Source organism: Paenibacillus plantiphilus, from assembly GCF_927798095.1.
In the GTDB taxonomy this organism is placed as follows: domain Bacteria; phylum Bacillota; class Bacilli; order Paenibacillales; family Paenibacillaceae; genus Paenibacillus_Z; species Paenibacillus_Z plantiphilus.
Map to the genome: position 1 here is coordinate 1 of NZ_CAKMMF010000005.1, position 57,671 is coordinate 57,671.

The window sequence follows — 57,671 nt, forward strand, 5'->3', positions numbered from 1 at the left end:
CCCAACCCATCCACCCTTTGGGGTGCTACCTTGCTTCACTTGGCCTTTTGTTGGCGTTTGGTTTGGCTTGATCCAGCCACTGTTGGATGACTTGCCCGAACTCAAACCATACTGTTTCGCCAACCCCGTCCTCTACGGGCTTCTTGCTCCACAAGCCCTCCCCAACGTAGTCAATGGAGATCGTTGCACATGGGCGCTGCCATATCTTCCGATGCATTCCCGCCGCGCTGCTCCGAACCCCTACCTTTTTGCATCGGAACCCTTGGAACATAGGGGTTCGTGGGGGAGTAAGAAGCTGGAGTGATTGGATTTCTTACAGTGAGAATCCGGTGGCTGTCGGCGAGGAGTAAGAGCCAAGAGGCCGCGTCGGACGCGGATTTGAGGGCTGTGACAGGTTGGGAGCAACTGACCTGTTGCGGCCCTCTTTGGGCTTTTCTGTCAACAGCTTGCAAACAAGAACTTACTGAAAACAATTGCAGGAACCCCGGAGCCAGCCACAGTTAGGCAGTCGGGTCAAGGGGTTGTTGAATGCTTGTCGTTTTCGCTTGTGGCCATTCACAAACAGGCGCGGCACAGCTTTTCGTGCAGAGCAAGTGGACGATCACCTTTGGGAGCAAACCTTCCCAGCTTTCCAAGCCAACGGGAATACATTTCCGTTTTTCGAAAGGCTATTCCCCGTCGTCGTCCTCCAGCGGTCGATATTCTCCGGTTGCTTTGCTATGTCGAATTATAGAGAGTGGTCATTAAACTAAAGAGCAGAGCTTAGACGTTTATGAACAAATGAGGTTTTATAGTATTATATGTAATTATGAGTTGTGAAATAAATGGATTATTTGAAAATGGGGGATTCAAAATATGACACGTAAAATTCAACTAATGGAAACCTACGTAAATATCGACTTTGGAAACTCACCCTTATTAAAATTTCATAAAGAGTTGCAAATTCCATACTCTTCAATCAAGGGAATAACAACAGGTAGACCGATACCAAATGCTTTTAAACTATTTGGTCTTTTATTAGGAGGAATGAGAAATGGGTTATTTAGATCAAATGGTGGTTATCAACTGCACATTTTTGAAAATGAGATTGAAACTCTTCATTTAGATTTGAATAGCTTTAAAGTTGGTAAGTTCAAAATATCAAAGTTGATCATTGGTGTTGAAAATCCTGAAGAAATAAGTAAAAATATTTCCGAAAGAGTGAACTGATAATTTGTTGATGAACTGTTCTTTGAACTAACGTCGAACGATAGTTGAATGGGGTGATTGAGAGCCATCATCTACTTGATGGCTCTCTCCATTAACATACCGGCTCTAATTTATTAACATCTTGGCTCTCATTCATTAACTCAGTGGCTCTATTACTCCGAAATATTCACAAACTGAATTGCCGACGGCAAACAACCATTCAGCAATTTGCAAACAGCCCCCATCCGTCGAGCTAATTGGAGTTACAAATTTAGAGCGTAATCATTTACAACAACTATTGGAGGACCTAACATCCAATTCAATGATTTACAAAGAGTTTATTAAGGGGCAGCAGGTGTATCTACTTAATTCATTACTAAAAAGTTATTTACTCGAAGAAAAGCGAATACCAGGAGGTGAGTACAATAGATTACTTCAACGTAATCGAACATTTAAGCTCTTCGACAAAGAAATACCGGAGGAACAAGCATTCAACTTTGGTCTAAAAACCATTATCAATAAGAATGAAATTATGTCATTTAACATGTCTATCGATCTACTAGAGAACATTGAAGGATCGGAAGATCATATGGAAGTCATTAATAAACTATATCCGGGTAACTATTTGCTACCCCTCTACAAATCATTAATTCATATACGTAGAGATAGAACGGGTTTTTCTATATACAACGAAATAAATACGGAGTTTGTTCATGCTTCGAATTTCGTTAACTATGATGAGCTGAAAGTAATGTTAAATGTATGGAAATCACTGTTGTATATGGTTATTGGGAAATATGATGATGTCATACACGATATCGACTATATTAACTCTTACTCTAACGAGCATCAAAGTCTACTATCTATGTTAAAGGGCGCAGCGCTAAGCAAGAAAGCAACAGAGGAGTACGCTTCACAACGTTATACTCGCCATGATGACTTTCGATATGAAGCAAATGAGCTTTTTTTGAGTAGCATTTCGGACTTTATGTCTAGGCCGTATTTCTTCTTTGTAAAGAGAAATATACTAAGTTGCTATCACTCGAATTCAAGGCATTTGAAGAATCAAAACCCAGAGTATAAGGATTTCTCTTTTGTCACAGACTTTAACCTAATAAGAACTCTCTATTTCTAGCCCGCCGGTACGCCATTATAATTCGAAAGCTGGAGCGATTGGATTAGCTATGAGGGAAATCCGATTGCAACGGGTGAAGAGTAAGAATTACGAGACCGCGTCGGACACGGTTTTGGGGGCTGTGACAGGTGGTGAGCATGTGACCTGTTGCAGCCTCTTCTGTGCCTTCTTGCAAGCAGTTGCAGCACTTGCTCCTTCTGGAAAGAGCCGATCATGTCCTCTTTGACCTGTTGCAGCTTGATATGGGACGAGAGATCGGTTTGCTGGTAGCCTTCGGTTTCCTTTGCTCGAGGAAGACGTTGAAGTAATAATCGAACGGATGATGCAAGGTGACCAGAGCGGAAGTCAGCCGTTCACGAGTTGCTGTGGATTGTATCATATGAAATCGCTCCTCTCTTTCTTTTATAGGCAACTTTTTATTTTGACGACCCGTCTAATTATTGAAAAGAAACGGAATGGAGACTAGATACGAAATGATAGTAAGGACTAGAGTGTTCCTTGGTGTGCTTGCTGCTCTACTACTCCTGATAATGGCGGTTGCATGCCAGAAGGGTGATCAGGTTCGCAAAGGAGAGCAGCATTTAAACGTGGTATCGTCTCCGCAACACCCGACGACGAATGATACAAACGAAAGTGGTGTCTCGTCGGAAATTAAGATCATCAAACCGGTGGTCATTGCGGAAGGAACCACGGAACTGAACGGGGACGGGACGAAGGAAACGATTCTCGTATGGCTGATGAAAGGAAAGGAAGTCACCGATCCTAATCCGGGACCGTTTCAAGGGACGTTTCTACAGGGACAATTCGAGGTGGTAGCTACTGCAGCGGATGGCAAAGAACTGGCTAGATTTGGATTGAACGATGCCTTCGACGGTGGGGAATTGAGTTTTCGCAAAGACAAACCTTTTATGCTTCTGTTCGACGATTATAATGGTGATGGATTTCCGGATTTTACAATCGGACAGTGGGGGGGCAGTAATGGGAATATCTACTCAATGATGACAATCGACCCGAATGGTTTTCGCATTTTGGAAAAGAACATCTATTCTTCTGATCATCGGGCATCCATCCGGTATCGAAAAGTTGGAGACCATGCGTTTGTCAACCAGTATTATGATCAAGAAAAGGGAAGTCTGGATGTCATTTATCGTTGGAAGGACGGAACCTTTAGCCTGGATGCTCCCGTCAGAGCGAAGGAAGTCCATCCGGCTGGCATGGAGGAAGGGGAAGTTGCGGAAAAGACAGTTAGGCTACGGCCGAACTCCTCGCCACAGTGACGCTGTCGTTCGGCCCTGATTAATCAAGCTCAGATTAAAATGGGACTGTCAACATAATATCGACCTATTCCTAGATCCTCTGGGAATAGGTTGGACAACCGTTATTTCGTACAGCAAATAGGCGGCAACCCGATTATCCTCGAAAAAGCTGCGCTGCATCAGAAATTTTTCCACCCGAATACAGGCCTCAAAATCTTGTGAAGCCAATAAGCGATTATCGTCCCTGAGGCCCATGAACCGGGATTCTGCAAGTACTGCGTGTATTGATCGTTGATGATATAAGTCCGAGTGGAAGTAGGGCTCTTCAGACCGAGCTTATCCCACTCGGCAGGATCATTCGAACCTCCGAGCCTTATAAGCATATTCGCCGACTCACTATTAATTTTAGCCGGAATTTGCTCGTATGCTTGGATGATTTGTGCATGAAATTCGTCGATCGGATTGCGGCTGGTAAGGCTTGTCAAGTGGATGCCTTCGCGAATGTAAGACACGTATGCCAGATGGTCAGCCCAGAACTTGTCGATATAATAAAGCCGTACCCGCTGCTCCGAAGGACTCATTGGCGTCACGCCTTTCAAAATTCCGAGTCTCTCCTCGTATAGAATTCGCCTCTGATCCTCCACCATATCCGAATAACAGTTCAGTTCCTGGCGGATATGGAAGTTTTGGCCCATAATAATGCGCTGAATATGCGTGATTTTGCTGCGGAGCACCGACTCTTCGAGCGCCTCATCCTGCCTGAGATCGCGAATCGCTTTATCGATGCCGAACCGAAGGAGCAACTCGTCATCCAAGCTTACGAAAAATACGGAAGCGCCCGGGTCCCCTTGGCGGCCAGAACGCCCGCGCAGTTGATCGTCGATCCGCACGCTTTGGTGCATATGCGTACCAATCACGTACAAGCCGCCCAGCTTGGCGACAACTTCTGCCTGCGCGGGGTTGCCGCCGCCGAGCCGAATGTCGACGCCGCGTCCCGCCATATTGGTAGACACCGTCACGGCGCCGATTTCTCCCGCTTTGGCGATGATCTCGGCTTCTTTTGCGTCGTTTTTCGCATTCAGAACATGGCAAGGTACGTCGGCAGCCGCTAGCGCCTCCGTCAGCATGTCAGACTCCTCGACGCTTGACGTACCAATGAGAATTGGACGTCCCGTCACATGGACGGACGAGATTTCTTGTACAAGCGCCTTAAGTTTGGCTTCTTTATGGGTATAAATCCGGTTCGGATAGTCGATCCGTATGTTTGGCCGGTTCGGTGGAATTTGCACGACCTGCAGCTCATAAATATCTTCGAATTCTATTGCGGAAACGTGCGCAGTAGCCGTCATTCCGCAAATCCCCGGATACAGGCTAATGAAGTGTTGAAGGGTGATCGTCCCGAGAATTGTTCCACCGGCTTTCGACTGCAGCCCTTCTTTGGCGGCAAGCGCGGCTTGCAGCCCGTCCGGCAAATGCCTGTTCTCCGCCACGCGGCCGGTATATTCTTCGATTAGCTCAATTTTACCGTCCCGGACGATGTAATCGACGTCTTTTTTCAATAACGATTCCACATGCAGCGCGCAATTCAATGACGTTAACAAATGACTGTTCTGGCTATCGTACAAATTGCCGCATCCCAGCAGCGACTCCGCTTTCGCAGAGCCTGCTTCATTCAAGTAAACGTTCCGCTGGAATCCGTCAAAGTCGTAATGCTCTACTTGCTGGAGCTGCCGAGCCACTTCTGCGAAACGAATACCGTCGCTGCTGGAAGAGCCCGACTCGCCAGTAATGACTAGCGGCACCCGAGCTTCGTCGAGAAGCAGTGAATCCGCTTCGTCGACGATTACGTAGTGGAAAGGACGATGTACGGTATCGGCTTCGTTTAGTGCGATCGTGTCGCGCAAGTAATCGAATCCCGCCTCTTTGGCCGTAACATAGGTTATATTCGCGGCGTACGCTTCCCGTTTCTTGGGCAAGCTCATGCCCGCTTGAACCGCGTTTACCGTTAACCCGAGGAAGCGATAGATCGGGCCCATCCACTCCGCATCCCGATTTGCCAAATAATCGTTAAAAGTCAGCACATGAACGCCTTCGCCGGTCAGCGCATTTAGATAAGCAGGCATAACAGCAGAGAGCGTTTTTCCTTCGCCGGTATGCTGCTCGATCAACAATCTCTCGTGCAGGGCGATGGCAGCCATGATCTGGACATCGTAGGGCTGTAATCCGAGCTTTCGCTTCGCTGCCTCACAGACTAACGCATAAGCATCGACAAGCAGCTCGTCCAAAGGTGTACCCGATTGTGCTTCTTTTTGCAGCCGGAGGGATTCCGCTTGAAGCTGCCCATCGTCCCATGCTTCCAAATTCCGTTTCCTGATAAGCTCCGCTTTGTCCTGATAGCCTTTCAGCCTATGCTGGGTATCGCGGTCTTTGAATTTTTGCATCAACTTGACGGCTATATTCATAGGAATTTGATCTCTCCTCTTTGTAATTTTTTTCTACTCATCCTTTAACCGCCGTTGATACAAACCAACAGCTACAATCGTTAATACAACCGTCCATGCCAAAATAACGAGGAGGGGTTTTAATAAATCTCCCGTTGTATAGCCTATATGGCGTATATTTAGCAAATGCACAAGCTGACTGCTTGGCATGTAATCCAGCACTTTGAAGATCGGATAATCTTTCACTAGTAATGCTCCCCCTGGTGCCCCAGTGAATACGATTGCCACAGGCATTATAGATAATGACGCTTCGAGCAGCGTCTTGGAGAATAAACCACATATCGTGCCGGCTGCTATGTATAGAATAATCGAAAGAAACATTACTGCTACAAACGCCCATATATTAGCTAGCTCATAACCAAATAGATAGGTAGAAATAGCCAGAACCGTAGCAGACATGACAAAGACTAAAGCACTTTTACCGATTAAAACATCCATGGTCGTGGCCGGAGTCATCATTAATGATCGTAAAGTGTTGCGCTCCTTTTCCTCCGCAATCAGGCATGCTTGTGCTAAACACGTTAGTGTCACAAACGAACCGTTTAGAACTAAACCGAAAGCTCCAGGCAAAGACGCGCCCGCACTTCGGAAAAGAACTGCTAAAATAATTGGGAAAATTAAAATAATGGAAATTCCATAATTGCGTGAAAACTCTTTGTAATCCTTCACAAATATCGCTTGAGCACGTTTCATTGAGATACTCATAGCAACTCACTTCCTGTCATTTTAATAAAGATATCACCCAGACTAGGCTCTTTCGTTGCTAATCGGTCAATTAACCTCATCTCCGCCGGTTGGTTAAATACACTTGCTTGTCCGCTTGTCGGATGTAATTGCCAAACCTCAACACCACTTCCTTAGAGTTAATGGCTTAACTATATAGAAATTGCATGCTTCCAGTCATGAAAACCCGCCGAAATGTAGCTTTTATCGCCTGAATGGTACCATTAATGCCTAATCGGTTCGATATTACCCCGACAATCAAAGGTTAAGAAGCGCTTTTAGTTCATGCAATTTTGAACGAGATAACGGGACCACGGCATCTTTACCCGTATTTAATCGCAAGCTGTAGCTATTCTTCGTCCATGTAATAATCTCTCTTACTTTTTGCAGATTAACGAGGTAGGATCGATGGCACCTGAAAAATCCGAAATTCAGCAATCTTTGCTCAAGCTCGGTTAGCGTCAAAGCACAGTCATAATTTTCGCCATCCACATGAACAAGAATCGAACCATCTACACTTTCTATAAAATCGATTTCAGGAGGATTAAATAAAATCACTTTGTCATTTCTTTTCGTATAAATCTTCTGCAAGGTGATATTGGCCCGATCCTGTTCCTGCACCTCCTGCTTATCCTCTTCGGAGTCCCGAATATCCAATTGAAGAAATCCGGACTCGTTCAATCGATAAATGGCATCACAGGAAATAAGGGCATCCTCTAAATTCGAAGTTAAAATTAAAATCTGCTTTTCTTTCGAAAGGTCATCTAAAATCCGTTTTAAATGACGACGATCTTGTTCTTCCAAGTAAAAATAGGGTTCCTCCAGGACAAGTGCAGGCTGATGCGCAAAAAAGACACGCAGCAAGGTCACATACATCCTTCTCGATGAGCTTAAATCCTTGATTTGGACCTTCCGTTCTTCTTTTAAAGCAAAATAATCCATTAACAAATCGGCACGCTCATTCCGCTCTGTTACTTTGATTAGAAAAGTGATTAGTTCTTCCACCGTTAAACGCATATACTCGTTTTGCCCGGCGCGAAATATGTAATATTGGGAACGATCCGGCAATTGATTCAATAAAAGCTGCTTTCGCTTCAAGTCCGTTATAATGCCAATCGATTGGTTACCTGTCATATTTAATTCGATCTTCGGTAGAAATAATTCCCCATCATCATACACCGGTTGAAATTGCATGCCGTCCTCCTGGTCATTGCCGCTATAGGATATATGAAACAATTATAAGGTTATGAACCTTTTTTGTCAGTTTCTATTGAAATAGATAACGGCATGTCTGAGTGATGTCCTGAAGCATACAGAATAGCACGAAGGGGATTACTGAACCCGCACGTGATTAATACTGCTTAATCTAGTATTCTTGTAGTACAGCTATATTCTGCAATTACAGTCAGAAAGGAGCTTTGTCCGTGTTCGGTCCAATGATCCTCACTTTAGTTATACTAGCAATTGCGTCTGTCCTGTTCATCTCAGGGAAGGTGCGTTCCGATTTGGTTGCTATCGGAGCGCTAATTCTATTAATGTTGTTTAACATTCTCACGCCGGCCGAGGCGTTGTCCGGCTTTGCTAATTCAGTCGTCATTATGATGATCGGGTTATTCATTGTAGGCGGGGGTATTTTTCAAACCGGGTTAGCGAAGATGGTCAGTAGAAAGCTGCTGAAGTTAGCCGGGACCAACGAGACTCGGATGCTCATTATCATTATGGTCGTCACTGCTGGCATTGGAGCGTTCGTGAGCAATACGGGAACGATCGCCGTAATGATGCCGATTGTCGTGAGCTTGGCGATGAGCGCGAAAACGAATCCAGGCCGCCTTCTAATGCCGCTTGCTTTTGCAAGCAGTATGGGGGGAATGCTCACTTTAATCGGAACCCCGCCCAATATGGTCATTCAGGAGGTGCTGTCGGCAGGCGGGTTTAATGAAATATCCTTTTTTACGTACACGCCGATTGGTCTTGTATGTGTTGTAGTCGGGATTGTCTCGATGTTATTCCTCCGCAGGTTTCTGCCGCAGAATGAAAAAGATGAAGGCGGCCGGCGCACCGGGCGTTCGCTTAAGGATTTGGCAAAGAAGTATCAGCTCATGCAGAATCTATATCGCGTACAAGTGAGCGCCCACTCTTCAATTCGTTCTAAATCGCTGCAAGAGCTCGATATTTCTGCCCGGTATGCGTTAAACGTGATTGAGATTCGACGGAAAATATCGGCTAAGAACCAGTTTTTTAAAACCATCAATCAAGAGGTCGCCGGATCGAATACGATCATTCAAGAAGAGGATATTATGTACGTTTACGGTACGTTCGAGCGTGTACAGGAGTTCGCACAGGATTTCGACTTGACGATGCTGGATCATCAAATTGCAGAAAACAAACGAATGTCGGGTACGGAACAATACGCGACGGAAGAAATGGGAATTGCCGAAGTGATGCTCACGCCTACGTCTCGCCTTATTAACAGACTGGTCAAGGATTCCGGCTTCCGTGAGAAGTATCGCTTGAACATACTCGGGATTCAACGGCAGGATCAATATATTCTCCATCATTTGAAGGAAGAGAAGATGCGCTTCGGCGATGCATTGCTCGTGCAGGGGACATGGAGGGATATCGCTCATCTGGCGAACGAATCGGATGTCGTCGTAGTCGGCCAACCGATCGAGGAATCTCGTAAAGTGACAATGGACAATAAAGCGCCAATCGCCGTAGGCATCATGCTCCTTATGGTTGTGCTGTTGGTTTCGGACGTTATACCCGCAGTGGCGTCGGTTATGATCGCAGCTGTACTGATGATTGTGTTCGGTTGTGTGAGAAACATGGAGGATGGGTACAAAACGATCAATTGGGAGAGCGTCGTGCTGATCGGCGGTATGATCCCGATGTCGATAGCGATCGAAAAGACGGGTGCTGCGGCGCTGCTGTCCGAGGGGATGGTCAAGGTGTTAGGCGGCTATGGTCCCATGGTCTTGCTTGCAGGCGTGTACTTTACGACTTCGCTGCTTACTTTGTTTATTAGCAATACGGCGTGTGCTGTCTTGTTCGCTCCTATAGCCCTTTCGGCAGCGCTCCAGCTTGACGCCAATCCCTATCCGTTCCTATTCGCGGTATCGATCGGAGCGAGCATGTGCTTCGCCTCGCCCTTCTCCACGCCGCCCAATGCGCTTGTCATGTCGGCTGGACGATATCGTTTTTCTCATTATCTCAAGGTTGGACTGCCGCTTCAGCTCATTATGGGCATCGTGATGGTGGCTGTGCTTCCGTTGTTTTTCCCGTTGTGACAGGTATAAGCTAAAAGGAGGACATACGAACATGAGCCGAGCCCATGTGGAGATGAATATTGTCGAGGAGCTGCGCCCCGAGCTTACAGGCTATTGTTATCGGATGATGGGCTCCATATTCGAGGCGGAGGATGCGGTGCAGGATGCCATGATTCGCGTCTGGCAAAGCTGGGATCAGATTCGGGAGGACGCTTCGCGCAAAGCCTGGATCTATCGGATCACCACCAATGTTTGCCTGGATCGTCTAAGGAGCGCGAAGCGCCGGGCGCTTCCCATGGATCTCTCAGAGCCTGCCGCTCTGATAGCTGAGCCCAGGGACAATCTGCCCAGAGCCTCCTGGATATGGCCGGCTCCGGATTCTGTCAGCAATCCGGTTGATATTGTGGTGAATAAGGAAACCATTCGATTATCGTTTATTGCTATTCTGCAAAAGCTGCCGCCCCGTCAACGCGCCGTACTGATCCTGCAGGATGTATTCCGTTGGCCGGCGAGTCAGACGGCGGATGCAATGGAGATGACCGTGGCAGCCGTCAATAGCGCTTTGCAACGCGCGCGTGCGACGTTAGCGAACGCGAATCTCCGGTCTGATGCTCTGCAAGAGCTGGACGACGAAGCGGATCAAGAGCTTCTAGTCCGTTACGTCGAAGCTTTCGAACAGTACGACATTGATGCGCTATTGGCGCTGTTCCACGAGGGCAGCAGCATATCGATGCCGCCATTCGTCATGTGGGTCAGCGGCAGACCGAATCTGTCGACGTTCTATCAGCTTACGCGCGACCATTGCTCGGGCTCCCGCATGCTGCCGATCAAGGCGAACGGCAATTGTCCCGCTTATGCGCAGTATGTGCCGACTGGAAGCGGCGGGACATTAGTCCCGTGGGCGATTCATATTCTGGAGATGAAGGACGGCAAGATCGCACATCTCCACCATTTTATCGGCTCCGAGCTATTCGAGCGGTTTGGGCTGCCTCCTTGTTTGGACGCAGCAACAAATTTTGCAGCGCACCGATGAATTCTTTATGGCTGGTTCGTCTATATCTATGAAAGTGACGATAGATGATCATTCAAACCCAAGGAGGAACAATCGATGACTGTAAAACTTACCCCGTACATTACTTTGGAGGGAAACACCAAGGAAGCCATTCGGTTCTATGAACAGGCAATCGGAGCGGAGGTACTCTCCATCATGACCTACGGAGATATGCCGGACATGCCGGATACGTTCACCGAGAATCTTAAGGATCTTGTGGCACATGCCAAGCTGCGAGTAGGCGAATCCGAGCTCATGTTCTCAGATTCTCCCGGCGGTTCAGCGATTGCAGCAGGCAAAAGGGTCACGATCTGCATCACTGCGAACGATGTGGAGCATTCAAGACGAATCTTTGAAGCACTGCGGCAAGGCGGGCAAGTCAATATACCCTTTAGCGAAGAATCGTTCAGCCCTGGCTTCGGCGATGTAACGGATAAATTCGGCGTGACCTTTCAAATTTATACGGAAATCCAAAGCTAGATTTCAGGAATGTGGCCCGTAAAAAAGACACCTCGGTCGAGGAGGGGCTGTTCCAAAAGAGTAAGACCAAGTGAGCGTATCTCATAAAGCATGCAAAGGAACCTTCAAAACCACTATAAAAGTGGAGCTGGAGGTTCCTTTTTAATGGAATCGGGCTAAAGTCAGTCTAGCCCGTGACGGCGTGCGCCCCGCATTAAAAATTAATCTTCAATAATAAAATGCGGGTCAAAGCTTTATTTCACATCCGTCTTTTATACACCCTCATTGCAAAATAATACGCTACGAGCATAATCCCGACACACCACGCAAGAGCGACCCATATATCATTGCCTACCGGTTGATCTGACAGCAGCGCACGGATGGCTTCCACGATCGCGGTCACCGGCTGGTTCTCGGCAAAGGCGCGAACGGCTGCTGGCATCGACTCGGTTGGCACAAACGCCGAGCTGATAAACGGCAGGAAGATAATCGGGTAGGAAAAGGCGCTTGCGCCGTCCACTGATTTGGCGGACAGTCCGGCAATCGCCGCGACCCAAGTTAATGCCAGTGTAAACAGCATGAGTATGCCGACTACTGCAAGCCATGGCAGTATCCCCGCCGACGAACGAAAGCCCATAACGAGCGCTACAACAATGATGACGACAACCGATATGGCGTTGGATACCAGCGAGGTCAGCACATGCCCCCACAGTAAGGTCGAACGCGAAATCGGCATGGAGTGAAACCGCTCGAATATGCCCCGCTGCACATCGGTAAACAGGCGGAAGGCCGTGTAGGATACCCCGCTAGCAATGGCAATAAGGAGTATGCCAGGCAATAGGTAGTTCACATAGTTATCCGTTCCAGCTTGAATGGCGCCGCCGAACACATAGACGAACAGCAGCATCATCGCGATCGGCATGATGGTGACTGAGATGATGGTGTCCAAACTGCGGGTAATATGGCGCATGGAACGCCCAAGCATAACGCCCAGATCGCTAAAATAATGTTTCTTTGACGCCTCCATTTACATGGCCTCCTTCTTGCCGACGATTGCGAGGAATATCTCCTCTAACGACGGCTGTTTCTCAACATACTCCACCTTCGCTTGCGGGAACAGCTTTTTCAGCTCCGAGAGCGTGCCGCTCGCGATAATCCTGCCCTCGTGCAAAATGGCTATTCGGTCGGCAAGCTGCTCAGCTTCCTCCAAATACTGCGTGGTGAGAAATATCGTCGTGCCTCCAGCGGCAAGCTCCTTGACGATCTTCCAAACCTCGATGCGCGACTCGGGGTCAAGCCCGGTAGTCGGCTCGTCGAGGAATATGATCTGCGGATTTCCCACAAGACTCAAGGCGATATCGAGCCTGCGGCGCATACCGCCCGAATAAGTAGACGCCCTGCGGTCGGCTGCGTCTGTCAGGCCGAAGCGTTTAAGCAAATCTTCCGCAACCTGACGCGGATTGTTGAGGTATCGCAGCCTGGCAATCATAATAAGATTTTCTCGTCCGGTCAAAATTTCATCCACGGCGGCAAATTGTCCAGTCAGACTGATCGCCTGCCGCACATTGTCAGGTTTGGACGCAACATCGAAGCCGTTTACGGTGGCGGTTCCGCTGTCTTGTTTGAGCAGCGTGGTGAGGATTCGGACAACCGTTGTTTTGCCCGCCCCGTTGGAGCCGAGCAGAGCGAAAATACTGCCCTTTTCCACCTCGAAATCTACGCCCTTCAGGACTTGATGCTGCTTGTAGGATTTTTGCAGGCCAATGACTTGAATGGAATGATTCTGCATAACGTTCCCCCCCTTATCGAACCGTAACCTTGGACAAATCGGCCTCCATGCCTTTAAGGGCGGCATAGGTCAGCTTATCCATCATCGCGCCGTCAAAGCAGATGGTTTTGATAGCACGGTAATATTTTTTAGACCACGAAGACGTCGGAAAAGACACGTTCTTGAGTGTCGCGCCCTTGAACGAAACTTCGTTCAGTGCCGCCTTGTCAAACTTGACGCCGATAAAGGTTTGCCCGTCAAAACACAGACCTGTCAGATCGGAGGATTTGAACTCCACGCCATCAAAGATACAGTTTTCAAAGATTGTTTTTCTGAGATCGATCATAGTCAGGTTGACGTCGGTTAGTTTAGCATCTATGAATTTTGCTCCGATCAGCCCCGACTTGCTGTAGTTGGTGCGCACGAGGATTGATTTATTAAAGCTCGCATTCGAAAGATCAAGGGAAGATAGGCTGCAATCGGTCAGGTTGGCACCATCAAAATTGGCATCACGCATGTCGCTGCTTGCAAACGAGCTGCCGGTCAAGTCTGCCCCCGAAAAGTCGGAACCGTGCAACGCGCTGCCTTTAAATTGTCCTTTATGGGCCGTAACGCCTGCAAAGTCGCTCTTAGCCAGGTTGCTCGCGCTAAAGTTCGTCACCACCTGCCGCTCCAGCGAGCGGGAGAGGTTAGCCACCTCCATTACCGTTTGCTCAATGTCGCCGATGCTGTCAATGGTCATCTCAAAAGCTGTTTCATCGTCCTTGCCTTCAGCTTTAAGCTCACGGTACCGCTCCTGCAAATCGGAGAGCAGGTCAGTCTTTAATTCCGTGGCGCTCTTTACCCCTTCGTATGGTGCGAAAACGCCATTCAAATAGCTGTTCAATTTCTCACTCATAACATCGAACCTCCCTATAATAAATTTTCGAGGACGCGTTTCGCATACCCCCAATTGCTTTTGTTGCGGATGTAAGTCGCCTTGCCCTTCTCGGTAATCCGGAAATATTTGCGCCGTCCACCCTGAGACTCATCGCCCCAATACCACTCGATATCACCATCCACCTCAAGCCGCCGGACGCTGGAGTACATCGTGGCCTCCTTTAATTCATACTCGCCGCCCGAGCGCTCGGCAATCAGCTTGACAATCTCATACCCATAGCGGTCAGCTTCGGATAAGAGCCGTAAAATCATCGTATCGGTGTGTCCGCGCAGCAGGTCGGATGTAATTTTGTTCTCGCTCATGTAATCACCTCCGTATTTGCATAATACGATATAGTACTATGACAGTCAAGGTAATATTTTAGTTATAAGTAAGAGTAAGGCCTGGGGAACGGGCAGGAAAGTTTAATCTGCCTACCGAAATTAAATATACAATTTATATAGTAGGGGGTTTCATTGAATTGGATTATCGGTTAAGACTTGACGGTGCTCTAGACGAACTCTATGAGCCTCTATGGCAGCTTTCGATCCGGCTGTTCGATGAAGAAAAAGCACTGCTGAGAAGCATAAAAGTACGGCGGCTTCATTTGATACGGCATGGCGGGGCGTCCTTTATCAATTCTCACCATACATTCAGCCGCTTGCAGCATACACTAGGTGTATTTGCACTAGCGGCGCATTTTGAGCCGCACAACCGGGCGTTGCGGGCAGCGGCATTGCTGCACGATATCGGGCATGCGCCTTTCAGTCATACGTTAGATTCCCTGGAAGGGGTGGACCATCACCAATGGACGCGGGAGGCCGTATTTTCGGAGGAGATTGTTACTATTCTATCCCATGCGAATATCCATACCGCCGAAGTCATGGACTATATTGATGGCTCACGACGCAGTCTGTTGAGAAACACGGATGGCATACTCCATGCTGATCATCTGGATTCGTGGGTTCGGAGCGCTTTTGTCGGTGGCTATATGCCTTTTTCTACGGTTGAGCTTTTGAACGAGATGAATTACAGAAATGGCAGTCTCCAGTTCACACCGGCAGCAGGCAAGCGTGTCACTGAGCTTATATGGGAAGAGGCTCGTATGCATACATCTCCTGCCAATATCGGAATAAATGCGATCATGCGGAAGCTGGTTCGCCGTTTAATCATTCATAATGAACTTGAAGTCGCTAGATTGCCCGCCATGACGGATGCGCATATTGAGCAGTTGCTCCGTAGCAATGGAGACACGCATGAAGAATATGAAGGGCTGCTCATGGAATCGTGGCGGATCCGCGTGACGCGGGAAAAACCTGACGTTACAGCGGAAACGGCAATTGTGAGCAAGCTCTACCTCGCTATGCCGCTCATAGGAGACGTTTCAATCGCAGAAACATCGCAAGATATCCCGGCGGCAATTGAGGAACTCGAACAGAGGCTCGGCACTTACTATGTTTGGTGGGAGTAACTGAGATCGGTCTCAGAAAGTGTTCTTTCATAATTCTTTCAGAGCGATGTGTTATGGTTCAGATGGTAGGCGTAGCGCCCATGATTCCAAAACCATAGAAAAGAGGATATACAAATGAAGTTTCTAAGAAGTCAGCATTTGCTAGTCGCAAAAGTTGCATTGGTAATGATTCTACTCTTTACAGTACAGACACCGCTTCAAGCTGGTGCAGCACCTTATCTGGGTATACAAGGTTATTCTGCAGGATCTTCTCCTAATGAAATGACAGTCGCTGATTTTGACGGTGATGGCCATATGGATGTCGCTGTTGCAAACATAAGTAGTGGAAATATTTCTGTTCGGCTTGGCATTGGGGATGGAACCTTTAGTAGTCAAGCTACATACCCTTCAGGGAATTACACGACCTCCGTAACGAACGGAGATTTTAATGGCGATGGGAAAATAGATCTGGCAGCGGCTAATCAAAATACGGATACCGTCTCTATTTTTCTGGGAATTGGCGACGGAACCTTTGCTAGTGCGTTGAGCATCCCGACATTGGCCTCTCCAAATTATATTGCGGTAGCAGACCTTAACAACGATAGCAAAATGGATTTGGCGATATCTCATCGAACTATTGATCAAGTGTCGATTATGATAGGAATTGGCAATGGGACTTTTGGTGCTCCAGTAGGCTTTGGCGTTGGAGATGGTCCTTATAAGGTCGTAACAGGGGATTTCAACCGAGATGGAAATATGGATGTTGTCGCTTCGAATTTTGGTTCAGATAATGTCAGCGTTCTCTTGGGAGATGGACTGGGCGCCTTAGCTGCTGCTGTTAATTATGCGGTTGAGGAAGCGCCAATCAAAGCTGCTGTCGGCGATGTTAATGGTGATGGATATTTGGATTTGGCTGTAGCCAGCTCGAGAAACCTTCAAGTTGGGGCTCTTTCTATTTTAACAGGGAAGGGTGATGGAACTTTTAATTCTGCTGTTCACTATAGTTCTGGAGGTAATGATACACGTAGTGTTGTGTTAGCTGATTTTACTGGTGATGGAGAGCTGGATGCGGCGATGGGGAATTGGTTCACAAGTACCTTTTCAATCTTGGCTGGAGATGGCAATGGAGGTTTTGCAGCCGCAGTCACGTATAGTGCGGGTGGCAGCGTAAATGACTTAGTTAGCAGTGATTTTAATGGCGATGGGTTATTGGATTTCGCATTTGCCAGGCAGAGCCATAATGATTTTGGTGTTCGATTGGCGGCGAGCAACAATGCAAACTTACAAAGCCTGACTCTGTCGGGAGGAGCGGCGCTTAGTCCTTCCTTTAGTGCGAGTACGCTCGGCTATACGTCGAGCGTATCGTATAGCGTGAACAGTTTAAGTGTGATGCCGACCGTAGTCGATGCAACAGCTACCGTAACTGTAGCGGTGAATGGCGGCACGCCAGAAGCGGTAGCCAGCGGGGTGGCGAGCAGCGCGTTGCCATTGAATGTAGGTGTGAATACCATTGAAGTGGTAGTCACCGCACAAGATGGCACGACGATCCAGATATATACGGTGGACGTGACGCGTCAACCTAACACCGATGCGAGTCTCAGCGGGTTGAGCCTGTCGGGAGGAGCGGTACTGAGTCCATCCTTTAGTGCAGGTACATTCGGCTATACGTCGAGTGTGGCTTATAGCGAGAACAGTTTAAGTGTGACGCCGGTCGCACATGCAACAGCAACTGTGACTGTAGCGGTGAATGGCGGCACGCCAGAAGCGGTAGCAAGCGGGGCAGCGAGCAGTGCGTTGCCATTGAATGTAGGCGTGAACACGATTGATGTGGTGGTCACCGCACAGGACGGTACGACGATCCAGACATACACGGTGGACGTGACGCGTCAACTCAACGCCGATGCGAGTCTCAGCGGATTGAGCCTATCGGGAGGAGCGGTACTGAGTCCATCCTTTAGTACTGGTACACTCGGCTATACGTCGAATGTGGCTTATAGTGAGAGCAGTGTTCGTGTAACGCCGGTCGCACATGCAACAGCAACTGTGACTGTAGCGGTGAATGGCGGCACGCCAGAAGCGGTAGCTAGTGGTGCAGCGAGCAGTATGCTGCCATTGAACGTAGGTGTAAACACAATTGATGTGGTGGTCACCGCACAGGACGGTACGACGATCCAGACGTACACGGTGGACGTGACGCGTCAACTCAACGCCGATGCGAGTCTCAGCGGGTTGAGCCTGTCGGGAGGAGCGGTACTGAATCCCTCCTTTAGTACTGGTACACTCGGCTATACGTCGAATGTGGCTTATAGTGAGAGCAGTGTTCGTGTAACGCCGGTCGCACATGCAACAGCAACTGTGAATGTAGCGGTGAATGGCGGCACGCCAGAAGCGGTAGCTAGTGGTGCAGCGAGTAGCGCGTTGCCATTGAATGTAGGCGTGAACACGATTGATGTGGTAGTCACCGCCGAGGACGGTACGACGATCCAGACGTATACGGTAGACGTGACGCGCTCCAATTACGTAGGTGTTACGACACCTCCAAGCAGCATTAATAATCTTAGCGGATTGAGCCTGCAAGGTGGAGCTGAACTAAGCCCTGCGTTTAGCCCAAGTACACTCGTCTATACGTCCAGCGTGGCGAATAACGTAGACAGTATTAGCGTGATCCCAATGTTAGCGGATGGGAAGGCGACTGTGAAGGTACGGGTAAATAACGGAACAGCTGAGTCTATTAAGAGTGGAAGCGTGAGCGCTGCGTTACCGCTGAAGATAGGCGTCAATGTGATTGATGTGATCGTGACGGCTGAGGATGGAACAAGCAAGAGCTACACGATTACGCTAACCCGTCAGGTCGAGATGGATGGCTCGCCTCAGGAGGCTGTATGTCCATTCACGGATATTCAGGGGCACTGGGCAAAGGCAGAGATATGTGAGGCAGCGGACTTAGGGATTGTTGAAGGTGTTAGTGCAAATACATTTGCACCAAACAGAACCGTTACTCGAACGGAGTTTGCGGTCATGATGCTGCGCGCACTTGAAATTCCAATCAGCGAGGAACCGGGCAATCTCTCGTTCAGCGATAAGGAAAACATTCCAGATTGGGCATTATCAGCAATCTCCACAGGTGTAGCCGAGGGGATGCTCAATGGTTACCCGGACGGCACGTTCCGCTCACAGCAGACCATTACGCGGAGCGAGATGGCTGCGATGATTGCGAAGGCGATGAAGTGGAAGTTAGACAGCGAGCAGTATTTAACCTACGCTGATGGTACAAGCATTCCAGGTTGGGCACGATCCTATGTAGAGGCGGTACATGTGAAGGGGCTGCTGCAAGGTCGAGGCGGCAATCTGTTTGTACCCAATGGTATTACAACAAGAGCCGAGGCGGCAGTTGTCATGTTAAGGCTGTGGAACATAAGCAACTAATGTGAGGCCATTTAACGTGTTTAACGGCAGTTGGATCGATTGGATTTCGTACAGCGAGAATCCGATCGCGACGGGAGAAGAGTAGAGGTCGAGGGACCGCGTCTGACGCGGGTTTGAGGGCTGTGACAGGTTGCTGGTTGGTGATCTGTTGCGGCCTTTCTGTGTCCTTTTGCTTTTGCAACAGTTTTCAGACAAGAGGACGAGGAAACAGTCGTATGGAGCCGGCAATCGACAGCAAGAAGGCAGAAGCCGGTTAAGGCCAAATGCAAGAACGATCAAGTTGGCTGCTGCCATGCTTCTTGTGCAATTTGCATTATCCGCCTGCGTGAATTTTTAATCTGTATGATTTTTCGTATAGAATCGTCGAAATAAAGGAAAAATTACAAATTCTATATGATTTATCATACAGAATTATCGATTTTATCTTCGTGTGGTCAAATCTATATGATTATTCATATATAATCGCACGCCCTCTCAAACAGCGTCGATTGTCCTTTTGAACAGTAAACCATATGTCAGTACGCTGGCCCGTTTCAATGAGTTTTGTCTTCTTGAGTATTATCTGCGTGCCTTACTTTCTGTATCTTCTGCTTAAGAGGTGATTGTGCGTTAAAAATAGCTGAATACACCGCCATGCGCATTTAATGCCTTGGCATGGCATAATAAAATCCCCTCCGGTTTTATGAAAATCCATATTGTTGAGATGTATTCGAATTGACCATATGCTACAAATATATTTACACTGGTTGGAACTGATACAATGACAAACAAGGAAGTAACTGAGAGTCCATATTAATAACTCTGCAGGAGGCATATTGCATATGAATATTTTGGATGTGGACAGAATTGTAGATCAAGATCGAGGTACAGACGAAATTACAGACGTAATTGAGGTGCGGTCCGGGCAATGCGTTGTTATACAATGCAATCACAACATTGGCATCACGTTCATTCGGTCATTGATGGTAGAGAACGTATCCTCCGGCTGCCGGGTTTCCTTTCGCGGGGAGCTGCTGCCATTGGTCGGTCCGGCTGCTGTCAAGAGGGCTGGTATTTGTTGTTTGGATGATGGACTGTATGAGCGGTTGAAAGTGAGAGACTGCTTATTATTTTGGGCGGAGCTGCATGACGTTCGGACCCCGATCGAAGATATGCTAAGTCAAATCGGATTGTCGGGGAAAGCAAATGAACGGATCTCCAAGCTTAGCTATTCCGAGAAGCGGCTGCTCAGCTTTGCAAGAAGCATCCTCCATGACCCCGACCTTATCATTTGGGAGGACCCGGAGCAGAATCTCGATTTAGAGAGCTGCATGATTGTCAGAAGGTTGATAGCCGGACTGATTCAAGGGGATAAAGCGGTTCTCGTTACGTGCTCGACGTTGGAGCAAGCACTCTCGATATCGAATCGCATCTTCCGGCTGACCGATAGCTCGATAGCTCCGATTGCCATGCAGGAACAAATGGAGCTTAGTGAGCCCGAGTCCGGTGCGGATAACGCAGAAGAGCTTGCAGCGGAAAGCGAGGAGAGTGAGCTTCGGGAGCATACGGCGAGGCTTGATAAGCTAATGGTAAAAACGGAGGACAAATATGTGTTCGTCGATCCTCGGGAGATTTGCTTTATCGAAAGTATCGAAGGCATTACGCACTTGTATACGAAGGAGGTCAGTCTTGCCTGCGCTTGGACGCTGGCGGAGCTGGAGAACCGGCTAAAGCGGTTTCGGTTTTATCGTTGCCATCGGTCCTATATCGTCAATCTGGATTGCATAGCGGAATTGATTGTATGGAGCCGCAACAGCTACAGTCTTGTTCTGAGCGACGAGAAGAAGTCCAGAATTCCGTTATCCAAGGGGAAATTTGATGAATTGAAGACGATTGTCGGGTTGTAGGGTTGTTCCGTTCGCGCCCCAAATAGCGGCATTCAGTCTGCGAATAGCGCATTTCATCGTGAAATTGCGGTTCTCAGGCTGTTGTGCTCTTATTCTGGAGTGGAGCTAACAGGCAGCCTATACAAGGGAAGGTGTAATTGTCATGCAATCCATCATTGAGGTTGAAGGTCTCGAAAAGCTGTACAAAAACAAACAAGCTTTAAAGAAGATCAGTTTTCAAGTGCGGCAGGGTGAAATATTCGGATTTCTCGGTCCCAGCGGTTCAGGGAAAACGACAACTGTGAAAATCCTCACTTCTCAGCTGCTCTATACCTCAGGGCGTGTGAAGGTGCTTGGTATTGATCCCGGACGAAGCAGGCCATCCGAGTTTTTGAGCAAAATCGGTGTGCTGACGGATAACAGCGGCATATATGAGCGTCTTAGCGTATACGACAATCTCGCCTTGTTTTGTCGCTTGTACAACGTGCCCGAACGCAGGGTCGAAGTCGTTCTTGAAGCGGTTAATCTAGCCGATGACAAGCATACGCTGGTCGGGCAGCTCTCCAAAGGAATGAAGCAGCGGGTTACGCTGGCAAGGACGATTCTGCATGAACCGGATATTCTTTTTCTGGACGAGCCCACATCTGCCTTGGACCCGGTGAATAGCGGACGTATCCAGGAAACGCTGCGTGAAATGAATCGCAAAGGGACCACGATTTTTTTGACAACGCACAATATGCAGGAGGCTGAAGAGCTTTGCGATCGCGTGGCCTTTCTGAACAATGGGGAAATCTCCGCCCTTGACACACCGCAAGCCTTGCGGCTGCAATACAGCGACGGTTCCATTACGGTAACGACACCGCAGGGAAAGCAGCTTGTTCAACGGAATGAAGCGGGAGCGGATATGATAAGGGAGCTTATGTACAGCGGCAATATGTTGGGTATTCATTCCAATGAACCTACGCTTGGCGATATTTTTGTGCAATTGACAGGGAGGGGACTGGAATGACGTTCTCTATGCGCCGCTTTCGAGCGATGGTAAAGAAAGAATGGAAGGATGCGATTCGCAATCCGCAAATACTGTTAAATGCGGGAATGCCCATTCTGTTGGCCGTGTTATTTCGACAAAAGGAAGCTGATCCGAGCGGACCAGCGTTTCTCGCGATTCCGATCCTGATTGCCATTTCCATTACCGGCGCCTTTGTTCAGGCGAATATGATTGCCGAAGAGAAGGAGAAGAACACGCTGCGCTCACTCATGCTGTCGCCTGCTTCCAAGCTGGAGATTCTTGCGGGAAAAAGTGCGACGACGACATTGTTTGCCCTGATCGTCAGTGCAGCTTGTTTGGTGATTTCCGGGGTGCCCAATGTAAACTTCGCTCATTTGATCATCTTGGCGGTGTTGCTGCTTCTTATCTTTATGGCATTGGGAACGGTTATCGGCCTTATAGCGCGAACGGCATCTGAATCATCTATTGTAGGGCTTCCATTGCTGCTGCTCTTTATTTTTGGTCCCATATTTGTTCCCGATCTGGATATGCCCGCCTTGATGAATATTATTAATTTGCTGCCCTCGCAGCAATTTGTAATGGCTATAACAGTGCTTCTTCAAGATGGGGGGCTGCCGCAAATTGGAGGCAATCTGCTTAATTTGATCCTATGGACGGTTCTATCAGGGGCTTTGTGCCTCCTCGTATATGGTAAGAAACGGTTCGACCGATAATGCCGGGACGACCCTATTATTGAAACGGAGGAGAGCTGACGATGAACAAATGGACCAAAAATATTTTGCTAGGCGTTGTCGTGCTTATTGTATGCTTAATTGTAAGAAATCTGTGGCTGCCCGATGGAATTTGGGGGATTATAGATTAAACTGGATTAGTTATGAGGACAATCCGTTCGCAACGGGTGAAGCTTAAGAGCCGAGAGGCCGCGCCGGACGAGAGTGGGGGCTGCGACAGGTTGCCGAGAGGCAGGCTGTCGCAGCCCTCTTTGGGTTTTCCGCTTCCGGTATCCGGGCGGCGTGTGTGCTAATCTGTATGATTTTTCATATAGAATCGTCGAATTAACCGCCAATTGATTCATTGTATATGATTTTTCATATAGAATGATCAATTTTATCCTCCTGAGGCCAAATCTGTATGATTTTTCATATACAATCTTGCGGGGCCTAAGCAACAGTTAGCAGATCGAGCGCCGTCGTCATGCAACGCCACACCGCGCGCTCGGAGCTGCGCGCGGTGCGAAAAGGCAGAGTGGGCAGCGCTTATATGTAAAAAACAATAATACTAAGCTTTTATTAAGACAACATATGATATAATAAATATACACATGGGAATGTTATTCTATTCCACTAGATCGAAGGAGTATGACGATGAAATTAAATGATGCCAGTCAAAAGCCGCTTTATCTTCAGCTAAAGCAAATCATTAAAGAAGATATTTCAAGAGGCATTTATGAAGCTGGGCAAAAACTGCCGCCAGAAGCGGAGATTTGCAAAACATACGGAGTAAGCCGCATTACTGTCCGCCGGGCCATTACGGATTTAGTGGAGGAAGGTATTCTGCATAGTCAGCAGGGCAAGGGCAGTTATGTGCGAGAAATAAAGGAGAAACGGGAGTTGATTTCCGTCGGCAGTTTCTCCGACATGACAACCGCTTCCGGAAAAACACCGAGTACACAAATTTTATCCAATGTCATTATTGAAGCCGATGAAAAATTGGCAGCTATGTTTAAAATTAAAAGGAATGATCCTGTACTTAACCTTCATCGGCTTTTGTTTATCGACAATCAGCCGTTCATTATTGAAACCTCCTACTTTCCGCTTGAATATTTGCCGGATTTAGAAAAGTATATTGGAGAATCCTCTTCTACTTATCAAATCCTGAAAAAGAGGTACGACATTGAACCGGCTTTCTCGGAAAAAACGCTGGAAGTGATCCTCGCGACGGAATATGAGTCAAGCCTGTTTCACTGTGATCGCGGAACGCCTTTATATCTCATCGATAAAATTACGTATGACCAAAAGGATCGACCGTTGCATTACTCCAAATCCCTTTATTTGACGAACAAAGTCATCTTTACGATTAACACTGGAAAGCGCATTTAGAACCTATATGCCATTGTGAGGCTCTCGATTTATTCCTTCGACTTATGCGGAGAATAGGATCGAGAGCCTTCTACTTGACGAATCCGCTCTGATTTGTATAAATTATTATAATACAACGTATAACAAAATAAGGGGCGACAACTCATGAGGCTAATTGCAATCGGTGATAATGTTGTAGATTATTATCAGGACCAGGATATGATGTACCCTGGCGGCAACGCGTTAAACGTAGCGGTTTCGGCCAAAAGAAACGGAGCGAAGTGCTGTGCCTACCTTGGTATTATCGGAGATGACGCAGCCGCCAAGCACGTTATAAACTGTATGCAGCTGGAAGGCATCGATGCTTCGCGGATACGTCATACCTATGGGCCTAATGGAGAGGCTGTCGTAACTTTGAATGAAGAGGGAGATCGGATTTTTGTAGGTACGAATCGGGGAATTCGAATGCCGTCTCTCTTGCAGCTCAGGCTTACCGATGATGATTTATCCTATATTGATCGTTACGATCTCATTCATACGAGTGTTAACAGCGATATTGAGCATGAGCTCCAGCGATTATCTCTCCGATTGCCGATTGCCTTTGACTTCTCAACTAAGAAGCGTTGGGACGAAGCGTATTTGCGGCAACTATGCCCCTATTTAACCTATGCTTTCTTCTCAGGAAGCGATATGAGTGTGGACGAAATAAAGGAGCTTACCGCACTCGTGCACGATTTGGGAGTAAAAGTGGTGGGCGTCACGCGCGGGAGTGAAGCGGCCCGATTCTCAGAGGCAGGCGTTCTATATGAGCAGGAGCCGCTGCCAGTCCAAATTCTCGATACGATGGGCGCTGGCGATTCGTTTATCGGAGCATTTTTGGCAGCCTATCATGATTCTGGAAATATGAAAGCAGCCCTTTATCAAGCCGCTTGTTCGGCTGTAACGACATGTGAACACTATGGTGCATTTGGATATGGTAGGAAAAAATAAAAGATAATGCGAAGTGTATGTTAGTAAATCTATCATATACTTCGCTTTTTTTTGGGAATTATAACCCCATGTAATTAAATATTACATTATGAAAACATTTTCATTTCGTAATCGGGTTGACTTGGGATGCAAACAGATGGTATATAATATTATATAACAACATATGAAGAGTTGAGCTTGAAGATTTGCTCGGCTGAGGTTGTTGCTTAGGAGGGCGATATGAAGGTAGCGGGCGTGGGATTTAATTGCATCGATATTTATGAGGATTTAAACAAATGTTATCCAACCGGCAACAGCGTAGATTTTGTCATTCATATGAGTCGATTAGGCGCAGAGGCTTCCATGGTCAGTGTTGTCGGCAGTGATTCTTATGGTGTCCTAATGATTGAGAAACTCCGGGATGAACAGGTGGATATTTCCCATATGCATACCCGTGAGGGCAAGACAGCTATCTTCATAATGGATATGAACGGTAATGACCGCGTGCACAAAGAAAAGATTGAAGGGGTTATGGCTGATTTCGCCTTATCCGAAGAGGATAAACAATTTATCCAGAATCATCAGGCGATTCATACGAACCTGTCTGGTCAGATTACGGATCAGCTTTCCTGGTTCCGCAATCAAGGCATCGAGATTATTTTCGACTTTTCCACGAGGACCAACAAAGAAGTTGCAGCGCCTATATTGCCCGATACGGACTATGCTTTCTTCTCTTACACACAAGAAGACGAGTATATTATGGAGTTCATCAAGTGGGCGCATCATTTGGGACCGCGAATCGTAGTTGTAACGTTGGGTGAACGGGGCAGCCTAGCCTATGATGGGCAAACCTTATTCAAGGGAAATATCGTTCCTTCTGAGGTGGTTAATACGGTCGGTGCGGGGGATTCGTTCTGTGCAGGATTTATGTACGGACAGCTGAGCGGCTGGACGATACCTGAATCGCTCAAGAATGGAGCGAAGGTAGCTGCTGAAGTCGTATCCAAGTTCGAACCTTACTAACGAGCCCAGCCGGGAGAGAGGCGGATCAAGTTGATTATTGACGTACACACACACCCGATTTTTCATAAAGCAATCAGCGAGGATAAAGGAGTGCTGGACTATCGCAAGCAGCAGTTCGGCATTTACAAACAGTCGCCCGCTCCGATCGAGTCGGTGCTTCAGGAAATGGATTATATGGGGGTCAGTCGATCCATCCTGCTTCCCATTGATCTAACGACACAGAGCGGCGGTTGGATCGTCTCGAATGAAGAGGTCCGAACAATTACGGAACTCGCGCCAGATCGCTTTATCGGATTCGCAAGCGTTGATCCATATCGAAGTGATGCTGTGGAAGTGCTGGATCGGGCGTTCCGAGTGCTCGACCTGAAGGGCTTGAAGCTCCATCCTTCCAAGCAGAAATTTTATCCGAACGACGACATCATGAAGCCCATCTATAAGAAATGTCTGGAATACGACAAGCCCATTATGTTCCATGCGGGTATGAGCTGGGAGCCGGATGCGCCGGCGAAGTATTCGCACCCTCTGCATTTCGAGGATGTAGCGATCGCATACCCTGAGCTTCGCATGTGCCTGGCGCATTTTGGCTGGCCCTGGATTCAGGAGACGGTCATGCTCCTGCTTAAATATCCGAATGTATTTACGGACACCTCCATTCTGCATATGGACAATGCTCTGGACTTCTATAAGCAAGTATTCAAGACCAATATGGGGCCGTTGTGGATTGAACGAAATTTGAACGACAAGGTGATGTTCGGTACGAACAGTCCGCGATTCAAGGCCAAACGTCTGCTGCCTGCACTCGAAGCGATGGAGTTTCGACCGAAAACGCTGCAGAAAATACTTGGCGGCAATGCGGAAGTCTTCTTGGGCGAAAGGAGGAATGAGCGGCCTTGGTTAAACTAAAAACGATCGTGCTGCGTTCCACGGCAGAATTTCAAATGATTAAGATTACGGAAGAAATCCGCAGCTTCATCGAGGAATGCGGGGTTCAGAACGGAATTGCTGCTGTTATCTCCGCGCATACAACGACGGGAATCATGGTTAATGAAGGACTGGAATGCGTGGAGACGGATATTGAAGAGCTGCTTGAACGTCTGGTTCCGAAAGATATGCCTTATGCCCATGCACACTTCCTTCCTTCGTATGGAGCGACGGGCAGCAATTCTCCCTCTCACCTGAAGTCGATGCTGTCCGGGAACAGCTGCATGTTCGTCGTTCAGAACGGCAAGATGATCTCTGGAGATGCACAGGATGTGTATCTGTCGGAATTCGACGGTCCCAAAAGCAGGAAGGTGCACATTCAAGTAATCGGTGAATAGGAAACGGAGTGAGCCCGTCATGACTCATCTTAATCGGTCGCAAATAGCAGGAATGAACGAGAATTACCGGCTGTTTCCGCTGACTTACTTTCTGGATTCCATGGTCGAGCTTGAGATTGAAGCAATCGAGCTGTGGGCGGGCGCGCCGCATCTATATATAGAAGATTTGCAGCTTGCCCAAGTGAGAGATATCCGCAAACAGATTGAGAGCCGTGGCTTAAAGCTCATCTGCTATACGCCGGAGCAGTGTCAGTATCCCTTCAATATTGCAGCGAAAGAGCCGCAGCTTCACCGAAGAAGCATGAGTTATTTCATGAAAAGTCTGGAGGCTGCCGCAGAGCTTGGAACCAACCTCTTTCAGACTGTGCCGGGCTGGGGATATTTCGATGAACCGATGGAGGAAGGCTGGGAGCGAGCCAGAGATTCGCTTGCTGCTCTTACCGATCGTGCTGGTGAATTGGGCATAACGATCGTGCTGGAGCCGCTGGAGCGAAGGGGTACGAATCTCATTACGGATTTGCCGTCACTAAGAAGGATGCTTGAGGAAATCAAGTCATCGCATTTGAAGGTCATTATCGACACCTGCCCAATGGCAGCAGCGGGAGAATCCTTCGAGGATTATTTTCAGACCTTCGGCAAGGACGTCAAGCACATTCACTTTGTAGACAGTCTTCACCGGGCTTGGGGTGACGGACACTTTCCTCTTCCTGCATTTCTGAGGGACATCGATAATTACAGCTATGAAGGATATTTAACGCTTGAGATTTGCGCACGAAGCACGTTCGCCAATCCTGCTGAAGCGGTTCGCCAAAGTCTGGCTCACCTGTATCAGGAGATCGATCGTCTGAAGGAGGCGACCGCTTGATGATAGAGTCAGGTATGAGAATAGCGCCTATGAACGTGTTGTATAAATTTTTCTCGCTGGACTATTTCCTTGATGCCGTGGTCCGCAATCATTGTCGAACAATTGAACTGTGGGGCGGAGCGCCTCACATCGATATCGAAGAGATCACCTCTGAGGAAGTCAGGCATTTGAAGAAGCGTATCTCAAGCCGGAGCCTTCAGGTGTGCTGCTTGACACCGGAGACGGGATTATATCCGGTCAACATTGCATCAGAGGACAAGCTGACCAGCAAGAGAAGCGAGGCTTACTTAATGAAAGCCTTGGAGGTTGCCGCAGAGCTGGGCATTCCACTCATGCAGGTCACAAGCGGCAGCGGGTATGATAACGAATCTGTCGATGAGGCGTGGGGCAGGTCAGTGGACATACTGGGGCGCATCGTTCTAAGAGCGGAGGCGCTCGGCATCGAGTTGGCGCTTGAGCCGTTGTCACGGCATGAATCCAATCTTGTCTATAATTCAGCTACACTCGGCCGAATGCTTGCTGACATCGATTCACCTGTACTGGGTGTTCAATTGGATACGTCGGTTGCCGCCGCAGCCGGTGAGTCGCCATGGGACTACTTCCGTCTATTCGGAACACGCATCAAGCATATTCAACTGATCGACGGACCGGATGGACATTTGGCTTGGGGAGATGGCAGTTTGCCGTTGGCTCAATACGGGGCAGAAGCCTGCGAGCACGGTTATACCGGCTCATTCGGGCTGGAGCTGTTCGACCATAAGTATTATGTGGAGCCGGACCAAGTGTTGGCGCGAAGCATTGGGGCGCTGCGGTCGTTGGATGTAAAGGGAGGGGGGCAGGCATGAAGAACGTATCCGTCATGAACTATAACTATCAGCGTTATCCGCTGGAGTATTTCCTGGATTCCATGAACCGTCTGAACGTCGAAGCCATTGAGCTCTGGGCGGCGGAGCCTCATCTCTATGTGGAAGATTTGCCGGCTTCCAGACTGGCCCAAATCCGAAGAGAAATTGTCAGCCGGGGGTTGAAGGTGATCTGCTTTACTCCAGAGCAGTGCGCCTATCCGGTGAATATCGCGGCTCGGGACGAAAGGCTGCGCAACCGAAGCATCTCCTACTTCAAGAAGAGTCTGGAGGTCGCCGCAGAGCTTGAATCTCCGCTGCTTCTAGTCGTTCCGGGGTCGGGATTCTATAACGAACCCAAAGAGGAAGGCTTCAAGCGATCGGCTGAGTCATTGCGGATACTCGGTGAAGAAGCAGAGAAGTACGGCATTCATATTGTGATGGAAACGCGGTCGAAGTATGGAACCAACCTGGTGAACACCAGGGCTGACCTTCGGAAATTGGTCGATGAAGTCAACTCGCCTTTTGTCGACCCGATGCTCGATACAGTTCCTATGTTTACGGAAGGCGAGGACGTGCGAGCGTGGCTTGATGATTTTGGGGATCGCCTGCGTCATGTTCATTTCTGCGATGGAGACGGGAAGGGCGGTTCGAATATGGCTGTCGGCGATGGAGTGTTCCCGATGCAGCAATATTGGGAGCTGTTGAATCGGGAGTATAACGGTTATTTGACCTTGGAGCTGGTCGTGAACCGTTATTATCTGGAGCCGGAGCAGGAGGTTCAGAAATGTTTGGACCGGCTGCGTGCAATGCAATAAGGACCCTATCCGAATCATACTGAGGGGGATGAAGGCGTGGCTAAATTTGCAAATATGAATTTTCATTATCAACGTTATCCGTTCGATTATTTCCTCGATTCGACAGTCAGGCTTGGCATGCAGGCGGTAGAGCTTTGGGGAGGCGCCCCGCATGTCTATGTGGATGATGCTTCCCATGAGGATATTCTCTCTATGCGGCGTGAAATGAAACGTCGCGACCTTGAGCTCGTTTGCTTTACGCCTGAGCAGTGCATATATCCGATCAATCTCTCGGCCAAGGACGATACGCTGCGCCGCAGAAGCATCGAGTATTTCAAGACATGCATCGGCGTAACGAACACGTTGGAAACTTCTTTGATGCTGGTAACGGTAGGTTATGGTTTCTACAATGAGCCTGCTGAGGAGGCTTGGGCGAGAGGGCTTGAATCCCTGCAAATTCTTGCGAAGGAAGCAGAGGAACAAGGTGTAGTGCTTGCGCTTGAGCCGATGTCCAAAATGGGTTCAAATCTTATTACGGATTTGAAAACGCTTAAGAGAATGTATGCCGAAGTAAATTCCCCGGCCTTGAAGGTTCTAATGGATACCATTCCGATGACTCTCGGCGGCGACAGCATCGAAGCCTACGGCGAAGCCTTTGGCAACGACCTTGCGCATATTCATTTTCTGGACGGAGACGGGAAAACTTCTGCACATCTTGGATGGGGCATGGGCGTCTTCCCGCTGGAATCGTTCGCGGAAAGCCTGGCTGCAATTGGGTATGATAAGTATTTGACGCTCGAATTAATAGGACCCCAGTATAACTGGGAGCCGGAGCAATTTACGAGAAGCAGTCTGGACCGATTGTCCGAGGTATTCGGAACAATCACTGCTCGCTAAGCGAAGAGGCGTTATGGATGTATGAATAAAGGCATTATCCGAATTCCATAATTAGAAAGCGGGGAAAGAAAAATGAAAAACTTGATAAGCAATTCGATAATGGGCAAAGGCAAAGGGGTACTGCTTCTCTCAATCGTTGTGATGATGATTATTGCGGGATGCGGCAATGAGGGGAACAAAGGCGGCAATTCTGATGCCTCCAAGGCGAACAATGAAGGAACGAAAGCAGCAAGTCCTGCAACAGACGTTCCAGCGCCGCCTGAAGCAGTTACGAAACGCGGCAAGCTTATCGTAGGCGTCAAGGTCGATTATCCGCCGCTCGGCTATCTCGACGCAAACGGCAAGAATGCCGGCTACGAAATAGGCGTTGTGAAGAAGATGGCGGAATATGCTTTCGGTGATGAGAACGCAGTAGAATTCGTTCCTGTTAATGCAACCAACCGGATTCCTTATCTGGAATCGAAAAAAATTGATTATATCGCGGCTACTCTGGGTGTAACGGAAGAACGTAAGAAGCAGCTTGATTTCTCGACCAACTTCTTCGATGGAGGAGCGGTAACGGTCGTGCTGAAGGATAGTGAAATTAAAGCAATCCCAGATCTCGCCGGCAAGAAGGTTATCGTAATTAAAGGCTCCACTGGTTCCACCTATCTTGAGGAAAACGTGCCGACTGCCGAGCAAATCAAGATTGAAAGCAATGCAGATGCACTCCGCGCATTGAAAGACGGTCGGGCCGATGCCATGTTCCATGACGCCGTATTGATGACTGAATTTGTAAGCACCTCAACGGATTATACCATTGTGGGAGAACAGGTGGCATTTGCGCCGATGGCGCTGGGTGTGCGCAAGGATGATGCGGAGATGCTTAACTTTGTAAATGGCGCACTGGAGAAAATGAGAAAAGATGATTATTTCAAAGTACTCATTGAACAGTATCTGCCGCAGGCGGGCGATCTTGACCCGATGGAAATGATTCCGAGACCGTAAACACGAGGACAAATTGGGAGGGAACAGCATGGAAGAGAGAAAACCCAAATTATCCATCCGCAATTTGCAGAAGCAGTTCGGAGATAACACCATACTTCGCGGTGTTGATATCGATGTCTATTCACAGGAAGTGATCGTTATCATCGGACCAAGCGGATCAGGGAAGAGTACCCTGCTCCGCTGCATCAATGGACTGGAAAGCATTAATGGAGGAGAGGTGTATATAGACGATTGTAAAATTGAGTATACACCGTCAGCTCTTCAGCAGGTTCGTCAGCGGATCGGCATGGTGTTTCAAAGCTACAATCTATTCCCTCATCTAACGGTGATAGAGAATCTGCTTCTGGCTCCAATGAAAGTACAGAAACGGGCCAAAAGCGAGGTGCTTCCCCAAGCAAGAGAGCTGCTTGAGCAGGTAGGATTGCTGGATAAGGCAGACAGCTACCCTGCCCAGCTTTCAGGAGGCCAGCAGCAGCGGGTAGCAATTGCCCGCTCGCTGGTTATGAACCCGGAGGTGCTGCTGTTCGACGAAGTGACCTCCGCACTTGATCCAGAGCGTGTAAGGGACGTTCTGGATGTAATGAAGGATTTGGCATCACGAGGCACGACGATGCTTATTGTCACCCATGAAATGGGCTTCGGTCGCGATGTTGGCGACCGCATTATTTTCATGGATCAGGGTGTCATCGTAGAGCAAGGACCGCCTGAGGTGGTTTTCGGTAATCCGCAAGAAGAGCGTACCCGACAGTTTTTGCGGAATGCCATGTAAGTGACACCACAGTAGGAGGTGCTTGGATTGAGCTTTGATTTTGGTTATATTATCGACACATTGCCGCTGCTGCTTACCGGTCTGAAAATGACCCTTTTCATCAGTGTCTTCAGCATCCTCTTCTCTCTAATCATCGGGATGGGCGGGGCTGTTATTCGAACATTGAAAATCCCGGTATTATCTCAATTGGTTGTTGTATATGTGGACCTGATCCGCAATACGCCGCTTCTTGTGCATGTGTTTTTTCTCTACTTCGGCCTTCCGGCATTCGGCATCAAGCTATCTGCGGTAGCTGTTGGCATTATCGCCCTCTCGCTTTGGGGAGGCGCATTCGCTGCCGAGAATTTCCGCGGCGGCACCGACGCTGTTCCGCATGCTTTAATCGAATCCGGTCAATCGCTGGGCTTGAGCACCTGGCAAATTGTAAGCCATGTCATTATTCCGCTTGGCTTCCGAATCAGCTTTCCCGCATTCTCCAACACGGCGGTATCTGTTATTAAAAACTCCGCGTATATGACCAGCATCGGGGTTGCGGAGCTGACCTTTATGGCCGTAGACCGCATGGCATACGATTTCAAAACCTATGAGATGCTGCTCACAATAGCGGTCATATACTTGATTCTGATTTGGGGAACGTCCTATTTGTTTGGCCGTATCGAGCGCAAGCTTGATTTCAATAACAAGACGAAGAAAGGCAGTGGCTTGAATGGAAGTGTTATCAAGAAATTTGGACTTTCTTCTCGACGGACTGATTAATACGATCCTATTAAGCTTAAGCTGCATTGGGATTGCGCTTGTAGTTGGAATTGTGATCGGTGTGCTGCAAACGAACAAAAACCGGCTCATTAAGCTGCTTTCACGGGGCTATGCCGAGCTGTTCCGGGGCCTTCCCATCGTAATAACCCTGTTTCTTGTTTTCTTTCTCTTGCCTGAATTCGGTGTGAATGTGAATAGTTATATTTCTGCAATGATTGCGCTCAGCCTGTGGAGCAGCGCGAATATTTCCGTAGCTGTGCGCGGCGCGATCCAATCCATTCCCCCGACACAAATGGAAGCGAGCTTGGCACTCGGCTTGAGTTCCTATCAAACGATGCGCTACGTCATTTTACCGCAGGCGGTTCGTCGCATGCTTCCTTCTGTAATCGGTCTAATGTCAAATCTGGTCCAATCGACGTCGCTTTCGGTACTCATCGGCAATCTGGATTTTCTGAAATCAGCCCAGCTTATCATTGAGCGGGTCGAGTTGATGGAAGGCTTGTCGATTGCTACTCAGATGTACATGTTAGTATTAGCGGTTTATTTTATCATTTGCTACCCGCTATCGATATTGGCGAAAAGAGTCGAACGCATCTATCGCTAAGTCTTCGGGAGGTCTGAAGAGAATGAGTAAGATCGACAAGTCGCGAATTGCGATCATGAATATTCATTATCAATATCATCCGCTTCATCATTTTCTTGATGCGATGGAACGACATGAGATCAGAAACATCGATTTATGGGCCGGGTATCCACACTTTCTCGTCAGTGAGGCTACCTATCAGGATGCTGTCAAGCTTCGCAAGGAGCTTGAACGGCGGGGGTTGAATCCCATCTGCTTTACGCCGAAGCAGGGTGGTTATCCGCTGAATATAGCCGCAGATGACCCGATAATCCGGCAGAAGTCGCTTGACTATTTGCTCAAAAGTGTAGACATTGCAGCAGAGCTTGACGTTCCCATGCTGCAGCTGCTTCCAGGCTGGGGGTATTATGGCGAAGAACCCGAGGAAGCCCGGAAACGAGCCTGTGAAGGGATTCGCAGGGTTGCTGACAGAGCGGGATATTACGGTATTACAGCTATTTTGGAACATCTGCAAATCATTGAATCCAATCTGGCTCTGACTCGCTTCGATTTGAGAAAGATGCTGCGGGAAGTGGATTCACCGCATTTGAAGGCGGTCGTGGACACGTGTCACATGGCGGTTTCAGGCGAGACGCTCGATGAGTATTTCACCGATCTTGGCAGCGATCTCGTTCATGTGCATTTCAATGAATCGGATCAGCTCCCGCTAGGCGAAGGGAATTTACCGCTCAGCAGCTATATGAGCGAGCTTCGGCAACGGAACTATGATGGATATCTATCTCTTGAAATTTGTTCGCGCAAGCACTATATCGACCCGGATGCTTCGCTAAGTATTAGCCTGAGAACGATGGACAATCTACTGAAATAACCTGCTGACAGGCGAGCATGCTTTGGAGGCACTCATGTTGAGTGAAGGTGTACGGAAATATTCGCTGCATGTTTACAACTATTTTTTCTATATCGCCTATGCGTCGTATCTCCCTTTTCTGAGCTATTGGTTTGTGGAAGACGGCTTGTCAACGCAGGAAATTGGTCTTATCTTCTCAATTGGCCCATTGATCGGATTAGTGATGCAGCCAGTGTGGGGCATGCTGATCGATTATTACGGGATTGCGAAGCTTGTATTGATCTGCAGTATGGGCGTAACACCATGGATTATGCTGGCCTATCAATATGCCGACCACAATTTTGCATTTTATATAGGGATTTCGATTCTGCTGGCCGTGTTTGCATCGGCGACGTTGCCAGTCGTCGATGCCATAACTGTAAAGCACGCCAAGAAAAATGCACTGAGCTACGGGGCCATCAGAGTGGTAGGGTCCATCAGTTTCGGTCTTTCCGTCACCATATTTGGCATCCTCTATGAACGGTATGGGCTATCCTTGTTATTTACGGCCTACATCATCTCTATGTCGGTTATGTGTTTGCTTAGTTTTTTTATCGCTGCGGATAAGAGAGCAGATAAGAGAGCAGATAAGAGAGTAGATGAGAGAACGGACCCGTCTCCGAAACGCCAAGGCAATATGTTCAAGGAGATGCTGCCGCTTCTTAAGGAACGCAGGTTTCTGCTCTTCCTGATCCCTGTCTTTGTGGTGGCGATCGGTCCGCAGCTCAACAATGCCTTTTATTCGGTCTATATCAGTCATTTTGGCGGAGAAGCGGCAGGGAAAATCGGTATTCTTTATACCATTTCCTCTATTGCAGAAATCCCTGTCTTTCTATTGTCCGGTTATATAATCCGCAAGCTCGGTTATATCAGAACGCTCACCCTGGTCTCGCTCGCCGGAGCCGTCCGCTGGTATGTGATGTCTCTGGAGCCCGCGTTCGAGATTCTGATGATGAACCAGATCTTGTCCGGTGTGACTTATGCGCTGTTCTTGGCCACCGGAATCAATTATGCCTACGATAATAGTCCGAAGCATACAAAAACTACGGCGCACTCCTTATTCATTGTTGTCTATACGAATATCGCCGGCATTGTTGCGAGCAACGTGGGCGGCTGGGTTATTGGCATTGGCGGTTATCGTCTGCTATTCGGCGGCGCAGCCGCGCTCAGTGTGCTTGGAGCGGCAGGATTCGCCATGCTGGGTAGAGTCAAGTCCGAAGGGCTGCAAAACTATAAAGCCTAATATCGGTTTTTCTCTGGAAGGGAAGAGAGGCAACATGGGATTCGAGAGTTTAATGATTCGTTTGGAATTATCACACGGCAAAGCATCCTTCGGAGATGTGGCGTCAACGGTTAGCCGCTGTGGAGGAGATGTCGTAGCGGTAGATGTAATTCGTTCGGGCAGCAGCAATTCTGTTCGAGATATTACGGTCCAGATGGGTCCAGACGGTTATGAACGCACAATTGAAGCGCTTAAGCTGCTGGATGGGATTAACGTCATAAATGTGTCGGACCGGACGTTTCTTGCTCACCTGGGAGGCAAAGTCTCCATTCGCCCGACGATGCAGATTAAAAACCGCGATGATTTATCCCGGGTCTACACGCCCGGTGTGGCTCGGGTTTGCATGGCAATTGCCGCAGATCCAAAGAAGGTGTATAACCTCACAATAAAGCGGAATACGGTAGCTGTCGTGACGGATGGTACAGCTGTGCTGGGGTTAGGCGATATCGGTCCTGGTGCGGCTGCTCCGGTAATGGAAGGAAAGGCGATGCTGTTCAAGCAGCTCGCTGATGTCGATGCTTTTCCCATCTGTCTGGATACGAAGGATACGGAGGAAATCATTCGGATTGTTAAAGCGATCAGCCCGATTTTTGGCGGTATCAATCTCGAAGATATTAGTTCTCCACGCTGCTTCGAGATCGAACGCAGACTGCAGGAGGAACTGGATATTCCGATATTTCATGATGACCAGCATGGCACGGCTATCGTTGTGGTTGCCGGATTGATCAATGCTCTCAAGGTGATAGGCAAACGGATGGAAGAGCTGCGTGTTGTGGTGAACGGAATCGGCGCGGCCGGTGTGTCGATCTGTAAGATGCTGCTCGCTGCTGGCGTGAAGCGGCTGGTTCCCATCGACCAATGCGGGGTCATCGTAAGAGGAGGCGCTTACGACCATCCCATGTGGCAGTGGTTGGCCGATCAAGCGCAGGTCGAGAGTCAGCCGGGCAATCTGTCGTCAGCCATCGAAGGAGCGGATGTCTTTATCGGGGTATCCCGCGCGGGCGTGTTGTCGGTTGCGGATGTTCGCAAGATGGCGGATCATCCAATCGTCTTTGCGATGGCCAATCCGGAACCTGAAATTTCGCCGGAGGAAGCCCTTCCCTTTGTTCGGATCTTCGCAACAGGGCGGAGTGATTATCCGAATCAAATTAATAATTTGCTGGTGTTTCCGGGGATTTTCCGAGGGGCGCTGGATTGTCGGGCGAGCTCGATTAATGAAACGATGAAGCTGGCAGCAGCTAAGGCTATTGCGGAAGTGGTAAGCGAGCCGGAATTGAATGAGCAGTATATTATTCCGAGCATATTTAACGAACAGGTCGTCGTGAAGGTCCGGGAAGCTGTAATAAGGGCTGCAATCACCACTGGAATCGCCAAACGCATTCCGCCGGACTTTCGGGACACGACGGAAGAGAAGGGAGGAATCTCCCATACTGCTGGACACGCATAGAGTTGAATCGGATTTTCTCGGAGAGAGGCTCGTGCCGGCAGATGCCTATTACGGTATCCAGACGCTGCGAGCGGTGGAGAATTTCCCGATTACCGGCTACCGATTGCATGAGAGTCTTATCCAGGCAATGACGGTGGTGAAGAAGGCGGCAGCCCAAGCCAACCGGGAAACAGGCAGATTGCAGCCGAGTATCGGATTAGCAATCGAGCAAGCAGCCGATGAGATCCTTGCAGGCCAATGGCATGAACAATTCGTCGTGGATCCTATCCAGGGAGGCGCAGGCACGTCGATCAATATGAATACGAATGAGGTGCTGGCCAACCGGGCAATCGAGCTGATTGACGGGGTGAAGGGTGACTATATCCAGATTAGCCCCAACACACATGTCAATATGTCACAGTCTACCAACGATTGTTTTCCGACAGCCGCTCGTATCGCCGCCCTGCGATTAATGGATGAATTATTAGTCGTGTTACGGTTCATGCATGCCGAGTTTGAGAACAAAGCCGAGGAATTCGACAGCGTGATTAAGCTCGGGCGCACCCACTTGCAAGATGCAGTGCCGATTCGGTTGGGCCAGGAGTTTGAAGCCTATGCCAGAGTTGTGGGGCGTGATATTGAGCGCATCGATCGGACAAGGAATCATCTGTATGAAGTCAATATGGGAGCTACGGCCGTAGGGACCGGGCTCAATGCAGACCCGGCATATATCGTGCGTGTGGTAGAAGCATTGTCCGAGATAAGCGGCTTGCCGCTTCGACGAGCGACTCATCTGCCTGATTCTACTCAGAATACGGATGTATTTACCGAGGTGTCGGCTGCCTTGAAGATATGCATGATCAATATGTCCAAAATCTCCAATGATCTTCGCCTTATGGCATCAGGTCCCAGAGCCGGCCTTAACGAGATTAACCTCCCTCCGCGGCAGCCGGGCTCATCCATTATGCCGGGGAAGGTCAATCCCGTTATGTGCGAGGTTATGAACCAAGTGGCTTTTCAAGTTATCGGAAATGACCATACGATCTGTCTGGCATCCGAGGCGGGCCAACTGGAGCTTAACGTGATGGAACCGGTTTTGGTGTTTAATCTGCTGCAGTCACTCGATATGATGAAACGGACTTTTAGCGTATTCCGCCAATATTGTCTTGAAGGCATAAAGGCCAATATCGAGCAATGTAAAGCCTATGTCGACCATAGTGTAGGGGTTATGACCGCACTGAATCCCTTTTTGGGCTATGAAGCGTCAGCGCGGATCGCTCATGAAGCGATTCAGAACGGAAGGTCTGTCCGCGAGCTAGTGCTTTCATACAAATTATTGGATGAAAATCAACTGGATAACATTCTCGAACCTTTCCGAATGACGAGCCCTGGCATTGTTGGAGAAACGTAATAAGCGGCTGTTGACATTATGAGCAAATATGTATATGTTTATATAAGACAACATATAACAATATAGATAAATCTTAAATTGGAGGAAGAAACGATGAGCGTAGCTAACGTATTAACACATGCACAAGATCAGGTAAGCCGCATTATCGAAGCCTACAAAGAAAGAACAATCAACCGAGTCTTTCTAGTCGCCTGTGGAGGATCTTCCGCTCTGATGTATCCGAGCAAATATTTTATCGACCGTGAATCGACCACTATTACGGCCGAGGTGTATAACTCGAATGAGTTTATTTACCGCAATCCGTCGACGCTTGGCGCTGATTCCCTCGTTATCCTGTGCTCTCATAAGGGTAAAACACCTGAAACTACGGAAGCTGCCAAGTTTGCGAAAAACAAAGGGGCTCTTACGATATCGCTTATGTATGTGGCTACCGCACCGCTTGGAGACGAGTCGGATTTCATCGTCAACTATAGCTGGGCGCCTCCAGGACAACTGGACCCGCATCCGGAAATCGCGAACTATGCGATTCTGTACCGTTTGACAATGGGGCTTCTGGCTGTTAAGGAAGGGAACAAGAAATATGAGAAGCTGCTGAACAGCTTGAACAGCTTCGGCACAGTACTTGAAAAGGCCAAGGAGCAATCGATAAACAATGCTCAGGCTTATGCTCAGGCGAACAAAGACGAGAACGTCATTTATACAATGGCAAGCGGTGTTAACTACGGTATCGCTTACTCGTTCGCGATTTGTATCCTGATGGAAATGCAGTGGAAGCATTCCCATGCGATCCATGCCGGAGAATTCTTCCATGGTCCGTTCGAAATTTTGGATAAGGATGTGCCATTCATCCTGTTGATGGGACTGGACGAAACGCGCCCGATGGAAGAGAGAGCGCTCAAATTCCTGAAGGAACACGGCGAGAAGTTGTTGATTCTTGATGCTAAAGACTTCGATATGAGTGTTATCGACGAAGAGATGAGAGGCTACCTGGCTCCACTTCTGCTGAACTTTGTGCTCCGGGTGTATGCAGTCGAGCTCGCCGCAGCAACAGGCCATCCGCTTGAAACAAGACGTTATATGTTTAAAGTCCCTTATTAATCCGGTTAGTAGCTTGATCCACCAGGATGGTAGTGTCCAAACGGGGGCAGTCCCAAAAGGGCAGTAACAAGTGAGTCAATCCCATAAGATGTGGCGAAGACGCCTCCAAAACCACTGTATATGACTGTATATGTGGGTATGGAGGCGTCTTTTTACATTTTCAAATCAATGCGTGCGGGGAGTCCTAATTCAAAATTGACTTGTGAATATATTTAGTATTCGCATCCATTGACGGACGGAAATCCGGTGACGACGGGTGAGAAGCAAGAACCGAGAAGCCGCGTCGGATGCAGATTTGGGGCTTATGGGCAGGCCGATCCAGACGGCTGCTAGCCAAGTCATCTGTGTGCCCGCTGGGTACTTGCTGCGTACCCGCTGGGTACTTGCTGCGTACCCGCTGGGTACTTGCTGCGTACCCGCTGGGTACTTGCTGCGTACCCGCTGGGTACTTGCTGCGTACCCGCTGGGTACTTGCTGCGTACCCGCTGCATACCCGCTGCGTACCCGCTGCATACCCGCTGCGTACCCGCTGCGTACCCGCTGCATACCCGAATCAACCATCTGCATGTCTGTGGTTGACTGCTAGCACGCATCGCCTTGCCGACCGCTGGGAGCTGCGCGGCGTGTACAGGAGCTTTTATTCTGTATGATTTTTCATATACAATCGCTGAGATAACCGCAAAATGACGAATTATATGCGATTTTTCATACAGATTAGCCAAAGTTGCCTTCTGTCGCTCAAATGTATATGAATATTCATATACAATCGCATGAATCGAACGTTCAAACCAAATCCGGACTTTGGATGGAACCTACATATTCATAGTAAATGACCCGCCCGGACAGTCCCCTTGCTACGGCTCGGAACTTTCCCTTATCCACCAGTATGCGACAGTACTTAATAACCGTCATCGTGTGCAACTCCAGCTCCCTTGCCGCCTGGGCGGGACGAATGACACGATTGTGGCGAATTGCTGCCCGCATCAAGTCGCGTTCGATTTTTGAAAAAGGTTTTCTAGCCGTTCTTCTAGCCGTTCTTTTAGCTCCAGACTCAGCCGATAGATAGGGGGATAGAATGTTCCGCAGTGCCGAGAGAATGAACGAGGGGTTCTCCTTTAATTCATCCAGAGAGATGGAATAGACTGCGCAGTCTTGGGCCTGAAGAAAAAGCCCCCGGTTCAAATCCCTTCGATACTTGGTTCGGTCCGTACCGTGGGAACCGAAGTCCATGATTTCAAAAATAATGCGTACGGCTCCAGCAATCCACATGAAATCTACGAAATAGGATCGCCCCCGCCAGTCCTTCACTTCATATTCAGGATGCAATCCGTGAAAATGTCCGACAAGCGGCCACCAAATTTGCTCAACGAACAACCGGTTTCCGTAGCCATGGCCGCGTTTTAAGGCGTCGAGACGCTCCCCCTTTCGTTGTCTTAGATGATTGCTTGTCCAGTTATCGTGCTCAATGTGGAACCCCATTCTCTGCTACCTCGCCTTTTCGTATTGTTCGATATAAGCATAAAAACCCCGACTCCTCTCCGGTATAGAAAGGAAGCGGGGCATTCTTTGCCATTTGCCTGCGATATGATATTCATAGTGTGCCACAAAATCTTATGAAGAGCAACGGGAGAAGGGGCTATGATTGCTCGCGGATTTTAATGACTCCCTTAACCAATTCGATAAACTCCTCTTGCCGCTCGCTGGAAGCGTGCTTCTCCGCCATCTGAAGAACATGTTGCAACCGGCTCTTCCCGACGCCGTCGCTGTCTTTCATGATTTTAGCGAATTCAGCGACAGCGGCAATAAACAAGGTTTCATCAGACAGCTCGCCGGACAAGCTGATCGCGGCTTCCGACTCCCTGGATCGATTGTTATTGTCTACGTCCTTGTAACGGATCGTAACCTTGCCCCATTGCTTCGACGCATTGTCCTTCAATTCAATCTCATATAACGCAGTAACGGAATGCCCGGCTCCCACTTCCCCGCCGTCCACTTTGTTATCACGGAAATCTTCATCGGCAATTGCCCGGTTCTCATAGCCAAGAAGGCGGTACCCCTTCACTTGCTGGGGATCGAATTGGACCTGAATCTTGGCGTCCTTAGCGATCGTCTGCAGCGTCGTGGTAAGATTCTCCTGGAACATCTTCTTCGCTTCATCTATGTCGTCAATATAGGCGTAGGCGCCATTGCCTTTGTCCGCCAGCTGCTCCATAAGCACATCATTATAATTATCCATGCCGAACCCGAATGTGCTGAGATAAATGTTCCGTCCGGCGTAAGTTTCAATCGTCTGGAGAATGCTTTCGGCCTCGGTTTCGCCGACATTGGCCACTCCATCGGAGCACACAATGACGCGGTTAATGGCTTCCTTGTCGTAGGCATGGCTGGCTAGCTTGTAGCCTGACAGCAATCCTTCTTCCACATTCGTCGATCCTTCGATCTGAAGCTCATCAATAGCATTCAGTATAACGTCTTCCTCTTCAACCGAAGTAGGCTCCAGAACCGTACGTGCATTAGAGCCATACACGACAATGCCGATCTTATCGTTATCCCCCAGTTGATTCACTAGCAGCGCCAAGCTTTTCTTGACTAATCCGATTCGATTGTCTTGGTCCATGGAGCCGGATACGTCGATAACAAACGTTAGATTCGCTCTCTTCCGATCCTCTGTATCAATCTCCTTGCCTTTGATCCCGATACGGACGAGTTGTGAACCCCCTTCCCGAAACGGAGAAGGGCCTGCATCGACATGGATGGCGAACGTATCATCCTGAGGCGGCTCATCATTCAAGTCGAAATAATTGATGAATTCTTCCAGACGGATCGCTTCCTGAGGCGGCAAGCTCCCATTCTCGATATAGCTTCTAACCAATGAATAAGAGCCTGTATCTACATCCATTGCGAAAGTGGACAGCTGATCATCATCTGCTGATACATAGGGGTTGGTCCCGTAATCCTCAAAGAACATGTCGGACGGTGCGGGTGCGGGAGGTTGCTGGGCCGTTTCTTCAGACGTTGATGTATCCAATGTACTTGATGTATCCGATGTACTCGGTGTATCCGCTTTCAAATTTGCCTCGCTGGCACTGCATCCCGCAACTAGCGCACCAAGCAAGAGCACGAGCAACAAGCTCATCATTCTATTCATCTTGAACTCCCCCATTTTTTCGAATGACCTTTCTCCAACTCGATAATACCACAAATTTACTTTATGTTACAGTAGTGTTACAGAATTATTTCTTTAATATTTCAATTACATTGCTGTCATATAACAGGGTTTGATTGACCCTAGCGATTGTGGGGATATCGTAATCGTTATTGTTGAATATATATACAACAATATGTATAATTATCCACATATCAAAGGGTAAGAGGTGGGAAAGTGAAATATAAAATATTTGTGGATGGTCAAGAAGGTACAACGGGTTTAAAAATACATGATTACTTATCTGGCATTTCTAACATAGAAGTAATCAAAATAGAGTCGGAGAAACGAAGAGATAGCGAGGCACGCAGGGATTTAATAAATGAAGCCGATGTCGTATTCCTTTGTCTTCCGGATTCCGCTTCAAGGGATTCCGTATCGATGGTAAGTAATAATAAGACCAGAATAATTGATGCAAGCACAGCGTTCAGGACCAACCAGGAGTGGACGTACGGATTACCAGAATTACATAAGAATCAAAGGGGGAAAATCCAACACTCATCGAGGGTATCTGTCCCAGGCTGCCATGCGACAGGGTTTATTTTAGCGATACAACCTTTGATAGCGGAGGGAATTATTCCGAGGGATTACCCTGCCTCTTGTTACTCGCTTACCGGATATAGTGGTGGAGGCAAGGGGCTCATATCTGAATATCAGAGCTCAAACAGGGAGCAGCTATCCGCACCAAGACCATATGCACTTAACCTTAACCATAAACATCTTCCAGAAATGCAGCTATATTCGGGGTTACACGCAGCGCCGATTTTCACTCCAATAGTCGGAAACTATTATCAGGGTGATGCAGTTACTATCCCTCTCTTTCCTGGAATGTTCTTAAAGCATGTAACGGCGAGAGATATTCAAGAGCTGCTTGCCTCGTATTATGAAGAAGAGCGCTTTATTCGCGTTATGCCCTATGACTCTGAGGCATATCTTGAAGACGGCTTCTTTAATCTCATGGCATGCAATCATACAAACTATTTGGATATCTTTGTTTTTGGTCATAAAGATAGAATTGTGCTTGTGTCCAGATTTGATAATTTGGGAAAAGGGGCCTCGGGGGCAGCCATTCAAAATATGAACATTATGCTTGGATTTGACGAAGGTGCAGGGCTGGAGTAAGAGATAAAGAAGGCCGACAGTACGCGCTCTTGTAGCGACGGTCGGCCCTGAAAGGGCTGTTGTGAAGGTTGCCGGGAGGGTAATCTTACACAGCCCTCTTTGGGCTTTCCGTATAATAGCTCTCGAATTTACATCTTCCGCTCCAGCACGGATCGCGTGATTCTTGTGACGAATTTGCGCGGAAACAACCTTGGAGCCTGTGTCAGAAGCCAATTCTGCACACCGGGAACGACGAATACCTTGCCTCGCATCAGAGCGGTGTAGCCGATCTGTGCGACCTTGTCCGGGGACATGAGCGCCTTCGGGTCGGAAACCTTCTGTCCATCCATCTTCGCCTTGCGGAAAAACTCCGTTCCCGTTGCGCCTGGGCAAAGGGCCGTAACGGTGACCCCCGTCCCTTGCAGCTCGTTAGCGACGGCTTCAGTAAGAGAAAGCACGAACGCCTTGGAAGCGGAATAGTTCGCGCTGAGCGGACAGGCGTAGAAGGAAGTCGTCGAACCTACGTTCAGAATGCGCCCGCTGCCCCTTCGCACCATTTCCGGAAGGAATAGCATTAGAAGCTGCGACAGTGACTGGACGTTGAGCTGCAGCATCTCCTGCTCCGACTGGACGTCCAGCTCGTGTAGAAAGCCAAAGGAACCAATGCCAGCGTTGTTGATCAGAATATCGATGGACTGACCTTGAAGACGTTCATGCAGCAGCCGAGGGCCATCACTCTGAGCCAGATCGACAGGGGTGGTGAGTGTCTGAACACCGTGCTGTCTCTGCAGCTCGGTTGCAAGATGGCTCAGCTTGCTTTCGCTGCGCGAAGCCAGGATGATCCGATAATTCTGCTTGGCGAATAGCTCGGCGAACGCCTTGCCGATACCGCTTGATGCTCCGGTAATGAGTACAGTTGCCATTTGGGGATGCCTCCTAAATCATAATTTATCTAAAAACCATATAAATAAATAATTAGTTATATGGTTATTTAGCGCGAGCATAAGGGACTATTCGTCCCCTGGTGTCTTCAATACAAGGATTTGCTCGGTTGTCTCCAGGAACGCCTTCAGTAGCGTCACGGAATCCTCGATGTCCAGACTGTAGTAAATTTCTGTTCCGACCTTGGAGGAAGTAAGTAAACCGGCTTGCTTTAATATTTTCAAATGATGCGAAATGGCGGAACGTGACATGGGTGTACGTTCAACGATCTGGGCGACATTAAGCGCTTCGTGTTTGGTTAGTATCATAATAATATCTTGCCGCACGGGATCGGCCAATGCGAGGAAGATCGAACTGCATTGTTGCAATTGCTTATGAACGACAAGCTCTAAATGTGTCGTATCCGGGTGGTCCATTCATGTATCGTCTCCATTCAACCAAATAACTAGTTTGTTGGTTATAATATAACTTGGTTGTATGTCTCTGTCAAGTTTATACAGTGGCGTCAGCTGGCGGCTGTTTAGAATATTTTTTAACTATCGGTAGTTAAATTATTGACTTCTTTATTTCCTGATGTTTATAATAATTACCAGTAAGCCAGCGGAGGAAGTGAAGATATATGAAGAAGAAGGAGCTTACTACTAATCAGTTAATTGAAGCAGCGTTCGATCTTTTTGCTGAGCATGGCTTGGAAAGAACGAGCTTAGGGATGATCGCCAGCAAGGTCGGCATAACAAAACCATCTATTTATTATCATTTTCCTACCAAGGAGGAGTTGATCAGTCGGACCTTCGAACATATTTTCAGAGACCATCATTTCGACAAGTACTTCCAGTTGGACCACATAACGAAAGAGAATTTTATAGATACCTTGCTTCAAGGCGGGCTGAATATGTTGCCGGACGGCAATAAAGAGCATTTCGCAGTTCTAAGGGTGTTGAGTGAATTTATGATACTTGCGGAGCGTGATGAGCTTTATAGAGCGCGTTTAATCGGCATGCAGCAAGAGTTTCTCAATGGCTTTCGCGCCCTGTTGTTAAAGGGAGTAGAATTAGAAGCTGTTTCATCACAGAATGTAGATTACAAGGCGCAAATACTTGCATTAGTCATTGATAATTTATCCCGATGCATGATGATGAAATTCACTTTGGACTATCAAGGGGTTTGGAGGGAAACGGTCCAAAGTATTCTCATCCAAGGGTCGTGAGTGTAGTGACAGATGGTGACATGAGGGGGGAATGGCCTAATGAAATATTTTATTATTACAGGTACATCTAGAGGAATTGGAGAAGCGCTGGCCAATCAATTATTAGCCGAGGACCATCATATCTTCTGCATATCGAGAACACCCAATGAACGGGTAATCGAACGTGCAAGAGAAATGAATGCCAGGCTGAGCTACTACGCATTCGATCTTAATCAATTAGTTGACATTGATAGACTATTCGAAGAGATATTTCATAAAATGAAAGACGAAGCAGAGCAGCTAACAGCGATTTATTTAATAAACAATGCAGGCATGTTAGCTCCGGTGGCGCCAATTGAACACAACACCGCTGCCAGCATGATGGAGAATGTGAATGTCAATCTCATTGCTCCGATGATTACAACGTCGAATTTTATTAAGCGCTCACTGCCATTTAACATGGATAAGCGAATTATGAATATATCATCAGCCTCTGCCCGCTATTTGCTGCCGTCGCAAAGCTGTTACAGCACATCGAAGGCGGGTCTGGATTCGTTCACTAAAAGTGTGAGCATCGAGCAGTCAAGTCAACAGCAGCCTGTCAAGGTTGTGTCCGTATATCCGGGGATGATAGACACACAGCTGCAAGCAGAAATTCGCTCGGCAAGCAAAGAACAGTTTCCCTACGTAGATCAATTTATACAGCTGGAACAAGAAGGGAAATTACAAACGCCTGAATATACGGCAGCTAAATTAATAGATATACTCTTTAATGAAGAGTATGGAGTAAATGCCGTTGTTGAAAGCTTATAATCGAAACGATGAGCCTGTATGCGTCTCGCCCAAATGCCAAACGCTGCTTTGCAAAATGCGAGCTGGCTAAGGGCAGATATGAATGATAGATGTGTCAGGAGGCTTGGGCATGGAATTTATGTACGAAGATGACACGCTGGCAGTATCGGTTGTCACAGCGATCCAGGCTGGCGATATCCCATCGTTGAGACGGCTTCTTGTCGAGAGTCCATGGTTGGCAACGGCAAGAATTATCGGAAGAGACGATAGCAACGAAGGAGAAGGTTGCAGGACATCTCGAACACTGCTGCATGTGGTGACCGACTGGCCGGGTCATTTCCCAAACGGCTCGGCTACCGTAGGCATGTTGGTCGAGTTCGGCGCGGAGGTGAACGCCCGGTTCACTGGACCGCACACGGAGACACCGCTTCATTGGGCTTCGAGCTGTGATGACATTGAAGTGCTTGACGCGCTTCTTGATGCTGGCGCCGACATCGAAGCGCCAGGCGCAGTGATCGCAGGTGGCACACCACTAGATGATGCAGTGGCGTTCGGACAGTGGAGGGCAGCGCATAGACTGGTTGAACGTGGAGCGCAAATGGCACTCTGGCATGCGGCTGCGCTAGGACAAATGGCTGCAATTGAGGCCTGCTTCACCGGTTCCGCACTTTCAGAGCGATACCCTTGGGGAGCAAGTCGCTCTTCACCACCCGACAAGATTACCGTCGCCTTCTGGTGCGCTTGTCACGGTGGACAACAGCGCGCTGCAGAGTATCTTCTCAATCGGGGCGCTGAATTGAATTGGATTTCGGTTTGGGATGGATTGACCCCGCTGGACGCAGCGCAACGCAGTCTTGCTGCTGATATGGTTCATTGGCTGCGCAGTCAAGGCGCCAGGTCTGCCGGTGAATTGGCATAGCATAATAAAACCCCCTCCGGTCAACAGTGTAGAGTCGATGATATCATGAACTGAGTTCATAATATCATCGACTCTTTTTTCACTGTCTACCTTGAGGGGATGCGATTAGAGCTTGCCATGCCCAGAATTTATCGGGGCATCTTTCGGCTTTCTCAATGACCTGAACTTAGAAAATGCTAATTCTCGCCAAATGACGAGATGAGAACTTGGTAGTTGAAGTCAGCCGGATTTTTAGGAAGAATTTTAATTTTAACAACTTGACCTGCCGTGAGGTTTAGCACCACTTGGGAATATTGGCTGCCAGCTTCATAATTATCATTCTCGCCAATCAGATTGCCGCTAGCATCATAAGCTTTAATAACGGTGTCGCGAGCAATAGAACCATAAACAGCACCGCCAGTTGTAAACGTATATTGCTGGGAGCTAGGGGCCGTGAATGTACCGATTGCGCCGATCTCAACATATTTAGTTCCCAGATTAGACAGTGTAACATCCGAGCTTAATACAACTAAACCGGCCTTCATCGTACTGAAAGAGCTCGTAGGAACACTAGCATCTATACGCACGACTTCTCCTGCCGTCATATTGTAGGAAGCGTGGGATCCGCCATAGGCTACACTAGAAACAATTAATTGATTCTGATCATCATACAGCTTAAGCGATGTTGTCATTGAAAGAGGGAGCAGTTTGGACAATTTGAAGATATACACTTTGCTTTCCGGTGCTGTAAACTCATAGGAAACGACTCCATCTGGTTGTGTAACGATCTTAGAATCGTTCAGTCCGATCGCCGGGATCGTTGCAGACGCAACAGGGATAACCGCAAACATAAATACTAGACACATGGCAAGTGCAAATAATCTCTTCTTCATTAAAACTCCTCCATTTTTTGTAAATTATTTTTAATAAACTATAAAATTTTTCTAGATCACCGCCTTTTTTATTTGTTGCTGCGCTGCACGAAGTCATTGTATCAGAGGATTTATACAGCGTACATAGTATGAAAGACCTACTTTATGGATATTTTTGTCGTTTAATGTATTGAATCACCTATTATTTATAAAGCTCCAATAGAAAGAGATATATAGCGTTTCCATCATTCGACTAGGAGTGAAGATTAAAGCGATACGGCAAAGACATCTGTTACATAATATGGTATTATTTCTTTGGTGAAAGAAACAGGAGGTATTCTTGTGTGGAGGATTAATACCGTTATTTTTGACTTAGACCAAACATTACTTGATAAAGACCAGTCATTGGTAAGCTTTTCAATTTATCAATATCAGCATTTTTCCTTGCATAGGTTCATCTCAGACAGGGACATTTTCATAAATAAATTTAAAGAGTTGAACAACATTGTAATGCCCAAAGAGGAAGTATACGAAAAGCTGGTGAACTCTCTTGGCATTGAAAGAGAATTGTATGCGGGATTGCTCGATGATTTGAATCATAATTTCCATCTCTATAGTGTTGGATTTCCTGGATTGCAGGAAACACTAGAATGGTTAAAAGCGAAAGGGTATAAACTAGGTATGGTAACCAATGGCAGGGCGTTTTATCAGAGGAATAAAATCGAAGCGTTGGGAATTACTGAATATTTCGATGATATTGTAATTTCAGGCGCAGTGAATTTAAGAAAACCTGACCGTGCTATTTTTCAACTGGCATTAAGTAATTTAAACGCACAGGTGGAATGCACAGTTTTCGTTGGCGATAGCCTGGAGGCGGATATAATTCCTTCTAAGGAATTAGGCATGTTCACAATTCTAAAGAGCAAGGAACTCTCTAACCACCCCTCTGTTGACGCTGTATGCGATGATTTAGCCCAGATTCCAAACCTTATCGTTGATCTTATGATGGAATAACTATCATCCATGGCTGGATAGGGTTATACGTTGATGAGAGAGCGGATGTATGAAGTAAAGATACCTATTGCTCATTCCGGAGGAGGTCAATAAATTGCTGAATGTTTGAAAAAATGATATCGGGTGGGGTTTCAAAAGTTGAACTTTGATATGTCGATAGCCATTGAACACCGTAAGTTCTAATTCCAGCTGCTTTGCCAGCTTTAATATCGGCGTTGCTGTCACCGAGAAAAACAGCATCTTTCTTATCGGTTTCCAAGATGGTTAATGCTTTCAAGATTCCCTCCGGGTGAGGCTTCGGTTTCTCGACGCTTTAAACGAGAGAGGCAATGTATCTGCTAGCGTGCCATCAAAGTCAAATAGTACCGTTTTAGTAGGCATAGTATCACTTCATAGATAGATTTTTTCATAGTATACACTATTTTACTAATATTGCCACATATGATTTATCCACGCGCCCTAAGTCCTCCCAAGCATAGCCAAGGGTGGTCGTTGCACATGGGTGTTGGCATATCCTTCGAGGACGTGTACTTTGACGATGCTTGATCAGTATTCCTAAACATCAAAAGGGGCTGCAAAAATTGAGTAATATAATACAGCTTGAAAAGCTATGCAACGACTTCATGCTCGGAGAGATAGTAGATGTGCCTGTAGCTGTGACAGGCGGGTTTATGCACCGAATGTATGCTATACAAACCACTTTGGGGAGATACGTAGTCAAAGCATTAAACCCCGAAATCATGCGCAGACCCACAGCCATGAATAACTTTATTGCCTCAGAACGGATTGCCAATGTAGCTGCGGGCTATGTGTCTGCACTCCCAGCCAAAATGTTCAAGGGGACTTCTATTCAAGAAGTAGACGATCAATTCTATCTTATATTTGATTGGATAGAAGGTAGAGTTCTGAAATTAGATGAAATAAATACGGTCCACTGCGGAATAATAGGCGGTATTCTTTCAGATATACATAAAGCCGATTTTTCAGAGCTCGTTATAGTGAATAACGGGTCAAATGACAGACAGTCAACAAACTGGAGCTTCTACTTGGAAAAGGGGCGGGAAAGCAACGCGGAATGGGCCAACCTATTGTTTGAACAGATCGAGAATCTTCATGCCTGGAACAAAACGGCGATTGCATCGACAAATCTGCTATCCTCTGAAGTCGTTATTAGTCACGGGGATCTAGATCCTAAAAATGTGATGTGGAATGGAGATACTCCGATCCTTATAGATTGGGAATCAGCGGGATATAGAAATCCTAAGCAAGACTTAATTGAAACAGCGATGTATTGGTCTGAAAATGAGCGGGGGCAAATTGATAGAGATAAATTTTCAGCTTTTATAGCTGGCTACAAAAAGTCGCAAGGAACACTGCAAGCTAATTGGGCAATGACATTAGCAAGCGGGTTCTTGGGGAAGTTGGACTGGCTTGAGTATAGTCTAAAACGTTCTTTATGGATCGAATGTACGGATGAAGAAGAACAAAGAATGGGGACTTCCCAAGTAACGGGGACGATACATGCAATAATACGCTATGCGGAGACTATTGCTGAGGTAGAAGAATGGCTTGATCATTGATATGGAATGAGGGGCAGCGGCTTTTTCAGTTCCTAGATGGCATACATTGTTTGCCATTTGCTTCATGGATAAAGCAAGTTCCCGAAGTTGTATATTTACGAAACTTTGGGTTAAGAAGTATATAATATAAAATATATAAAGAATTACATTTAAGATGGCGATCATATATAATGAATTTTGCAGAAAGGAAAAAATGGAATATTAATAATCGAGATGCATAGAACATTATCATTTAATAATTAGGGGGAATTGGGTTTTATGAATATTTCGAAAAAAGCATTTGTCTCTACCATTTTGGCTACCGGATTATTATGCGGGGCTGTTGGCGTCTATTCTTCAAATGGGGTTGCTGTAGTACAAGCCTACCTGAATAGTACGATTAAGTTCACTGTGAATGGAGCTTCCTGGACTCCTAAAGATGCGAACGGAAAGAAACTCTCGCCTCTAGTCTACAATGGTTCTACCTATCTTCCCGCCAAGGCGGTCGGTGAAGTATTGAATGCGGAAGTCCAATATAATGGAAACAGTAAAACAGTTGCAATTACAACCACGGGTAGTGCCAATGCCGGAGAACCTTATAACGATGCACCAACACCTGCAACAACAAAAACACCTACAACAACTACAACACCTCAGCAAAGCAGCCTTCCAAGCGAGGTGCTCACATTGCCTGCCAATTTTGATCTCGGTACTTCAGGTGAGAAATATAAGCCCGTAGGGCTGGCTTTTATCCAAGCTTACGGAAGTGCCCTTCTCTCTGGATCAAGCTCTGAGCTCAATGCTTTGGTTGATAAATATATGATTGATGATATAGGTAACAATAATATGGGCTACAAACAAAGTGCGAAGGACTATTTGGCCAAAGCAATCGCCGCAGATATCAAGAACAATGATAGTGCCACTATGGAGAAGTATGCGGCGCTATTAAAAGTCACACCACTTAGTGATGTAGAAATTAGCAGTAGTTTCCAAAATAAAAGCGAGAACTCTGCTACTCTAGCCTACAAAGTAATGGTGCCTGGTTTCATTTATAGTTTTAATATCCTTTTAGAGTTCGATATAGACAATAAAACGAACACTTATCTTCTAACAGATATTTCGGTTCTCTAAAATCTGAAACGTATAGAGGGAGTGCTGGCCCGTGGGGGCTAGTATTCCTTTTTTTTCATATGTCAAAAAAGAGACCTCCCGCATAAGTTCGCTGAATTTAAATGGTAACGTTGACTCACACTATAAAATAAGTAATAATTGGAAATATAAAACTAGTATTCATCCTAAAACAATTACTGCAATTACATCTGTCTGACCTACGCTGTTAAATGGAGGTGTTTTATGAAAGCAATCATTGGTGCAGGACGGACAAGCTATGATGGTTGGCTCAGTACACAAGAGGATGAGCTGAATTTGCTGTCTATAGAAAGCTGGAACAAATTGTTTGAACCGGATAGTGTTGATGCGCTGTTGGCAGAACACGTATGGGAGCACTTAACGTATGAGGAAGGGATTATTGCTGCGAAGCATTGTTATGCATTTTTAAAGCCCGGTGGGTATATTCGTTGTGCGGTTCCAGATCAAAACTTCCGAAACGAGTGGTACCAACAGATGGTTCAGGTCGGTGGCCCTGGGCCTGCGGATCATCCGGCGGCATCTCATAAAATAGTGTATGACGCAAAAACCTTCGTACAAGTATTTGAAGCCGCAGGGTTTGAAGTCTCTTTGTTAGAATATTGTGATGAACAAGGAGATTTTCATTATACATACTGGAATGAAGCGGACGGGAGAATAGGAAGGTCCTTTCGATTCGATACAAGGAATTCTACCGAAGGAGTTGGCATGGTATCTATCATTATAGATGCAAAAAAGCCGCTCATAATTAAAAGCAAGATCGATGACAGGAACGATTAGGTCCGAGGGAATGGCAGCCACTCGGTGCTGCTAAGCGCAGGCGGAAGACGCAGCGCGCACGAGGTTTGACCGCCGATGTGTGACCGAGCACCGCGTGCCGCGCGCGGTGCTTTTACAACGTGAGAATGGGGAGCGATGATTCAATGATTTGTGATACTAAACCCAATGTTATAAAGATTGCAAAAGAAATAGCGATATCCGCCGCACTTGAAGCTGGCAGACTAGCTAAAGGGTGGTTTGATAAGCTGGACAACTTTGAAGAGAAGGGAGATTACGGCGATATTGTCACAGAGGTAGACTTGTTAACAGATAAACTCATTGTGAATAAGATTCAAAGCATATTCCCTGAGCATCAAATTGATACGGAAGAATCTGGCCATAACAATAATGAAAGTGATTGGCTATGGCTAGTAGACCCATTAGATGGGACCAATAATTATGCAATTGGCTTACCCTTATTTACTTGCTCCATTACTTTATTGTATCAAAATGAACCTGTTCTCGGTGTTGTTTACGAGCCTGTAGTCGACCGCTTGTTCGTATCAACGCTCAACGAGGGCGCATATTGCAATCAGAAGAGGCTGTTTGTTAACAAAAAAAACGATCTGAAAAAAGCCACCATTGGCTGGATTCAAGGCCATAAAGTTCAGCAAGATCAACGAGCAGTGCATTTAAGGCAATACATTGATATTAATTGTAAGAGAATGATGAGATTGTGGGCGCCGACTCTGCAATGGTGCATGCTGGCCAAGGGAGATTTAGACGGGATTATATTATACAATTCTGAAGGCGCAGATCTATACTCTGGCATTTTGATGGTCAAAGAGGCTGGAGGTATTGTGATCGATTTCGAAGGGAATACCTTCACGGGTATGAATTCGGAGCCGTATCTCATTGCTTGTCACCCGGATCACAGGGATTATTTCATTGATATGGTGAATAAAGGAATGAGCTCACATCACTACAACGGATAAGGGGTAATTCCTTTCGCCACAGAGACTGCTGGAAGAGGCAAAGAGGCATCGTTATGAGCTTGTGTCCTTGCTTCGCGCAGTTCCGCATGCTGAGTTTGCAAATGCATTTGCTTCTCAAAGCTCTCATACGCTTTCTAGCTTTGTATACGAAATGTTCGTATTACACGATACACATCACCGCGGACAAATTGAACGGCATTTAGCTAGCGCACGAATTTTGTGCGATTGACCCCCCGCGATTTCGCAATCCCAATGGAAATTATGGTAAAATAATTCTAAATTGTACTTACTGGGGGTTGCGATAACAATGAAAACTGTGTTCCGTTAAGTTCGCGGCCCGCCGTCTCACGCCATACACTCCGCCTGTTAAAATTATGTCAGCATTTAGGAGGATGAATATGGAAATTGTGATTCAGGAGCTTGTGGCTGGAGATGAAGTCAACTGGAATATTATAGATGCTAGTTTCACTGTCGATTCTACGCTTGTCCTGTCCCTGAGGGGTCGACATATCGGATTTACGGTGAAAGAAGAAGTTTCTAGCTATACGAAAAGCTATACGGAGGGCCGTTCGGAAGAGCAGTCTCTAGAAGAAGCGGACAAAGACTATTCCGCATACATCGATAGCCCGGATCAAATCGTTTACTTGGCCTGCATCGAGCGTCAAGTAGTAGGCTATATCGTACTGAAACGGAACTGGAACAAATTTGCTTATGCTGAACTCATAGCAGTCGACAAGAAATATAGAGGGTATGGAATAGGCCGCAAACTGATCGAACAAGCCAAGCGATGGGCGAGAAACGGTGGTATGCTCGGAATCATGCTGGAGACGCAAACCAATAATGTGGGTGCGTGCCAATTTTACGAAAGCTGCGGCTTTGTAATAGGCGGACTTGATCTTCACTTGTATCAGGGCTTTCCTAAGCATAAGGAAGAAATTGCGATTTTCTGGTATCTGATCTTCGAATAACGACTAGCATATTGTCCCGTCAGTCCCGTCAGTCCCGTCAGTCCCGTCAGCCCCGTCAGCCCCGTCAGCTCCGTCGTACACGCGTGCTTTCGCGGTTAAGGGGAGCACGGTAGCGGCAGGAACAGAGTAAGAGCCCAGAGCGTGCGCCGGACGCGGGTTGGGGCTGTGAAAGGTTGCCGATGGCAGGCTTTCACAGCCCTATTTGGGTTGTTCTGCAACCTGACTTGCAATCAAGGCCACAGCCGCTGCAAGGGCCGAAGCCAAGGCAGAGCGCTTAGCATGGAATTCGATTGGGATAGATATCGTAAACACTGGAGGAAGCTATGAGAACAGAATCCGAGGTTATCAATCAACTCTTATTATTTGCTCACGCCGATGAGAGGGTAAGTGCTGTTATTCTGAATGGGTCGCGAGTAAACCCGAAAGCGGCCAAGGATATTTTTTGCGACTACGATCTCATATTTGTCGTCACTGAGCCTAGATATTATGTGGATCATCAGGATTGGATTGGAACATTTGGCGAACTGATTATGATGCAGCAAAACGATATAGAGGCGAATGGCGGGGAGGAATATATTTTTCTTATGCTGTTTGCGGACGGGGTAAGAATCGATCTATCATTCCGCCGAGCGGAGACCGTCAATGAACACATTGAAGATAGCCTGTCTAAAGTGTTGTTGGACAAGAACAATGTGCTGAAAGCGTTCGCTCCTCCCTCCGATGCGTCCTATTTGATCATTAAACCTTCGGCCGATGAGTTCCATAAGAACATGAATAATCTCTTGTGGTGCTCAACGAATGCGGCCAAAGGCTTGTGGAGAGACGAGCTGACCTATGCGAAGTTTATGTTGGAGATTATAGTGCGGGATCATTTAATAAAGCTGTTATCCTGGCATGTTGGAGCAGAGCATAACTGGAGCGTTAATCTGGGAACGGCCTCAAAATGGCTTAAAAACTATCTTCCTGAGCCGTTATGGCACGCATTCGAGCGCACTTACAGCGGTCCGGATTTTCCGGAAATATGGGATTCCCTGTTTGAGATGATTCGACTTGCCCAAGTAGTAGGGCAGCCGCTTGCGGCAAAGCTTAACTATGAATACTCTGTCCGCGATTATAACAACGTGCTGGCTTATTTGGAGAGAGTGCGGGCTCTTCCGAATGACGCGACTGAAATCTAAGCGAACGAAATTTAGATGAATGCCTGCGCGACAAAGGGCTGTGTCTGACTCCACATAGAGAGCAAGAAAGATCAAGAACAATAGTTCGCATCGGTTTACAATATAACAGGAGGGAGCTAGCCTGGATGCCAAGTTACGAAAGCGTGATGCAACGGGTGATAGATGAGATCGAGGTCAGATTGGGAGAGGATTTGAAGGTATCCGATTTGGCGCAGCTGTCGAATTTCTCGGACTTTCACTTTCATCGGGTTTTTCAATCTATAGTGGGATTGCCCGTCATGGAATACGTTCGCAAACGCAGACTGGTTCAAGCAGCATTCCGCGTGGCCACGACCAATGAGAAGCTGCTTGTTATCGCTCTGAATTGCGGCTTTGGCACACCGGAAACCTTCATTCGCGCTTTTCGCAAAATGTACGGAATGACACCGGGCGAGTATCGGAGGAGGGGGATTCATCCCCCTGCTTACGCCAAGGTGAACGTGCTTCAACGGAATATCAATCCCTATTTAGGAGGAATTCAGATGAATTATGGCATCATTACAAAACCAGGCTTCGATGTGATCGGCTACTCGATCCGCACCAGAAATGCGGATGGCGAGAACAATCAGGACATTCCAGCGTTCTGGCAGCGCTACATGCAAGAGAACATGGGCAAGCCATTGTATGAACAGGCCGTTTCGAATGTGGAGCTTGGCATTTGCGATGATTTCGATATGGATGCGGGCGAATTCAGCTACATTATTGGAGTGGAAGCCAGAGAGGGCGCGGAAGTGCCGGAAGGTGCGATTTCTCGTCAATACCCGGAGCAGACCTATGCCGTTTTTACGACACCGAAGGTCAGTCCAGATCGTTTCGTCGAATCGATCCAGAGCACTTGGACAGCTATATTCAGCGAATGGTTCCCTCACTCCGGATATGAGCATGCGGCTGCTGCTGAATTTGAATATTATGACGAGCGAAGCTGGCGTGATCGCAACGAATTGTTGGAAATGGATATCTATATTCCGATAAAGTCGAAAGCTTAAGCGTAGAACGGAATTGCGTTCCTTTGG

General features: G+C 47.5%; 54 protein-coding genes. 40 read left to right on the plus strand and 14 right to left on the minus strand.

Annotation, left to right across the window (positions count from 1 at the left end; translation table 11 throughout):
* Positions 1 to 25 precede the first annotated feature (25 nt).
* A complete protein-coding gene (locus L6H65_RS05270; protein WP_236339453.1) occupies positions 26 to 217 on the minus strand; it encodes a hypothetical protein in 192 nt (63 codons plus the stop codon).
* Between the two features lie 638 nt (positions 218 to 855).
* Here L6H65_RS05270 and L6H65_RS05275 point away from each other — a divergent pair.
* Both L6H65_RS05275 and L6H65_RS05280 read left to right on the plus strand, forming a co-directional pair.
* A complete protein-coding gene (locus tag L6H65_RS05275) occupies positions 856 to 1,209 on the plus strand; it encodes a hypothetical protein (RefSeq protein ID WP_236339454.1) in 354 nt (117 codons plus the stop codon).
* A 1,587-nt stretch (positions 1,210 to 2,796) separates the two neighbouring features.
* Positions 2,797 to 3,600 (plus strand): hypothetical protein, encoded by an 804-nt coding sequence (locus tag L6H65_RS05280; RefSeq protein WP_236339455.1) that lies wholly within the window; start codon positions 2,797 to 2,799, stop codon positions 3,598 to 3,600.
* 158 nt (positions 3,601 to 3,758) lie between these two features.
* On the opposite strand, the gene L6H65_RS05285 is transcribed toward L6H65_RS05280, so the two are convergent.
* The 3 genes from L6H65_RS05285 to L6H65_RS05295 all read right to left on the minus strand — a co-directional run bounded on the left by L6H65_RS05285 (position 3,759) and on the right by L6H65_RS05295 (position 7,997).
* On the minus strand, positions 3,759 to 6,041 hold the full coding sequence (locus L6H65_RS05285) for a preprotein translocase subunit SecA (protein ID WP_236339456.1): 2,283 nt from the start codon (positions 6,039 to 6,041) through the stop codon (positions 3,759 to 3,761).
* A 33-nt stretch (positions 6,042 to 6,074) separates the two neighbouring features.
* Positions 6,075 to 6,785 carry an ABC transporter permease gene (locus L6H65_RS05290; protein ID WP_236339457.1) on the minus strand — a complete coding sequence of 237 codons (711 nt, stop codon included), beginning with the start codon at positions 6,783 to 6,785 and terminating at the stop codon, positions 6,075 to 6,077.
* A 276-nt stretch (positions 6,786 to 7,061) separates the two neighbouring features.
* Positions 7,062 to 7,997, minus strand: coding sequence for a LytTR family transcriptional regulator DNA-binding domain-containing protein (locus L6H65_RS05295; RefSeq protein ID WP_236339458.1), 936 nt, complete (start codon positions 7,995 to 7,997; stop codon positions 7,062 to 7,064).
* A gap of 230 nt (positions 7,998 to 8,227) precedes the next feature.
* Between L6H65_RS05295 and L6H65_RS05300 the strand changes: the two genes are divergently transcribed.
* From L6H65_RS05300 to L6H65_RS05310, 3 genes are all read left to right on the plus strand, one after another.
* Positions 8,228 to 10,090 (plus strand): SLC13 family permease, encoded by a 1,863-nt coding sequence (locus L6H65_RS05300; RefSeq protein WP_236339459.1) that lies wholly within the window; start codon positions 8,228 to 8,230, stop codon positions 10,088 to 10,090.
* 31 nt (positions 10,091 to 10,121) lie between these two features.
* Positions 10,122 to 11,102: a sigma-70 family RNA polymerase sigma factor gene (locus tag L6H65_RS05305; RefSeq protein WP_236339460.1), complete on the plus strand. Its 981-nt coding sequence runs from the start codon at positions 10,122 to 10,124 to the stop codon at positions 11,100 to 11,102.
* A 75-nt stretch (positions 11,103 to 11,177) separates the two neighbouring features.
* Positions 11,178 to 11,600: a VOC family protein gene (locus tag L6H65_RS05310; protein WP_236339461.1), complete on the plus strand. Its 423-nt coding sequence runs from the start codon at positions 11,178 to 11,180 to the stop codon at positions 11,598 to 11,600.
* 238 nt (positions 11,601 to 11,838) lie between these two features.
* Here the strand turns inward: L6H65_RS05310 and L6H65_RS05315 are convergent, their stop codons facing one another.
* From L6H65_RS05315 to L6H65_RS05330, 4 genes are read right to left on the minus strand one after another with little or no spacing between them, the layout of a single operon-like run.
* Complete coding sequence (locus tag L6H65_RS05315; RefSeq protein WP_236339462.1) at positions 11,839 to 12,606, minus strand: ABC transporter permease; 768 nt, start codon at positions 12,604 to 12,606, stop codon at positions 11,839 to 11,841.
* Positions 12,607 to 13,368, minus strand: coding sequence for an ABC transporter ATP-binding protein (locus L6H65_RS05320; RefSeq protein WP_236339463.1), 762 nt, complete (start codon positions 13,366 to 13,368; stop codon positions 12,607 to 12,609).
* A gap of 13 nt (positions 13,369 to 13,381) precedes the next feature.
* On the minus strand, positions 13,382 to 14,245 hold the full coding sequence (locus tag L6H65_RS05325) for a pentapeptide repeat-containing protein (RefSeq protein WP_236339464.1): 864 nt from the start codon (positions 14,243 to 14,245) through the stop codon (positions 13,382 to 13,384).
* Positions 14,246 to 14,259: 14 nt separating this feature from the next.
* On the minus strand, positions 14,260 to 14,589 hold the full coding sequence (locus L6H65_RS05330; RefSeq protein ID WP_236339465.1) for a PadR family transcriptional regulator: 330 nt from the start codon (positions 14,587 to 14,589) through the stop codon (positions 14,260 to 14,262).
* 158 nt (positions 14,590 to 14,747) lie between these two features.
* Here L6H65_RS05330 and L6H65_RS05335 point away from each other — a divergent pair, with 158 nt between their 5' ends.
* From L6H65_RS05335 to L6H65_RS05445, 23 genes are all read left to right on the plus strand, one after another.
* Positions 14,748 to 15,737, plus strand: a complete 990-nt coding sequence (locus tag L6H65_RS05335; RefSeq protein ID WP_236339466.1) for an HD domain-containing protein — start codon at positions 14,748 to 14,750, stop codon at positions 15,735 to 15,737.
* A gap of 114 nt (positions 15,738 to 15,851) precedes the next feature.
* Positions 15,852 to 19,142, plus strand: a complete 3,291-nt coding sequence (locus L6H65_RS05340) for a cadherin-like beta sandwich domain-containing protein (protein WP_236339467.1) — start codon at positions 15,852 to 15,854, stop codon at positions 19,140 to 19,142.
* 821 nt (positions 19,143 to 19,963) lie between these two features.
* The gene (locus L6H65_RS05345) at positions 19,964 to 21,028 is read left to right on the plus strand and encodes a LytTR family transcriptional regulator DNA-binding domain-containing protein (RefSeq protein WP_236339468.1); all 1,065 of its coding nucleotides are present in this window, start codon (positions 19,964 to 19,966) and stop codon (positions 21,026 to 21,028) included.
* Between the two features lie 142 nt (positions 21,029 to 21,170).
* Positions 21,171 to 22,016, plus strand: a complete 846-nt coding sequence (locus L6H65_RS05350) for an ABC transporter ATP-binding protein (protein WP_236339469.1) — start codon at positions 21,171 to 21,173, stop codon at positions 22,014 to 22,016.
* Entirely contained in the window at positions 22,013 to 22,729 is a 717-nt protein-coding gene (locus L6H65_RS05355) for an ABC transporter permease (protein ID WP_236339470.1), read from the plus strand. The genes L6H65_RS05350 and L6H65_RS05355 overlap by 4 nt, the downstream gene beginning before the upstream one ends.
* Before the next feature lie 651 nt (positions 22,730 to 23,380).
* Complete coding sequence (locus tag L6H65_RS05360; RefSeq protein ID WP_236339471.1) at positions 23,381 to 24,115, plus strand: GntR family transcriptional regulator; 735 nt, start codon at positions 23,381 to 23,383, stop codon at positions 24,113 to 24,115.
* A gap of 144 nt (positions 24,116 to 24,259) precedes the next feature.
* Positions 24,260 to 25,084 (plus strand): PfkB family carbohydrate kinase, encoded by an 825-nt coding sequence (locus L6H65_RS05365; protein WP_236339472.1) that lies wholly within the window; start codon positions 24,260 to 24,262, stop codon positions 25,082 to 25,084.
* Positions 25,085 to 25,303: 219 nt separating this feature from the next.
* Entirely contained in the window at positions 25,304 to 26,086 is a 783-nt protein-coding gene (frlD, locus tag L6H65_RS05370) for a fructoselysine 6-kinase (protein WP_236339473.1), read from the plus strand.
* 30 nt (positions 26,087 to 26,116) lie between these two features.
* Positions 26,117 to 26,989, plus strand: coding sequence for an amidohydrolase family protein (locus tag L6H65_RS05375; protein ID WP_236339474.1), 873 nt, complete (start codon positions 26,117 to 26,119; stop codon positions 26,987 to 26,989).
* Positions 26,977 to 27,405, plus strand: a complete 429-nt coding sequence (locus L6H65_RS05380; RefSeq protein WP_236339475.1) for a secondary thiamine-phosphate synthase enzyme YjbQ — start codon at positions 26,977 to 26,979, stop codon at positions 27,403 to 27,405. Before L6H65_RS05375 ends, L6H65_RS05380 begins: the two co-directional genes overlap by 13 nt.
* A 19-nt stretch (positions 27,406 to 27,424) precedes the next feature.
* Positions 27,425 to 28,270 carry a sugar phosphate isomerase/epimerase family protein gene (locus L6H65_RS05385; RefSeq protein ID WP_236339476.1) on the plus strand — a complete coding sequence of 282 codons (846 nt, stop codon included), beginning with the start codon at positions 27,425 to 27,427 and terminating at the stop codon, positions 28,268 to 28,270.
* A complete protein-coding gene (locus L6H65_RS05390) occupies positions 28,270 to 29,115 on the plus strand; it encodes a sugar phosphate isomerase/epimerase family protein (protein ID WP_236339477.1) in 846 nt (281 codons plus the stop codon). Before L6H65_RS05385 ends, L6H65_RS05390 begins: the two co-directional genes overlap by 1 nt.
* Positions 29,112 to 29,930 carry a TIM barrel protein gene (locus L6H65_RS05395; protein ID WP_236339478.1) on the plus strand — a complete coding sequence of 273 codons (819 nt, stop codon included), beginning with the start codon at positions 29,112 to 29,114 and terminating at the stop codon, positions 29,928 to 29,930. The genes L6H65_RS05390 and L6H65_RS05395 overlap by 4 nt, the downstream gene beginning before the upstream one ends.
* Positions 29,931 to 29,966: 36 nt before the next feature.
* On the plus strand, positions 29,967 to 30,806 hold the full coding sequence (locus L6H65_RS05400; protein WP_236339479.1) for a TIM barrel protein: 840 nt from the start codon (positions 29,967 to 29,969) through the stop codon (positions 30,804 to 30,806).
* Positions 30,807 to 30,878: 72 nt separating this feature from the next.
* Positions 30,879 to 31,793: a transporter substrate-binding domain-containing protein gene (locus tag L6H65_RS05405; RefSeq protein ID WP_236339480.1), complete on the plus strand. Its 915-nt coding sequence runs from the start codon at positions 30,879 to 30,881 to the stop codon at positions 31,791 to 31,793.
* A 28-nt stretch (positions 31,794 to 31,821) separates the two neighbouring features.
* Positions 31,822 to 32,562 (plus strand): amino acid ABC transporter ATP-binding protein, encoded by a 741-nt coding sequence (locus L6H65_RS05410; RefSeq protein ID WP_236339481.1) that lies wholly within the window; start codon positions 31,822 to 31,824, stop codon positions 32,560 to 32,562.
* 27 nt (positions 32,563 to 32,589) lie between these two features.
* The gene (locus L6H65_RS05415; protein ID WP_236339482.1) at positions 32,590 to 33,318 is read left to right on the plus strand and encodes an amino acid ABC transporter permease; all 729 of its coding nucleotides are present in this window, start codon (positions 32,590 to 32,592) and stop codon (positions 33,316 to 33,318) included.
* Entirely contained in the window at positions 33,269 to 33,922 is a 654-nt protein-coding gene (locus tag L6H65_RS05420) for an amino acid ABC transporter permease (protein ID WP_236339483.1), read from the plus strand. Before L6H65_RS05415 ends, L6H65_RS05420 begins: the two co-directional genes overlap by 50 nt.
* A 22-nt stretch (positions 33,923 to 33,944) precedes the next feature.
* On the plus strand, positions 33,945 to 34,769 hold the full coding sequence (locus L6H65_RS05425; RefSeq protein ID WP_236339484.1) for a sugar phosphate isomerase/epimerase family protein: 825 nt from the start codon (positions 33,945 to 33,947) through the stop codon (positions 34,767 to 34,769).
* A 34-nt stretch (positions 34,770 to 34,803) separates the two neighbouring features.
* Positions 34,804 to 36,030, plus strand: coding sequence for an MFS transporter (locus tag L6H65_RS05430; RefSeq protein WP_236339485.1), 1,227 nt, complete (start codon positions 34,804 to 34,806; stop codon positions 36,028 to 36,030).
* A 34-nt stretch (positions 36,031 to 36,064) separates the two neighbouring features.
* Entirely contained in the window at positions 36,065 to 37,516 is a 1,452-nt protein-coding gene (locus L6H65_RS05435) for an NAD-dependent malic enzyme (RefSeq protein WP_236339486.1), read from the plus strand.
* Positions 37,503 to 38,906, plus strand: coding sequence for an aspartate ammonia-lyase (aspA, locus tag L6H65_RS05440; protein ID WP_236339696.1), 1,404 nt, complete (start codon positions 37,503 to 37,505; stop codon positions 38,904 to 38,906). The genes L6H65_RS05435 and aspA overlap by 14 nt, the downstream gene beginning before the upstream one ends.
* A gap of 93 nt (positions 38,907 to 38,999) precedes the next feature.
* Entirely contained in the window at positions 39,000 to 40,004 is a 1,005-nt protein-coding gene (locus L6H65_RS05445) for an SIS domain-containing protein (protein ID WP_236339487.1), read from the plus strand.
* 783 nt (positions 40,005 to 40,787) lie between these two features.
* Here L6H65_RS05445 and L6H65_RS05450 read toward each other — a convergent pair.
* Together L6H65_RS05450 and L6H65_RS05455 are read right to left on the minus strand one after the other, a co-directional pair.
* Complete coding sequence (locus L6H65_RS05450) at positions 40,788 to 41,483, minus strand: hypothetical protein (protein WP_236339488.1); 696 nt, start codon at positions 41,481 to 41,483, stop codon at positions 40,788 to 40,790.
* Between the two features lie 157 nt (positions 41,484 to 41,640).
* Entirely contained in the window at positions 41,641 to 43,152 is a 1,512-nt protein-coding gene (locus L6H65_RS05455; protein WP_236339489.1) for a vWA domain-containing protein, read from the minus strand.
* 234 nt (positions 43,153 to 43,386) lie between these two features.
* Here L6H65_RS05455 and argC point away from each other — a divergent pair, with 234 nt between their 5' ends.
* Positions 43,387 to 44,331, plus strand: a complete 945-nt coding sequence (gene argC, locus L6H65_RS05460; RefSeq protein ID WP_236339490.1) for an N-acetyl-gamma-glutamyl-phosphate reductase — start codon at positions 43,387 to 43,389, stop codon at positions 44,329 to 44,331.
* 128 nt (positions 44,332 to 44,459) lie between these two features.
* Here argC and L6H65_RS05465 read toward each other — a convergent pair whose 3' ends face one another.
* Together L6H65_RS05465 and L6H65_RS05470 are read right to left on the minus strand one after the other, a co-directional pair.
* A complete protein-coding gene (locus L6H65_RS05465; RefSeq protein WP_236339491.1) occupies positions 44,460 to 45,233 on the minus strand; it encodes an SDR family NAD(P)-dependent oxidoreductase in 774 nt (257 codons plus the stop codon).
* Between the two features lie 87 nt (positions 45,234 to 45,320).
* A complete protein-coding gene (locus tag L6H65_RS05470) occupies positions 45,321 to 45,668 on the minus strand; it encodes an ArsR/SmtB family transcription factor (RefSeq protein ID WP_236339492.1) in 348 nt (115 codons plus the stop codon).
* Positions 45,669 to 45,871: 203 nt separating this feature from the next.
* Here L6H65_RS05470 and L6H65_RS05475 point away from each other — a divergent pair, with 203 nt between their 5' ends.
* The 3 genes from L6H65_RS05475 to L6H65_RS05485 all read left to right on the plus strand — a co-directional run bounded on the left by L6H65_RS05475 (position 45,872) and on the right by L6H65_RS05485 (position 48,149).
* Positions 45,872 to 46,459, plus strand: a complete 588-nt coding sequence (locus L6H65_RS05475) for a TetR/AcrR family transcriptional regulator (RefSeq protein ID WP_236339493.1) — start codon at positions 45,872 to 45,874, stop codon at positions 46,457 to 46,459.
* 39 nt (positions 46,460 to 46,498) lie between these two features.
* Complete coding sequence (locus L6H65_RS05480) at positions 46,499 to 47,251, plus strand: (S)-benzoin forming benzil reductase (RefSeq protein ID WP_236339494.1); 753 nt, start codon at positions 46,499 to 46,501, stop codon at positions 47,249 to 47,251.
* 109 nt (positions 47,252 to 47,360) lie between these two features.
* Entirely contained in the window at positions 47,361 to 48,149 is a 789-nt protein-coding gene (locus L6H65_RS05485; RefSeq protein WP_236339495.1) for an ankyrin repeat domain-containing protein, read from the plus strand.
* A 176-nt stretch (positions 48,150 to 48,325) separates the two neighbouring features.
* Here the strand turns inward: L6H65_RS05485 and L6H65_RS05490 are convergent, their stop codons facing one another.
* Entirely contained in the window at positions 48,326 to 49,021 is a 696-nt protein-coding gene (locus L6H65_RS05490) for a hypothetical protein (RefSeq protein WP_236339496.1), read from the minus strand.
* A 321-nt stretch (positions 49,022 to 49,342) separates the two neighbouring features.
* Here L6H65_RS05490 and L6H65_RS05495 point away from each other — a divergent pair, with 321 nt between their 5' ends.
* Positions 49,343 to 50,014 (plus strand): HAD family hydrolase, encoded by a 672-nt coding sequence (locus L6H65_RS05495; RefSeq protein ID WP_236339497.1) that lies wholly within the window; start codon positions 49,343 to 49,345, stop codon positions 50,012 to 50,014.
* A 64-nt stretch (positions 50,015 to 50,078) separates the two neighbouring features.
* On the opposite strand, the gene L6H65_RS05500 is transcribed toward L6H65_RS05495, so the two are convergent.
* Complete coding sequence (locus L6H65_RS05500; protein ID WP_236339498.1) at positions 50,079 to 50,291, minus strand: HAD family hydrolase; 213 nt, start codon at positions 50,289 to 50,291, stop codon at positions 50,079 to 50,081.
* A gap of 304 nt (positions 50,292 to 50,595) precedes the next feature.
* Here L6H65_RS05500 and L6H65_RS05505 point away from each other — a divergent pair, with 304 nt between their 5' ends.
* The 7 genes from L6H65_RS05505 to L6H65_RS05535 all read left to right on the plus strand — a co-directional run bounded on the left by L6H65_RS05505 (position 50,596) and on the right by L6H65_RS05535 (position 57,644).
* Entirely contained in the window at positions 50,596 to 51,594 is a 999-nt protein-coding gene (locus L6H65_RS05505) for a phosphotransferase (protein WP_236339499.1), read from the plus strand.
* A gap of 258 nt (positions 51,595 to 51,852) precedes the next feature.
* Positions 51,853 to 52,704 (plus strand): stalk domain-containing protein, encoded by an 852-nt coding sequence (locus L6H65_RS05510; RefSeq protein ID WP_236339500.1) that lies wholly within the window; start codon positions 51,853 to 51,855, stop codon positions 52,702 to 52,704.
* A gap of 222 nt (positions 52,705 to 52,926) precedes the next feature.
* The gene (locus L6H65_RS05515) at positions 52,927 to 53,499 is read left to right on the plus strand and encodes a class I SAM-dependent methyltransferase (protein ID WP_236339501.1); all 573 of its coding nucleotides are present in this window, start codon (positions 52,927 to 52,929) and stop codon (positions 53,497 to 53,499) included.
* Positions 53,500 to 53,642: 143 nt separating this feature from the next.
* Positions 53,643 to 54,473: an inositol monophosphatase family protein gene (locus tag L6H65_RS05520; protein ID WP_236339502.1), complete on the plus strand. Its 831-nt coding sequence runs from the start codon at positions 53,643 to 53,645 to the stop codon at positions 54,471 to 54,473.
* A 398-nt stretch (positions 54,474 to 54,871) separates the two neighbouring features.
* Positions 54,872 to 55,441 carry a GNAT family N-acetyltransferase gene (locus tag L6H65_RS05525; RefSeq protein WP_236339503.1) on the plus strand — a complete coding sequence of 190 codons (570 nt, stop codon included), beginning with the start codon at positions 54,872 to 54,874 and terminating at the stop codon, positions 55,439 to 55,441.
* A 323-nt stretch (positions 55,442 to 55,764) separates the two neighbouring features.
* On the plus strand, positions 55,765 to 56,619 hold the full coding sequence (locus tag L6H65_RS05530) for an aminoglycoside 6-adenylyltransferase (protein ID WP_236339504.1): 855 nt from the start codon (positions 55,765 to 55,767) through the stop codon (positions 56,617 to 56,619).
* Positions 56,620 to 56,744: 125 nt separating this feature from the next.
* The gene (locus L6H65_RS05535) at positions 56,745 to 57,644 is read left to right on the plus strand and encodes an AraC family transcriptional regulator (RefSeq protein ID WP_236339505.1); all 900 of its coding nucleotides are present in this window, start codon (positions 56,745 to 56,747) and stop codon (positions 57,642 to 57,644) included.
* The last annotated feature ends 27 nt before the right edge of the window (positions 57,645 to 57,671 follow it).

Excerpts from the sequence above, each read along its gene's own strand:
- L6H65_RS05365 (WP_236339472.1), top strand. The coding sequence starts at position 24,260 with ATGAGGCTAATTGCAATCGGTGATAATGTTGTAGATTATTATCAGGAC.
- L6H65_RS05535 (WP_236339505.1), top strand. The coding sequence starts at position 56,745 with ATGCCAAGTTACGAAAGCGTGATGCAACGGGTGATAGATGAGATCGAG.
- L6H65_RS05475 (WP_236339493.1), top strand. The coding sequence starts at position 45,872 with ATGAAGAAGAAGGAGCTTACTACTAATCAGTTAATTGAAGCAGCGTTC.
- frlD (WP_236339473.1), top strand. The coding sequence starts at position 25,304 with ATGAAGGTAGCGGGCGTGGGATTTAATTGCATCGATATTTATGAGGAT.
- L6H65_RS05315 (WP_236339462.1), bottom strand. The coding sequence starts at position 12,606 with ATGGAGGCGTCAAAGAAACATTATTTTAGCGATCTGGGCGTTATGCTT.
- L6H65_RS05405 (WP_236339480.1), top strand. The coding sequence starts at position 30,879 with ATGAAAAACTTGATAAGCAATTCGATAATGGGCAAAGGCAAAGGGGTA.
- L6H65_RS05340 (WP_236339467.1), top strand. The coding sequence starts at position 15,852 with ATGAAGTTTCTAAGAAGTCAGCATTTGCTAGTCGCAAAAGTTGCATTG.
- L6H65_RS05530 (WP_236339504.1), top strand. The coding sequence starts at position 55,765 with ATGAGAACAGAATCCGAGGTTATCAATCAACTCTTATTATTTGCTCAC.
- L6H65_RS05395 (WP_236339478.1), top strand. The coding sequence starts at position 29,112 with ATGAAGAACGTATCCGTCATGAACTATAACTATCAGCGTTATCCGCTG.
- L6H65_RS05455 (WP_236339489.1), bottom strand. The coding sequence starts at position 43,152 with ATGAATAGAATGATGAGCTTGTTGCTCGTGCTCTTGCTTGGTGCGCTA.
- L6H65_RS05525 (WP_236339503.1), top strand. The coding sequence starts at position 54,872 with ATGGAAATTGTGATTCAGGAGCTTGTGGCTGGAGATGAAGTCAACTGG.
- L6H65_RS05275 (WP_236339454.1), top strand. The coding sequence starts at position 856 with ATGACACGTAAAATTCAACTAATGGAAACCTACGTAAATATCGACTTT.
- L6H65_RS05520 (WP_236339502.1), top strand. The coding sequence starts at position 53,643 with ATGATTTGTGATACTAAACCCAATGTTATAAAGATTGCAAAAGAAATA.
- L6H65_RS05295 (WP_236339458.1), bottom strand. The coding sequence starts at position 7,997 with ATGCAATTTCAACCGGTGTATGATGATGGGGAATTATTTCTACCGAAG.
- L6H65_RS05465 (WP_236339491.1), bottom strand. The coding sequence starts at position 45,233 with ATGGCAACTGTACTCATTACCGGAGCATCAAGCGGTATCGGCAAGGCG.
- L6H65_RS05360 (WP_236339471.1), top strand. The coding sequence starts at position 23,381 with ATGAAATTAAATGATGCCAGTCAAAAGCCGCTTTATCTTCAGCTAAAG.
- L6H65_RS05320 (WP_236339463.1), bottom strand. The coding sequence starts at position 13,368 with ATGCAGAATCATTCCATTCAAGTCATTGGCCTGCAAAAATCCTACAAG.
- L6H65_RS05285 (WP_236339456.1), bottom strand. The coding sequence starts at position 6,041 with ATGAATATAGCCGTCAAGTTGATGCAAAAATTCAAAGACCGCGATACC.
- L6H65_RS05325 (WP_236339464.1), bottom strand. The coding sequence starts at position 14,245 with ATGAGTGAGAAATTGAACAGCTATTTGAATGGCGTTTTCGCACCATAC.
- L6H65_RS05445 (WP_236339487.1), top strand. The coding sequence starts at position 39,000 with ATGAGCGTAGCTAACGTATTAACACATGCACAAGATCAGGTAAGCCGC.
- L6H65_RS05330 (WP_236339465.1), bottom strand. The coding sequence starts at position 14,589 with ATGAGCGAGAACAAAATTACATCCGACCTGCTGCGCGGACACACCGAT.
- L6H65_RS05435 (WP_236339486.1), top strand. The coding sequence starts at position 36,065 with ATGGGATTCGAGAGTTTAATGATTCGTTTGGAATTATCACACGGCAAA.
- L6H65_RS05480 (WP_236339494.1), top strand. The coding sequence starts at position 46,499 with ATGAAATATTTTATTATTACAGGTACATCTAGAGGAATTGGAGAAGCG.
- L6H65_RS05310 (WP_236339461.1), top strand. The coding sequence starts at position 11,178 with ATGACTGTAAAACTTACCCCGTACATTACTTTGGAGGGAAACACCAAG.
- L6H65_RS05345 (WP_236339468.1), top strand. The coding sequence starts at position 19,964 with ATGAATATTTTGGATGTGGACAGAATTGTAGATCAAGATCGAGGTACA.
- L6H65_RS05280 (WP_236339455.1), top strand. The coding sequence starts at position 2,797 with ATGATAGTAAGGACTAGAGTGTTCCTTGGTGTGCTTGCTGCTCTACTA.
- L6H65_RS05510 (WP_236339500.1), top strand. The coding sequence starts at position 51,853 with ATGAATATTTCGAAAAAAGCATTTGTCTCTACCATTTTGGCTACCGGA.
- L6H65_RS05270 (WP_236339453.1), bottom strand. The coding sequence starts at position 217 with ATGCATCGGAAGATATGGCAGCGCCCATGTGCAACGATCTCCATTGAC.
- L6H65_RS05515 (WP_236339501.1), top strand. The coding sequence starts at position 52,927 with ATGAAAGCAATCATTGGTGCAGGACGGACAAGCTATGATGGTTGGCTC.
- L6H65_RS05390 (WP_236339477.1), top strand. The coding sequence starts at position 28,270 with ATGATAGAGTCAGGTATGAGAATAGCGCCTATGAACGTGTTGTATAAA.
- L6H65_RS05485 (WP_236339495.1), top strand. The coding sequence starts at position 47,361 with ATGGAATTTATGTACGAAGATGACACGCTGGCAGTATCGGTTGTCACA.
- L6H65_RS05305 (WP_236339460.1), top strand. The coding sequence starts at position 10,122 with ATGAGCCGAGCCCATGTGGAGATGAATATTGTCGAGGAGCTGCGCCCC.
- L6H65_RS05425 (WP_236339484.1), top strand. The coding sequence starts at position 33,945 with ATGAGTAAGATCGACAAGTCGCGAATTGCGATCATGAATATTCATTAT.
- L6H65_RS05430 (WP_236339485.1), top strand. The coding sequence starts at position 34,804 with ATGTTGAGTGAAGGTGTACGGAAATATTCGCTGCATGTTTACAACTAT.
- L6H65_RS05410 (WP_236339481.1), top strand. The coding sequence starts at position 31,822 with ATGGAAGAGAGAAAACCCAAATTATCCATCCGCAATTTGCAGAAGCAG.
- L6H65_RS05290 (WP_236339457.1), bottom strand. The coding sequence starts at position 6,785 with ATGAGTATCTCAATGAAACGTGCTCAAGCGATATTTGTGAAGGATTAC.
- L6H65_RS05450 (WP_236339488.1), bottom strand. The coding sequence starts at position 41,483 with ATGGGGTTCCACATTGAGCACGATAACTGGACAAGCAATCATCTAAGA.
- L6H65_RS05355 (WP_236339470.1), top strand. The coding sequence starts at position 22,013 with ATGACGTTCTCTATGCGCCGCTTTCGAGCGATGGTAAAGAAAGAATGG.
- L6H65_RS05385 (WP_236339476.1), top strand. The coding sequence starts at position 27,425 with ATGACTCATCTTAATCGGTCGCAAATAGCAGGAATGAACGAGAATTAC.
- L6H65_RS05490 (WP_236339496.1), bottom strand. The coding sequence starts at position 49,021 with ATGAAGAAGAGATTATTTGCACTTGCCATGTGTCTAGTATTTATGTTT.
- L6H65_RS05420 (WP_236339483.1), top strand. The coding sequence starts at position 33,269 with ATGGAAGTGTTATCAAGAAATTTGGACTTTCTTCTCGACGGACTGATT.
- L6H65_RS05470 (WP_236339492.1), bottom strand. The coding sequence starts at position 45,668 with ATGGACCACCCGGATACGACACATTTAGAGCTTGTCGTTCATAAGCAA.
- L6H65_RS05350 (WP_236339469.1), top strand. The coding sequence starts at position 21,171 with ATGCAATCCATCATTGAGGTTGAAGGTCTCGAAAAGCTGTACAAAAAC.